At 61.1% G+C, this 55,642-nt stretch carries 57 protein-coding genes (1 of these 57 cut by a window edge); 25 read left to right on the top strand and 32 right to left on the bottom strand.

Translation table 11 applies throughout. The features are described 5' to 3' along the window. The 3 genes in view from AC097N_RS04955 to AC097N_RS04945 are tightly spaced (at most 1 nt apart) and all read left to right on the top strand, a layout consistent with a single transcriptional unit that may run on beyond the window. Positions 1-533: the 3' portion of a CDP-alcohol phosphatidyltransferase family protein gene (locus AC097N_RS04955; RefSeq protein ID WP_479579639.1), read on the top strand. It extends 73 nt beyond the left edge of the window; 533 of the gene's 606 nt are visible here — the last part of the coding sequence; its start codon lies beyond the left edge, outside the window; its stop codon occupies positions 531-533. After that, entirely contained in the window at positions 530-1,591 is a 1,062-nt protein-coding gene (locus AC097N_RS04950; protein WP_479579638.1) for an FAD-dependent oxidoreductase, read from the top strand. The genes AC097N_RS04955 and AC097N_RS04950 overlap by 4 nt, the downstream gene beginning before the upstream one ends. A 1-nt stretch (position 1,592) precedes the next feature. After that, positions 1,593-2,255, top strand: coding sequence for a DUF938 domain-containing protein (locus AC097N_RS04945; RefSeq protein WP_479579637.1), 663 nt, complete (start codon positions 1,593-1,595; stop codon positions 2,253-2,255). Positions 2,256-2,302: 47 nt separating this feature from the next. On the opposite strand, the gene AC097N_RS04940 is transcribed toward AC097N_RS04945, so the two are convergent. Further along, positions 2,303-3,364 (bottom strand): DMT family transporter, encoded by a 1,062-nt coding sequence (locus AC097N_RS04940; RefSeq protein WP_479579636.1) that lies wholly within the window; start codon positions 3,362-3,364, stop codon positions 2,303-2,305. A gap of 224 nt (positions 3,365-3,588) precedes the next feature. On the opposite strand from AC097N_RS04940, the gene AC097N_RS04935 reads away from it, so the two are divergent. Continuing rightward, positions 3,589-7,275, top strand: coding sequence for a hypothetical protein (locus tag AC097N_RS04935; RefSeq protein ID WP_479579635.1), 3,687 nt, complete (start codon positions 3,589-3,591; stop codon positions 7,273-7,275). Positions 7,276-7,302: 27 nt separating this feature from the next. On the opposite strand, the gene arcC is transcribed toward AC097N_RS04935, so the two are convergent. From arcC to AC097N_RS04875, 12 genes are all read right to left on the bottom strand, one after another. After that, a complete protein-coding gene (gene arcC, locus AC097N_RS04930) occupies positions 7,303-8,229 on the bottom strand; it encodes a carbamate kinase (protein ID WP_479579634.1) in 927 nt (308 codons plus the stop codon). Beyond that, a complete protein-coding gene (gene argF / locus AC097N_RS04925) occupies positions 8,226-9,224 on the bottom strand; it encodes an ornithine carbamoyltransferase (RefSeq protein WP_479579633.1) in 999 nt (332 codons plus the stop codon). Before argF ends, arcC begins: the two co-directional genes overlap by 4 nt. Before the next feature lie 17 nt (positions 9,225-9,241). Further along, complete coding sequence (gene arcA / locus AC097N_RS04920) at positions 9,242-10,459, bottom strand: arginine deiminase (RefSeq protein WP_479579632.1); 1,218 nt, start codon at positions 10,457-10,459, stop codon at positions 9,242-9,244. Positions 10,460-10,485: 26 nt separating this feature from the next. Then, positions 10,486-11,955, bottom strand: a complete 1,470-nt coding sequence (gene arcD, locus AC097N_RS04915) for an arginine-ornithine antiporter (RefSeq protein WP_479579631.1) — start codon at positions 11,953-11,955, stop codon at positions 10,486-10,488. Between the two features lie 237 nt (positions 11,956-12,192). After that, positions 12,193-13,395, bottom strand: a complete 1,203-nt coding sequence (pcaF, locus tag AC097N_RS04910) for a 3-oxoadipyl-CoA thiolase (protein ID WP_479579630.1) — start codon at positions 13,393-13,395, stop codon at positions 12,193-12,195. After that, positions 13,392-13,841, bottom strand: a complete 450-nt coding sequence (locus AC097N_RS04905) for a MaoC family dehydratase (RefSeq protein ID WP_479579629.1) — start codon at positions 13,839-13,841, stop codon at positions 13,392-13,394. Before AC097N_RS04905 ends, pcaF begins: the two co-directional genes overlap by 4 nt. Continuing rightward, positions 13,838-15,358, bottom strand: a complete 1,521-nt coding sequence (locus AC097N_RS04900) for a 3-hydroxyacyl-CoA dehydrogenase (protein WP_479579628.1) — start codon at positions 15,356-15,358, stop codon at positions 13,838-13,840. Before AC097N_RS04900 ends, AC097N_RS04905 begins: the two co-directional genes overlap by 4 nt. After that, positions 15,340-16,149 (bottom strand): enoyl-CoA hydratase-related protein, encoded by an 810-nt coding sequence (locus tag AC097N_RS04895; protein ID WP_479579627.1) that lies wholly within the window; start codon positions 16,147-16,149, stop codon positions 15,340-15,342. Before AC097N_RS04895 ends, AC097N_RS04900 begins: the two co-directional genes overlap by 19 nt. An 18-nt stretch (positions 16,150-16,167) precedes the next feature. After that, a complete protein-coding gene (gene boxA / locus AC097N_RS04890) occupies positions 16,168-17,457 on the bottom strand; it encodes a benzoyl-CoA 2,3-epoxidase subunit BoxA (protein ID WP_479579626.1) in 1,290 nt (429 codons plus the stop codon). An 83-nt stretch (positions 17,458-17,540) separates the two neighbouring features. Then, positions 17,541-18,968 (bottom strand): benzoyl-CoA 2,3-epoxidase subunit BoxB, encoded by a 1,428-nt coding sequence (gene boxB, locus AC097N_RS04885; RefSeq protein ID WP_479579625.1) that lies wholly within the window; start codon positions 18,966-18,968, stop codon positions 17,541-17,543. Positions 18,969-19,056: 88 nt separating this feature from the next. Continuing rightward, positions 19,057-20,715 carry a 2,3-epoxybenzoyl-CoA dihydrolase gene (gene boxC, locus AC097N_RS04880; protein WP_479579624.1) on the bottom strand — a complete coding sequence of 553 codons (1,659 nt, stop codon included), beginning with the start codon at positions 20,713-20,715 and terminating at the stop codon, positions 19,057-19,059. A 120-nt stretch (positions 20,716-20,835) separates the two neighbouring features. Then, the gene (locus AC097N_RS04875) at positions 20,836-21,768 is read right to left on the bottom strand and encodes a helix-turn-helix transcriptional regulator (protein WP_479579623.1); all 933 of its coding nucleotides are present in this window, start codon (positions 21,766-21,768) and stop codon (positions 20,836-20,838) included. A gap of 89 nt (positions 21,769-21,857) precedes the next feature. On the opposite strand from AC097N_RS04875, the gene AC097N_RS04870 reads away from it, so the two are divergent. The 10 genes from AC097N_RS04870 (at position 21,858) to AC097N_RS04825 (ending at position 31,388) form a co-directional block, all read left to right on the top strand. Next, a complete protein-coding gene (locus tag AC097N_RS04870; protein ID WP_479579622.1) occupies positions 21,858-22,322 on the top strand; it encodes a DUF4863 family protein in 465 nt (154 codons plus the stop codon). A 24-nt stretch (positions 22,323-22,346) separates the two neighbouring features. Beyond that, positions 22,347-23,909, top strand: coding sequence for a 3,4-dehydroadipyl-CoA semialdehyde dehydrogenase (locus AC097N_RS04865; RefSeq protein ID WP_479579621.1), 1,563 nt, complete (start codon positions 22,347-22,349; stop codon positions 23,907-23,909). 49 nt (positions 23,910-23,958) lie between these two features. Further along, complete coding sequence (locus tag AC097N_RS04860) at positions 23,959-25,557, top strand: benzoate-CoA ligase family protein (protein ID WP_479579620.1); 1,599 nt, start codon at positions 23,959-23,961, stop codon at positions 25,555-25,557. Continuing rightward, positions 25,554-26,369 (top strand): alpha/beta fold hydrolase, encoded by an 816-nt coding sequence (locus tag AC097N_RS04855; RefSeq protein WP_479579619.1) that lies wholly within the window; start codon positions 25,554-25,556, stop codon positions 26,367-26,369. The genes AC097N_RS04860 and AC097N_RS04855 overlap by 4 nt, the downstream gene beginning before the upstream one ends. Further along, the gene (locus AC097N_RS04850) at positions 26,366-27,544 is read left to right on the top strand and encodes an ABC transporter substrate-binding protein (protein ID WP_479579618.1); all 1,179 of its coding nucleotides are present in this window, start codon (positions 26,366-26,368) and stop codon (positions 27,542-27,544) included. The genes AC097N_RS04855 and AC097N_RS04850 overlap by 4 nt, the downstream gene beginning before the upstream one ends. Positions 27,545-27,618: 74 nt before the next feature. Continuing rightward, positions 27,619-28,500 carry a branched-chain amino acid ABC transporter permease gene (locus AC097N_RS04845; protein ID WP_479579617.1) on the top strand — a complete coding sequence of 294 codons (882 nt, stop codon included), beginning with the start codon at positions 27,619-27,621 and terminating at the stop codon, positions 28,498-28,500. Positions 28,501-28,516: 16 nt separating this feature from the next. Then, the gene (locus AC097N_RS04840; RefSeq protein ID WP_479579616.1) at positions 28,517-29,527 is read left to right on the top strand and encodes a branched-chain amino acid ABC transporter permease; all 1,011 of its coding nucleotides are present in this window, start codon (positions 28,517-28,519) and stop codon (positions 29,525-29,527) included. Continuing rightward, positions 29,514-30,266, top strand: a complete 753-nt coding sequence (locus tag AC097N_RS04835; protein WP_479579615.1) for an ABC transporter ATP-binding protein — start codon at positions 29,514-29,516, stop codon at positions 30,264-30,266. The genes AC097N_RS04840 and AC097N_RS04835 overlap by 14 nt, the downstream gene beginning before the upstream one ends. Position 30,267: 1 nt before the next feature. After that, positions 30,268-30,981: an ABC transporter ATP-binding protein gene (locus tag AC097N_RS04830; protein WP_479579614.1), complete on the top strand. Its 714-nt coding sequence runs from the start codon at positions 30,268-30,270 to the stop codon at positions 30,979-30,981. Positions 30,982-31,010: 29 nt separating this feature from the next. After that, the gene (locus AC097N_RS04825; RefSeq protein ID WP_479579613.1) at positions 31,011-31,388 is read left to right on the top strand and encodes a hypothetical protein; all 378 of its coding nucleotides are present in this window, start codon (positions 31,011-31,013) and stop codon (positions 31,386-31,388) included. 12 nt (positions 31,389-31,400) lie between these two features. Here AC097N_RS04825 and AC097N_RS04820 read toward each other — a convergent pair whose 3' ends face one another. Further along, positions 31,401-31,925, bottom strand: a complete 525-nt coding sequence (locus tag AC097N_RS04820; RefSeq protein ID WP_479579612.1) for a C40 family peptidase — start codon at positions 31,923-31,925, stop codon at positions 31,401-31,403. Positions 31,926-32,029: 104 nt separating this feature from the next. On the opposite strand from AC097N_RS04820, the gene AC097N_RS04815 reads away from it, so the two are divergent. From AC097N_RS04815 to AC097N_RS04805, 3 genes are all read left to right on the top strand, one after another. After that, positions 32,030-32,314 carry a DUF5710 domain-containing protein gene (locus AC097N_RS04815; RefSeq protein WP_479579611.1) on the top strand — a complete coding sequence of 95 codons (285 nt, stop codon included), beginning with the start codon at positions 32,030-32,032 and terminating at the stop codon, positions 32,312-32,314. 67 nt (positions 32,315-32,381) lie between these two features. Further along, a complete protein-coding gene (gene rpoH / locus AC097N_RS04810; protein WP_479579610.1) occupies positions 32,382-33,323 on the top strand; it encodes an RNA polymerase sigma factor RpoH in 942 nt (313 codons plus the stop codon). 71 nt (positions 33,324-33,394) lie between these two features. Continuing rightward, a complete protein-coding gene (locus AC097N_RS04805; RefSeq protein WP_479579609.1) occupies positions 33,395-34,387 on the top strand; it encodes a Bug family tripartite tricarboxylate transporter substrate binding protein in 993 nt (330 codons plus the stop codon). A gap of 6 nt (positions 34,388-34,393) precedes the next feature. Here AC097N_RS04805 and AC097N_RS04800 read toward each other — a convergent pair whose 3' ends face one another. Genes AC097N_RS04800 through AC097N_RS04780 form a run of 5 tightly spaced genes read right to left on the bottom strand, consistent with a single transcriptional unit; the run spans position 34,394 to position 38,534 of the window. Beyond that, complete coding sequence (locus AC097N_RS04800; RefSeq protein ID WP_479579608.1) at positions 34,394-35,002, bottom strand: SCO family protein; 609 nt, start codon at positions 35,000-35,002, stop codon at positions 34,394-34,396. Between the two features lie 7 nt (positions 35,003-35,009). Further along, on the bottom strand, positions 35,010-35,906 hold the full coding sequence (gene cyoE / locus AC097N_RS04795) for a heme o synthase (RefSeq protein WP_479579607.1): 897 nt from the start codon (positions 35,904-35,906) through the stop codon (positions 35,010-35,012). After that, a complete protein-coding gene (locus AC097N_RS04790; RefSeq protein WP_479579606.1) occupies positions 35,903-37,072 on the bottom strand; it encodes a COX15/CtaA family protein in 1,170 nt (389 codons plus the stop codon). Before AC097N_RS04790 ends, cyoE begins: the two co-directional genes overlap by 4 nt. 6 nt (positions 37,073-37,078) lie before the next feature. Next, positions 37,079-37,861, bottom strand: a complete 783-nt coding sequence (locus AC097N_RS04785) for a hypothetical protein (RefSeq protein WP_479579605.1) — start codon at positions 37,859-37,861, stop codon at positions 37,079-37,081. Next, on the bottom strand, positions 37,812-38,534 hold the full coding sequence (locus tag AC097N_RS04780; protein WP_479579604.1) for an SURF1 family protein: 723 nt from the start codon (positions 38,532-38,534) through the stop codon (positions 37,812-37,814). The genes AC097N_RS04785 and AC097N_RS04780 overlap by 50 nt, the downstream gene beginning before the upstream one ends. Before the next feature lie 15 nt (positions 38,535-38,549). Between AC097N_RS04780 and AC097N_RS04775 the strand changes: the two genes are divergently transcribed. Next, positions 38,550-38,771: a twin transmembrane helix small protein gene (locus tag AC097N_RS04775; RefSeq protein ID WP_479579603.1), complete on the top strand. Its 222-nt coding sequence runs from the start codon at positions 38,550-38,552 to the stop codon at positions 38,769-38,771. Between the two features lie 66 nt (positions 38,772-38,837). On the opposite strand, the gene AC097N_RS04770 is transcribed toward AC097N_RS04775, so the two are convergent. From AC097N_RS04770 to AC097N_RS04735, 8 genes are all read right to left on the bottom strand, one after another. After that, entirely contained in the window at positions 38,838-39,719 is an 882-nt protein-coding gene (locus AC097N_RS04770; protein ID WP_479579602.1) for a cytochrome c oxidase subunit 3, read from the bottom strand. Positions 39,720-39,772: 53 nt separating this feature from the next. Beyond that, positions 39,773-39,994, bottom strand: a complete 222-nt coding sequence (locus AC097N_RS04765) for a DUF2970 domain-containing protein (RefSeq protein ID WP_479579601.1) — start codon at positions 39,992-39,994, stop codon at positions 39,773-39,775. Then, positions 39,991-40,590, bottom strand: coding sequence for a cytochrome c oxidase assembly protein (locus AC097N_RS04760; RefSeq protein ID WP_479579600.1), 600 nt, complete (start codon positions 40,588-40,590; stop codon positions 39,991-39,993). The genes AC097N_RS04765 and AC097N_RS04760 overlap by 4 nt, the downstream gene beginning before the upstream one ends. A gap of 3 nt (positions 40,591-40,593) precedes the next feature. Continuing rightward, entirely contained in the window at positions 40,594-40,704 is a 111-nt protein-coding gene (locus AC097N_RS04755; protein WP_479579599.1) for a cytochrome oxidase small assembly protein, read from the bottom strand. Between the two features lie 69 nt (positions 40,705-40,773). Continuing rightward, positions 40,774-42,393 (bottom strand): cytochrome c oxidase subunit I, encoded by a 1,620-nt coding sequence (gene ctaD, locus AC097N_RS04750; protein ID WP_479579598.1) that lies wholly within the window; start codon positions 42,391-42,393, stop codon positions 40,774-40,776. A gap of 41 nt (positions 42,394-42,434) precedes the next feature. Further along, the gene (coxB, locus tag AC097N_RS04745) at positions 42,435-43,619 is read right to left on the bottom strand and encodes a cytochrome c oxidase subunit II (RefSeq protein ID WP_479580091.1); all 1,185 of its coding nucleotides are present in this window, start codon (positions 43,617-43,619) and stop codon (positions 42,435-42,437) included. Between the two features lie 59 nt (positions 43,620-43,678). Then, a complete protein-coding gene (locus AC097N_RS04740) occupies positions 43,679-44,155 on the bottom strand; it encodes a DUF2244 domain-containing protein (RefSeq protein WP_479580090.1) in 477 nt (158 codons plus the stop codon). 124 nt (positions 44,156-44,279) lie between these two features. Beyond that, positions 44,280-45,167, bottom strand: coding sequence for a biotin synthase (locus AC097N_RS04735; RefSeq protein WP_479579597.1), 888 nt, complete (start codon positions 45,165-45,167; stop codon positions 44,280-44,282). Between the two features lie 35 nt (positions 45,168-45,202). Between AC097N_RS04735 and AC097N_RS04730 the strand changes: the two genes are divergently transcribed. Both AC097N_RS04730 and AC097N_RS04725 read left to right on the top strand, forming a co-directional pair. After that, positions 45,203-45,898 carry a ComF family protein gene (locus AC097N_RS04730; RefSeq protein ID WP_479579596.1) on the top strand — a complete coding sequence of 232 codons (696 nt, stop codon included), beginning with the start codon at positions 45,203-45,205 and terminating at the stop codon, positions 45,896-45,898. A 17-nt stretch (positions 45,899-45,915) separates the two neighbouring features. Next, positions 45,916-46,410, top strand: a complete 495-nt coding sequence (locus AC097N_RS04725) for a tRNA (cytidine(34)-2'-O)-methyltransferase (protein ID WP_479579595.1) — start codon at positions 45,916-45,918, stop codon at positions 46,408-46,410. Here the strand turns inward: AC097N_RS04725 and AC097N_RS04720 are convergent. Then, on the bottom strand, positions 46,401-46,856 hold the full coding sequence (locus AC097N_RS04720) for a MaoC family dehydratase (protein ID WP_479579594.1): 456 nt from the start codon (positions 46,854-46,856) through the stop codon (positions 46,401-46,403). The genes AC097N_RS04725 and AC097N_RS04720 overlap by 10 nt on opposite strands. Positions 46,857-46,961: 105 nt before the next feature. Here AC097N_RS04720 and kefC point away from each other — a divergent pair, with 105 nt between their 5' ends. Next, complete coding sequence (gene kefC / locus AC097N_RS04715; RefSeq protein WP_479580089.1) at positions 46,962-48,779, top strand: glutathione-regulated potassium-efflux system protein KefC; 1,818 nt, start codon at positions 46,962-46,964, stop codon at positions 48,777-48,779. Positions 48,780-48,795: 16 nt separating this feature from the next. On the opposite strand, the gene AC097N_RS04710 is transcribed toward kefC, so the two are convergent. Then, a complete protein-coding gene (locus tag AC097N_RS04710; protein ID WP_479579593.1) occupies positions 48,796-49,524 on the bottom strand; it encodes a FadR/GntR family transcriptional regulator in 729 nt (242 codons plus the stop codon). A gap of 89 nt (positions 49,525-49,613) precedes the next feature. Here AC097N_RS04710 and AC097N_RS04705 point away from each other — a divergent pair, with 89 nt between their 5' ends. Both AC097N_RS04705 and AC097N_RS04700 read left to right on the top strand, forming a co-directional pair. Next, positions 49,614-50,546 carry a 2-dehydro-3-deoxygalactonokinase gene (locus tag AC097N_RS04705; RefSeq protein WP_479579592.1) on the top strand — a complete coding sequence of 311 codons (933 nt, stop codon included), beginning with the start codon at positions 49,614-49,616 and terminating at the stop codon, positions 50,544-50,546. After that, on the top strand, positions 50,543-51,181 hold the full coding sequence (locus AC097N_RS04700; protein WP_479579591.1) for a 2-dehydro-3-deoxy-6-phosphogalactonate aldolase: 639 nt from the start codon (positions 50,543-50,545) through the stop codon (positions 51,179-51,181). The genes AC097N_RS04705 and AC097N_RS04700 overlap by 4 nt, the downstream gene beginning before the upstream one ends. Positions 51,182-51,307: 126 nt before the next feature. Here the strand turns inward: AC097N_RS04700 and AC097N_RS04695 are convergent, their stop codons facing one another. From AC097N_RS04695 to AC097N_RS04685, 3 genes are all read right to left on the bottom strand, one after another. After that, positions 51,308-51,688 carry a VOC family protein gene (locus AC097N_RS04695; protein ID WP_479579590.1) on the bottom strand — a complete coding sequence of 127 codons (381 nt, stop codon included), beginning with the start codon at positions 51,686-51,688 and terminating at the stop codon, positions 51,308-51,310. A 194-nt stretch (positions 51,689-51,882) separates the two neighbouring features. Further along, positions 51,883-52,395 (bottom strand): hypothetical protein, encoded by a 513-nt coding sequence (locus tag AC097N_RS04690; RefSeq protein WP_479579589.1) that lies wholly within the window; start codon positions 52,393-52,395, stop codon positions 51,883-51,885. Beyond that, positions 52,392-53,576, bottom strand: coding sequence for an AAA family ATPase (locus tag AC097N_RS04685; protein ID WP_479579588.1), 1,185 nt, complete (start codon positions 53,574-53,576; stop codon positions 52,392-52,394). The genes AC097N_RS04690 and AC097N_RS04685 overlap by 4 nt, the downstream gene beginning before the upstream one ends. A gap of 312 nt (positions 53,577-53,888) precedes the next feature. Here AC097N_RS04685 and AC097N_RS04680 point away from each other — a divergent pair, with 312 nt between their 5' ends. Both AC097N_RS04680 and AC097N_RS04675 read left to right on the top strand, forming a co-directional pair. Continuing rightward, the gene (locus AC097N_RS04680; RefSeq protein ID WP_479579587.1) at positions 53,889-55,025 is read left to right on the top strand and encodes an ImmA/IrrE family metallo-endopeptidase; all 1,137 of its coding nucleotides are present in this window, start codon (positions 53,889-53,891) and stop codon (positions 55,023-55,025) included. Then, positions 55,025-55,522: a DUF4411 family protein gene (locus AC097N_RS04675; RefSeq protein WP_479579586.1), complete on the top strand. Its 498-nt coding sequence runs from the start codon at positions 55,025-55,027 to the stop codon at positions 55,520-55,522. Before AC097N_RS04680 ends, AC097N_RS04675 begins: the two co-directional genes overlap by 1 nt. Positions 55,523-55,642 lie beyond the last annotated feature (120 nt).

Raw genomic sequence — 55,642 nt, 5'->3', positions numbered from 1 at the left:
GCGCCAGCGCCAACCAGATCACCGTCGCCGGCTTTCTGATCGGCCTGCTTGCTGCGTTTTTAATAGCTACAGGCGCATATACAGAGGGCGCTGTGGCCATAATGACCTCAAGACTGTGCGACGCGCTGGACGGTGCCGTGGCGCGGCTGACCCAGGCCACGGACCGTGGGGGCTTTCTGGACATTGCGCTGGACTTTTTGTTTTACGCCAGCATCCCGCTGGCCTTTGCACTGGCAGACCCCGCCCGCAACGCCCTGCCCGCGGCGGTGCTGCTGGCAGCCTTCATCGGCACGGGTTCGAGTTTTCTGGCCTTCGCGGTCATTGCCGCCCAGCGCGGCATGCACAGCCTGGCCTACCCCGACAAGTCGTTTTACTTTCTGGGCGGCCTGACCGAGGCCACAGAAACGCTGGCCTTCTTTGTTGCCATGTGCTTCTGGCCGGCGTATTTCATTGAGCTGGCCTACGGGTTTGCCGCACTGTGCGGCATCACGGTGGCCACCCGCATTTGGTGGGGCTGGCGGGCTTTTTCATGAAAAACCTGGTGTTCCTTGGCACTGGCCCAGCCCACGTGCACGTGTTGTCCACCCTGGCAGCCAAGCCCATGGCAGGCGTGCAAATTACCCTGGTGGCACCGGCCTCGCGCCCCTTATATATGGGCATGTTGGCCGGCTTTGTGGCCGGTCAATACACGCTGGACGAATGCACGATCCCCCTGGAGCCGCTGCTCAAAAACACCGGCATCCGCTGGTTGATGCGCCAGGTGACCGGGCTCCACGCCGCCACCCGCACCCTCACGATGGACGATGGCAGCACGCTGCCCTACGACTGGCTGTCGGTCAATACCAGCCCGGTGCAGGACCGGCCAAAGATCGAGTCCGTCATGCCCGGCGCCCGTGAACACGGCCTGTTCGTGCGTCCCACAGAGGCTTTTGGCGCCTTGTGGCCGCAGGTGGTTGCACTGGCAAGCAGCCGGGCGTTGCGGGTGGCCGTCATCGGCGAGGGCAGCACCGGCATCGAACTGGCCATGGCCATCCGGCACCGCATGCCCGACGCCTCGGTGACGCTGATCACCGGCGGCGACGTGGTGGGCGCCACCCTCACGGCCGCACTGCAACAACGGGTGGCGGCGGCGCTCAAGCGCCGCCACATCATCGTGCTGGCCGACAAGGCGGTGGGCCTCCAGGCGGGCCAGGTCGCGCTGGGATGCGGCGGCCTGCTGAGTTGCGACGTGCCCGTGATCGCTGTTGAGGGTCAAGCCCCGGCCTGGCTGGCTGGCAGCGGCCTGGCGCTGGATAAGCGGGGCGTCGTCACGGTCGATGCCTGCCAGCGCGCCACCAGCCACCCCGAGGTGCTGGCAAGCGATGACACGCACCCGTCCAGCGGCCCCGCGCTGGCGGCCCACCTGGCCGCCGTGGTGGCGGGCATGGCGCCCACACCGCTTCGGTCGCCCAGGAACACCCTGACGTTCGTGTCGTGCGGCGCCCCATCCGCCCTGGCGGGCTGGGGGCCCTACGCCGCACAAGGGCGCTGGGTGGCGTGGCTGAAAGACCGGATGGACCGCAAGACCATCGCCCTGTACCAACGCACCTGACATGGCCCACCACAGCCCCGCCGCCGAGCGCAACGGCCACCCTATCCTGCAAGTGCTCCAGCAAGTGCTGCCCGCACAGGGCACCGCCCTGGAGATTGCCAGTGGCACCGGCCAGCATGTGGCCCTGTTCGCAGCCCACCTGCCCGGCTGGGTGTGGCAACCGTCCGATGCGCAGGATGACTCTTTTGACTCGATCCGTGCCTGGTGCGCCCAGGCCGGTGTGCCCCAGGTCAACGAGCCCGTGGTGCTGGACGTGCTGGCGCCCCAGTGGCCCACCCGCGGCCCGGCCTTCACCCGGCCTTTTGACGCCATCTACTGCGCCAACATGCTGCACATTGCGCCTTGGGCCACCTGTGCGGCCCTGATGCAGGGGGCTTCCAGACACCTGGCCCCCCAAGGCGTGCTCATCGCCTACGGCCCCTACCTGGAGCGCGACGTGCCGACATCCCCCGGCAACCTCGCCTTTGACGAAAGCCTGCGCCAGCGCAACCCGGCCTGGGGCATTCGCCCGCTGGATGCCGTGACGCAGCAGGCCGCGCTGGCAGGCCTGTGCCTGAGCCAGCGGGTTCAGATGTCTGCGAACAATCTGCTGCTGGTCTTCAACCGCCGCGCGACCGGCGCCATGGCAGACGGCACCTCCAAAACGGTCAAAGACCACACCTGACACGGGAGCGGGTGCAGGCCCCGCCCCTGTCGGCGGGACCTCTTGGTTCAGTGGGAATGCAAGTGGTGTGCGTCCGGCACGTGGGGATGCACATGGTGGGTCGGCGCGTGTTGGTGCCAATGGCTGTGAGAACCTGCAGGCAGGTCAGCATGGGCATGCAGGTGGTGGCCGTCATCGTGGGTGTGGGCATGCTCATGCTCCAGCGCCTCATGCGCATGGGCATGACCGTGGGACTCCGAGAGGTGCAGCACCACGCCCAGCAACATCAGCACCCCACCGGCCACCATCATCCCGCTCACGGAGCGGCTGCCGAACGCAAAGGCGCCCAGCGCACCAATGAAGGGGGCAAAAGCAAAGACGGACCCCGTGCGCCCGGCGCCAAATTCACGTTGTGCCAACAGGTAAAAACGCAGGCTCAGGCCATAGCCCGTGGCGCCGATGAGCAGCAAGGCAAGCGCTGCACGCAGCGTCGGCCCTGACTCATCTGCCGCCCATGCCAGAGCCCCCGTGGCACAGGCACCCAGGGTGGCCTTGACCAGCACCACCTGTCCCGGATCACGCTCGGCCACGCCCCTTGACAGCGTGTTGTCGACGCCCCAGGCTGCCGTGGCGGCCAGCACGGCCAGCAACCCAAGGAGCTGGGCATGGCCCGCCAGGCCCTGCTCCAGGACCAGTGCCAACCCACCGGCCAACAGGAGCAGCATGGCGGCACCCACACGTTTGTCGATGGTCTCGCCGTACAGCCGCCAGGCCAGCACCACGGTAAACAGGGCTTCCAGCGTGAGCATGAGCGAGGCACTGGAGCCGCTGGTGCGTTGCAGTCCCCAGGCCAGGGCCACCGGACCCACCACCGCCCCACAACCTGCCATGGCCAGCAGACGCGGCAGGTCCGAGCCACGCAGGCCAGCCTCACGTCCTGCGGGCAAACGCATGGCCAGGGCAACGAGGGCGGCACCGGCATAAAGCAACGCCGCTGTGGTGAAGGCCCCGAGCCCTTGTCCGAAGTGCTGAACCAGCGGTGTGCTGAGCCCGAACAAGGCAGCCGCCAGCAACGCAAGCAACCCGCCACGCAGGGCAGGGGCAGATATCTTGGCAGGTACAGGTTTCATCGTCATATTTCTATTAAATCAGGCTGTAGCCCAGGTGGAACCTTCGCAAGCAGCTATTAATTCAGTAGCAAATTATGCTTCGCCATGGTCACTTGGACAAGAGGTTAAACCTTGTTCGAAGTCCCCGAGTTTACGGATCGGGCCTGTTCATGGGCTTGCGTTGGGGGGATGCCAAAACACACGGAATGCGCTAAAGTGTTTTTTGGCTTGCAGGAGGTTTCTCCATGAACACCGATCCCGCCCCCACCGGGGCCGCCGGGCAGCACCCGCCAGAGCCCGCTGAGCCCGAGCTGCCCGATGAATTGGCGGCCTTGTGTGCGGCCGAGGCCGCAGCCATTGCAGCCCGGCGCCAACAGGTGTTGGGCGTCGCCAGCACCAACCTCACCGAGCTGAACCTGCCCCGCGTTGGCCTCGCCCTGTCAGGCGGCGGCGTGCGCAGTGCCACATTTGCCCTGGGCTTGATGCGTGGCATGGCGCAAAGCCAGAAGCACGATGCCAGCGCTGACGACCCTGCCAAGAAAACCTTGGTCACCGACGGCCTGCTCGGCCGCCTGGACTACCTGTCTACCGTCTCAGGCGGGGGCTACATCGGGGGCATGTACGGTCGGCTGGTGGCCACCTATGGGCTGCCATGCGCCCAGGCCCTGATGGCCCGCGCAGGCTCACCGGTGCTGGAATGGCTGCGCCGCAACGGCCGTTACCTAACCCCTGCCGGCTCGCGTGACATGGGCATCGCCGTGGTGACTTACCTGCGTGCCTGGCTGGCCATTCATACCGAGTTCATGTTCGCCTGCATGCTGCTGGGCTTGCTGGTGGTGGTGCCCCACCTGTGGCAGCATAGTCTGCAGGTGCTGGACCCCAAGGGCTGGGAGCGTTGGCGCAGCCCGTGGTGGGCCGTGTCCGTGGCGTTCTGGTCTGCCACCGCACCCGGGTTGATCGCCGGGTACTGGGCCGCCCGCGATGCGCGTGATGCCACGGCCACCACGGTCTCGCCCAGTTGGCGTGATGTGCTTTTCCTGCTCGCGGCGGCCCTGGGCGCTTACCTGTTGTTGCGGGCCCTGCAGCCCAATGGTGCGCTGGACCCGGTTCAGCACAGCCTCAACTGGGCAGGCGCCGGGGCGCTGGCGCTGACCTCCCTGGTGGCGGGACAACTGGCGGTGATAGGCTGGATCGTGTTCAACCAGACACCCCACGCGCTGAAGGTGGCGCGCCTGCGCAACTGGTTGACCCGGGCCTTGCGCTGGGTTTTTCACGTCTCGCTGGGGCTGGCTGGCCTGGGCGCGCTGGACTGGATCAGCTGGTGGGTGCTTGAAGAAATACAGAGTGGCAACCAATGGCTTTGGGGCGGCGTCGGCGTGGGGGGCGTGGTCGTCGTCGTGTTGCGCACCCTGATGCAGCCCCTGCAAAAAATAGCCGCCGAGTCCAACAGCCATGCCAGCGAATGGCTGCCGCGTCTGCTCAACCTGGGCAGCATGGTGGGCTTGCTGGCCCTGGTCACGGCCTGGCTGGTCGTCATCCAGTGGTTCATCTTTGCCCCGGAGACTTTCAGCGCACTTCGCAGCGTTCCGGCCTGGATGCGGGCCAGCCTGCTGGCCGTGGTCTGGCTGGCGTGGATGGTGCTCACCGCGGGCAACTCGCAAATGGCCAACACCTCATCACTGCACAGCTTCTACCGCGCCCGCCTGACGCGCGCCTACCTGGCCGTGGGCAACCGCCAACGCAATTTCGCAGATGATGCGGCAGGCCCCCGTGCCGACGTCACGCAGGTGGTGGAAGGCGATGACACCCGCCTGCGCAGCTACCGGCCCGAACTCGAAGGGGGCCCGATCCACCTCGTCAACACCTGCCTGAACCAGACACGCGACGACAAGAGCGGCCTCTACAACGCCGACCGCAAGGGCACGGCAGTGACCGCCAGCTGGCGCGGTTTCGAGGTTGGCCCCAAAGAATTCATTGCCTTCAAACCAGCGTATGACGTGGGCACACTCGGACGCTGGATTGCGGTCTCGGGGGCCGCTGCATCACCTGGCGCCGGGGCCTACACCACCCGTGGCCTGGCCTTGCTGGTGTACCTGCTGGGCGTGCGACTGGGCCACTGGATGCGGGCCCCCAGCGAGCGGGTGGAACTGCGATGGCTGAGCGCCTTGTCCTGGCGCACCCTGCCCAAACCCCTGATGCTCGCCAGCGAGGCCTCAGCCACCTTTTTTGGCGTGGAGCGGCCCTGGTGGTACCTGTCGGACGGTGGACATTTCGAGAACAGTGGTGTCTATGCGCTGCTCAAGCGCGAGCTCGGTTTCATTATTTTGTCGGACGCGAGTTGTGATGCGGACTACACCTTTGGCGACATCGAAAACCTGGTGCGCAAGGCCCGCATTGACTTTGGCGCCGAGATTGATTTTTATACCCGGGAAGAGGCGGCCGACCTGTTCACCCTGGGCAGCACCGAATTCACGGTGTTGTCCCCCGAAGACATGGCCGACAACCACTCGTGCCGCGGTGTCATGCTGGCACGCATTCGTTACCGCGAGCGACCCGGCCCGGCAGGTGCCAACGGGAGCGCTGGCAAGCCTTGCCGGCCCGAGGGCACGCTGCTGGTCATCAAACCCAACCTGCACGACGCGCTGGACGTGGATGTATTGGCCTACGCACAAAAGCACAGCTGCTTTCCCCACGAATCCACCGGTGACCAATCGTTTGACGAAGCCCAGTGGGAGAGCTACCACCGCCTGGGCGAAGACTTTGGCCGCGCCATGCACGACAGCTGGCTTGCCCAGGTGCCCGGTTGGCGCAGCCCGGCACGCCATGCCATCCGTGTGGCGGCGCGGCTGGGCTCCGGCAAGGACCTGGCCGCCACCGCCCGTGCCGAACCGCTGTGGCGACGCAGCGCACGGGCCACCGCCATTGGCACCACGCTCGGGGTGGGGGCCTCTGGCACCTTGCTGCTGTCATTGTGGCAATTGCAGGAACAATTGCAACGCAACCGGACCGACGAGCAGACCGAAGCCAGGCAGCTGTTTACTGAAGTCTCCAAGGGACTGCAGTCGTTCAAAGGCGCCTGCCCCGTCATTGCCGAGCATGTGGTGACGCAAGCAGCCTTGCTGCTGGATCTGCGCGGCAGCCCGACCATGCGACCGCTCGAACAAGCGGGCCTGGAGCGCCTGGCCGCCCGCATCTCTGACGAATGCACCCGGGATGTCGAGGCCAGCCCCGAATGCCTGGCGGCCCACCAGCGCATTCAAGGCAGCCTGTGTGCCCTGGTACTGAAGCCCCCGGCCATCAACACCGTACTCAACTACTGGCACCCCGGTGACTCGCCCGCCGATCAGCGCCGCGACAGCCACAAGGTCCTGCAGGCGCTGGCCGGACGGTTTCCGGTGTTCGGCACCTCGTCCATGCAGGTGCCTTCGGCCGTGGTGGTCGCAGGCCGTGCGCCCCTGCCCATCCCGCCGATCAACACGCTCGCGGTCGTGCCTTCATTGCAGCCCTGTTTGCGCCCCCAGGGGCGCACGACCCTGTTTATCCACATCTACGACGAAGACTCACGCTGGCCCGCGACCGCCTTGCGCCAGGCACTGCAGGCCGACGTGGACTCGCCCCTGGTTGCGGCCCCGATCGAGAACGTGGTCCGCAGTGCCGACTTGCGCCAGCAAAGGCGCCCGGTTCCCTGGCCAAAACCCACGCTGGTGCTGCACGACCCCACCAACCGCGACTGCGCCAACGCCATTGCGCCCTACGTCGGCCTGCCGTGGGTGATGCCCGAGGAAACTGATCGCGTCTGGCTGCGCAACCTGCCCGCCTCACTTCCGGCCAGGATGGGTGTGATTGAACTGTGGCTGCCACCGACTAACGTCTCGACCTCGAACAGCCGGACCAACCAGGACGACCTGTTGGGTGCACTCAACATGAAATAAGCAATCAAGTGCCATCGGATAAGTGCATCACACTGTGTCAGCACCGTCCAGGCAGATCTGCGTGCCGGCGTGGCCAGCCAGCATCGCCTCAATCTGCTCGAGAGAACCAATCACAGCCCGCTTGCCCGTGGCCAAAACAAATTGGCAGGCAGCTTCCACCTTCGGACCCATCGACCCGGCGGCGAAGGCATGACCCGCCAATGCCTGGGGCGTGACTTTGCCTACCGCGCGCTGATTCGATTGCCCCCAATGGAGGTAAACGCAAGCCACATCGGTCACGATCACCAGGCAATCCGCCTCCAGTTCCCGCGCCAGCAGACCACTGCACAAGTCTTTGTCGATGACAGCCTCCACACCGTGCAGACCTTTGCCCCCGGGTTCGCGCGCGACCGGAATGCCACCGCCTCCAGCAGCAATGACCAGGGCGCCGTGCGCCAGCAGCCAGCGAATCGGGTCGAGCCCGACGACGCGCAAAGGCCGCGGCGACGCCACCACGCGGCGCAGGCCGGTGCCGTCGGGCGCCATGATCCAGGGCTTGACCGAGGCGACCCGCTTGGCCTCCTCGGCGGTATAGACCGGACCAATGGGCTTGGTGGGATGCTCAAACGCCGGGTCACGGGAGTCCACTTCGACGCGGGTTAGCAAGGTGGCCACGGACCGCGTATCAGGCAACAGGTTGGCCAACTCCTGCTCCAGCAGATAACCAATCATGCCTTCGGACTCCGCGTCCAACACGTCCAGCGGGTAAGTCTCCACGGCGGTGTAAGCGGCCGACTGAAGGGCCAGCAAACCCACCTGCGGCCCGTTGCCATGGGTGAGCACCAGGTCATGGCCAACAGCCACCCGCGCCAGTTGTACCGCCGCGCGCCGGATATTCTCTATCTGATTCTCTGCGCTCAAGCTCTGGCCGCGACGCAGCAAGGCATTTCCCCCAATGGCAACGACCAGCTTCATGAGAGTGTGGCCACCAGCACCGCCTTGATGGTGTGCATGCGGTTTTCGGCCTGCGTAAAGACGATCGAGGCCTCGGACTCAAACACCTCATCAGTCACCTCCACCTCGCTCAGGCCATAACGCGCGTGAATTTGACGGCCCACCTCGGTGTCAAGGTTATGAAACGCGGGCAGGCAATGCATGAAACGTGTCCGTGGTTTGCCAGTGGCCTGCATCAGGGCCGTGGTCACCTGGTAAGGCAGCAATTGATCAATGCGCTGCTTCCACACTTCCTCTGCCTCGCCCATGGACACCCAGACATCGGTGTAGAGGAAGTCAGCCCCGGCCACTGCTTTGAGCGGGTCAGGTTCGATGGTGATGCGTGCGCCCGTGGTGAGGGCCAGTTCGCGCATTTGCGCTACCAGGTCGGCAGGCGGCTGCAGTGCCATGGGTGCGGCAACGCGTACGTCCATGCCCATCTGTGTGCCGCCAATCAGCAGAGAGCAGCCCATGTTGAACCGCGCGTCACCCAGATAACAGAACGACAACTCATGCAGCGGCTTTTCACCGAACTCCTGCATGGTCAGCAAGTCCGCCAGAATCTGGGTGGGGTGCGCTTCATCAGTCAGGCCATTCCAGACCGGTACATGTGAGAAGCGAGCCAGTTCCTCAACCACACTTTGGTGAAAGCCTCGGTACTCAATGCCGTCGTACAACCGGCCGAGCACGCGGGCGGTGTCCTTGAGCGATTCCTTATGCCCCATCTGGGAGCTGGCGGAATCGATAAAGGTCACGTGTCCGCCCTGGTCGTGCACGGCTACTTCAAAAGCACAGCGGGTACGGGTGGAGGCCTTCTCGAAAATCAGCGCAATGTTCTTGCCCTTGAGCCGGGGGTGCTCGTTGCCGGCGTATTTGGAGCGTTTGAGCTCGGCGGCCAGGTCAAGCAGGTAGCGGATGTCCCGGGGCGCGAAATCTTTGAGGTCCAGCAGACTGCGGTTGCGTAAATTGAAACTCATGGGTGTTCCTGTTTTTATTAAATCGCGTCACGTTCAATGGGGCACGACATGCAGTGACTGCCGCCGCGGCCCCGGCCGAGTTCACCGCTGGGAATCGTGATCACCTCCACACCCGCTTTGCGCAGCAAGGTGTTGGTGTAGGTGTTGCGGTTGTAGGCCATCACCACGCCGGGGGCCAACGCCAGCAGGTTATTGCCGTCGTCCCATTGCTCACGCTCGGCCTCGTAGGCGTCACCGCCTGTGGCCACTGTGCGCAGTTGGGGCAAGCCCAGTGCCTCGGCCACCACCGCCAGAAAGGGTTGGGTCTCGGTGCGCACGTCCAGCATGCCTTCGCGCTTGCCGGGTCGCAGGCTGTGGACCCGAATGGCATCCACCATCTCGGGAAAGACGGTCACCAGGTCCACATCGCAAAAGGTAAACACGGTGTCCAGGTGCATGGCCCCGCGTGACTTGGGAATCTGTGCCGCCAGCACCCGGGTCGCCGCCCCACGGGCAAACAGGCTGCGGGCCAACTGGCTCACCGCCTGTGGCGAGGTGCGCTCCCCCATGCCAACCAGCACCACGCCCTGGCCAATGGGCATGACATCGCCGCCTTCGAGTGACGCCAGACCATGGTCACGGTCCGGGTCGCCCCACCATTCCTTGACCGTGCCACCAAACGTGGGATGAAAGCGGTAAACGGCGGTCGTGAGCAGTGTTTCCTGTCGGCGGGCGGGCCAGTACATCGGGCACAGCACTACCCCGTCGCCAATCCAGCAACTGCTGTCGCGGGTGAACAGGGTGTTGGGCAGGGGCGGCAACAACAAGTCAGCCGGGCTGCTGAAACGTGCCAGCAAACCCTCGGGTTGAAACGGCACCTCGGCGCGGGCCAGGCCGCCAATCAGAAGCTCGGCGAATCGGGCGGGTGGCAAGGCTTCAAGCCAGGGCCGCAGGGACTCTGCGGCTTCCGGGTCAATGAAATCAGGGCCGAGTTTGCGGTCAAGTATCCAACTCCTGGCCAGCGGGTCGCCCAGGGTCTGGGCCAGCAGGTCGTGCATCTCCAGCACCTCAACACCGCGCTCGGTCATGGCGGTCGTGAAGGCGTCGTGGTCGTTGCGGGCTTGTGAGACCCAGAGCACATCGTCAAACAGCAACTCATGGCAGTTGGCCGGGGTCAAGCGCTTCTGGGCCAAACCCGGCCGACAGACCAGCACCTTGCGCAGGCGCCCGACTTCTGAATAAAGACCTTTGGACATGTTCATGCTTCTTTGTTGACGGTCGTTCAGAGACTGAGGCGACCGGTACTGAGCATGTAGGCGGCCACCAGCGCCAGCATCACCAACAGCGTCAGAATCACCCTCTCGCGCCCCGTGAACGGCCGCTCGGCGCGCTGCTTCTTTGCCACAACGTAAAGAATGGCGCCTGGTGCGTAAAGCAGGGCGCTCAGCAGCAGGTACTTCAGCCCGGCGGCGTATATCAGCCACAGGCAATAAACCGTGGCCAGTGCGGCCACCGGGGTATCGCTTGGGCGGGCCGCATCAGTTGCCCCCTCACTGCGCCAGGAAAGTGCCAGACCATAAACGGCGCTGAAGAGGTAAGGCAAGAGAATCATCGCTGTGGAGAGGGAAATCAGCGCCAGATACGACGCCTTTGAAACCAGCGTCAGGAGCAGAAAGGCTTGCACCATCCCATTGGTCAGCCACAACGCATTGGCGGGCACGCCTTTGCTGTTTTGCCGGGCCAGCCATGTCGGCATCACACCGCCACCCGCGGGTGTGAAGAGCGACTCGGCCGCGAGCAGCGTCCACGCCAGAAAACCGCCACCCACCGACACGATCAGGCCCAGATAGATCAGCACGGCACCCCAGGTCCCCACGGCTTTTTCCAGAACACTGGCCATGGAAGGATTTTTCAGCGCGGCCAGCTCAGGCTGCGAAAAGATGCCGAGCGACAACAACGACACGGCCATCAACAGCAGCAGGCAGATCAGAAAACCGATGACGGTGGCACGGCCCACGTCCTCGCGCTTGCGAGCCCGCGCCGAATAGACGCTGGCGCCCTCGATACCGATGAAGACCCACACGGTCACCAGCATCGTGCTCTTGACCTGGTCCAGCACCGAGCCCAGCTTGGCATCCCCCCAAAAGTCAAGGTTGAAAGTGCTGACCTGAAACGCCATGGCCACCAACACAATAAAAAGCAACAGGGGCGCCACCTTGGCGAGGGTGACCACTGCATTGAGCACCGCAGCACCCTGGATGCCCCGCAGCACCAGCGCGTGAATGATCCACAACACCACCGAGGCACCGATGATGGCCGACGTGGTGTTGCCCTCGCCAAACGCGGGATAAAAGTACCCCAGCGCGCCGAACGCCGCCACAAGGTAACCCACGTTGCCGATCCAGGCGCTGATCCAATACCCCCACGCGGCGTTAAAGCCCACATACTCGCCGGACAGCGCGCGGGCATAGGCATAGACGCCGTTGTCGAGATCGGGTTTGCGAAGCGACAGCATCTGGTAGACCCGCGCCAGCATGAGCATGCCGACCCCGGTGATCGTCCACCCCATCAAGATGGCGCCAGCACCCGCCCCTGCCGCCATGTTTTGTGGCAAACCAAAAATGCCGCTGCCAATGATGGAGCCCACCACCAGCGCCACCAGCAAGCCCAAGCCGAGGGTATTCGCGGGGCTTTTTGGAACAGTTGCCTCAGGCGGACGCGCCGCCGCCGTGTTGGAAGGGGTCATGGTCATACTCTCCTGAATAGGTTGATGCCTGCGAGCCACGATGCTCTGCTTTGCGCCAAATATTAGCGACGACACCTTGTTACATCCGTGCGCCAGCGCACAGTGAGAGAGACCGATGAAACACATTCAGCTTTGACACGGCCCTGACAAGTAGGCCGGCGCTGCGTCAGAAACACGCTATCAGCAGGCCGCGTACTTTCGGAGCGACCTTGCCAACCTCGTGATCGAGTGAACTTGCGGGCGCTAAACCCGTTCAACAATGACGGCGATGCCCTGCCCCACCCCGATGCACATGGTGCACAGGGCATAACGACCGCCCATGCGGTGCAACTGGTTCACGGCTGTCGTGATCAGCCGGGCGCCACTGGCACCCAACGGATGTCCCAGCGCGATGGCGCCGCCGTTCGGGTTGACGCGGGCATCGTCATCCGCCAGGCCGAGGTCGCGCAACACGGCCAAACCCTGCGCTGCGAAGGCTTCATTGAGTTCAATCACATCCATCTGCGCCAGACTCAACCCCGTGAGTGCCAGTACCTTGCGGGTGGCGGGGGCCGGACCAAAGCCCATGATGCGAGGCGCCACGCCGGCCGCGGCCATGCCCACCACGCGGGCCCGTGGCGTCAGGCCATGGCGCGCAGCCGCCGCCTCGCTGGCGAGCAGCAGGGCGCAGGCGCCGTCGTTCACGCCCGAGGCGTTACCGGCGGTCACGGTGCCATCGGGGCGCACCACGCCCTTGAGCCTGGCCAGAATCTCCAGCGAGGTGGCGCGGGGATGTTCGTCCTGCGTCACGATGATGGGGTCGCCTTTTTTCTGCGCCATCGTCACGGGCGTGATTTCAGTGTCAAAAAAACCGCTTTGCTGGGCGCGCACGGCGTTGAGCTGCGAGCGCAAGGCCATCTGGTCTTGCGCCTCGCGCTCAATGCCAAAGTCGGTGGCCACGTTCTCGGCCGTCTCTGGCATGGAATCCACACCGTACTGCGCCTTCATGAGCTGGTTGACGAAACGCCAGCCGATGGTGGTGTCATAGACGGAATTGGCGCGGCTGAAGGCACTCTCGGCTTTGGGCATGACAAAGGGGGCGCGGCTCATGCTCTCCACCCCGCCCGCAATCATCAACTGCGCTTCGCCACTCTTGATGGCGCGTGCGGCCGTGCCCACCGCATCCAGGCTGGAACCGCACAACCGGTTGATGGTGGCACCGGGCACTTCGGGCGGCAGGCCAGCCAGCAGACTGCTCATGCGCGCGACATTGCGGTTGTCTTCCCCTGCCTGGTTGGCGCAGCCGAACAACACGTCGGTGACGGCGGCCCAATCGACCTGCGGGTTGCGCGCCATCAGCGCCTTGAGCGGAATGGCACCCAAGTCATCGGCGCGCACGCTAGAGAGCGCGCCGCCATAGCGGCCAAAGGGGGTGCGGATAGCGTCACAAATGAAAGCGTCGGTCATGGGGTTTCCTTGGTGGAAAGGTCAAACAGGCTGGTGGCTTCGAGGTCCAGTACCTCGGTGCGGTGGGCATTGAAAAGTTGCCAGCGCCAGCGCAATATACCCAGGTGGGGCTGGCTGCGTGAGCGCCGCACATCCAGCACCGTGGCGGTGAGCGAGAGGCGGTCGCCCGGGCGCACCGGGTGTGGCCATTTCACATAGGCCAGGCCGGGCGAGGCGTAGGACTCCGAGCCATGCAACGCCGCATCCGCCACCAGCCGCATGGCAATGCCGCAGGTGTGCCAACCGCTGGCAATCAGGCCGCCAAACGGGCCTTGGGCGGCGGCAGCCACATCGGTGTGAAACCATTGCGGGTCGTAGGCGGTGGCAAACTGCAGCACCTCGGCTTCGCTCACCTCGCAGGGGCCAGCCTGAATGAGTTGGCCTGTGTGGAACTCAGAAAATTTCATGAGAGACGGACGCCGGGTGTGCGGCTCTGCCAGGCACGCTGGTGCAACCAGGGGCTGACACGATAGCGCTCGCCCCGGTAGTGGGCGTCCAGCGCATCCAGTAAATGGATGACGGCGGCCGTGCGCCAGTCCGCCAGCCACTCGAATGGCCCTGCCGGGTAGTTGACACCCAGCTTCATCGCCGCATCGGCGCCCTCAGGGGTGCAGACGCCTTGTTGCACAGCATCCGCCGCTTCGTTGATCAGCATGGCCAGGGTGCGGGCCACCAACAGACCGGGGGTATCCGCAAGGCGTTGCGGCTGGTAGCCCAACACGGCGAGCCATTGGGGGGCCAGGGCCGTCCAGCGGTCCGAGGCACGCAGCGAAGGGGCCCAGGCCAAAGCCTTGCTTTGGGCCGCAGGCAGGGGCAGGTCAAAGACCGCCACGTCGGCGCCCAGTTGCGAGGCGGTCCGGCCGTCGGTCAGGCGCAACTGGGCGCCTTCGACTTCCAGCCCGAGCCAGTCGCTGGTATCGTGGCGCTCAACGGTGTGGCCGGTTTGTTCCAGTACTGCGACAAAACGATCTGCCAGTGCGCCCTGGCCGTGTACCAGCAACGCTTGTGCCGGGTGTGGCGCGGCTTCAAAGGCGTCAGCCACCGGTTGGGCGGCGCCCCCGGCGTAGTCGTAAAAGCCGCGGCCTGATTTGCGGCCCAGCAGCCCGCCATCCACCAGCTCGCGCTGCACCAGCGAGGGCACAAAACGCTTGTCAAAAAAGTTGGCTTCAAACACCGACTGGGTGACCGAGAAGTTGGTGTCGTGACCAATCAGGTCCATCAATTCACACGGCCCCATGCGAAAACCCGCCGCGCGCAGGCAGGCATCAAGCACAGCCGGCGCGGCGGCCTGCTCCAGCAGCAGGGCCAGCGTTTCGGCGTAATAAGGGCGGGCGATGCGGTTCACGATAAAGCCCGGTGTGGAGCGCGCATGCACCGGCACCTTGCCCCACGCCTGGGACAAATCGAAGATGGCCGCGGCCACCGCCGGATCGGTCTGCAGACCCGACACCACCTCCACCAACTTCATCAGGGGCACTGGGTTGAAAAAATGCATGCCCACCAGCCGACCGGGGTGTTGCAGGCCGTTGGCTATGGCGGTGACCGAGATGGACGAGGTGTTGCTGGCGAGCACACAGTCGGCCGCCACCACGGCTTCAAGTTGTTGGAACAGGCCGCGTTTGACGTCCAGTTTTTCAACGATGGCTTCCACCACCAATCGGGCGCTAGCCGCGGCATCCAGCGAGGCGATGGGCTGAATGCGGGCCCCGGTTTGGGCGGCCGCTTCCGCGCTGAGTTTGCCTTTGGCGGCCAAGGTGGCCAGCGTTTGGGTGAGTTTGTTTTTGGCCTCGGCGGCGGCGCCTTCACGGGTGTCAAACAGCATCACGGTGTGGCCGGCTTGTGCGGCCACCTGCGCGATGCCGATGCCCATGATGCCGGCGCCCACCACCAGCACGGGGGCGCCGGTCAAAAGGTTGGGGGGCATTGGGGAATCCAGTGGGCGGGTCGTTTGGCCAGGAAGGCGGCAAAACCTTCGCGCGCTTCATCGGTGCCGCGCACGCGGCTGATGGTTTGTGCGGTGAGTTCCCGCACGTCGGGCGTGATGGGACCGACTTCAAGCTGCGAAAACAATTGTTTGATCTCCACTTGCGCATTGGGGCTGCCTGCCAGCAGCGCGGTCACGGTGGCATCCACCGCGGCATCCAGCGCGTCCAGCGCCACGACCTTTTGCACCAGACCCATGCCGAGCGCTTCGGCGGCGCCGATGCGGGTGGTGGTGAGCGCCAGGTACTTGGCCTGGCGCTTGCCCACGGCGTTGGTCACGTAAGGGCCGATCACAGCAGGCAGGATGCCAAACTTGGCTTCGCTCACCGAGAAGCTGGCGTTGTCGGCGGCAATCGCCATGTCACACGCGCAGGCCAGGCCCACGCCGCCACCCAGTGCCGCACCCTGGATGCGGGCCACGGTAGGTTTGGGGCTGGCTTCGATCAGGGCGAGCATGCCGGCAAAGCGGCGTGCGTCGTCCAGGTTCCATTCCAGCGAGGCGGTGCTGGCGCGCTGCATCCATTGCAGGTCAGCGCCGGCACTGAAGTGTTTGCCCTCGCCCGCCAGCACAATCACGCGCACGCTGGTGTCTGCGGCCAGCTCGGTGAAAGCGGTGGCCAACTCACCAATCATGGTTTCGTCAAAGGCATTGAACACCGCCGGGCGGGACATGGTGACCTGCGCCACGCCCGGCGCGCGGCGGGTGATGCAAAGTGTGTCAAATACAGGCATGGGTGACTCGTTTCAAATTCAGTAAGTTTCCAGATGGAGGCGGCCTTCTTTTTTGAGCGCCGTGCCCACCGTCTCCCAGTTCAGGCCGGCTTGCTGCGCCACATCGCGCAGTGCCAGCACCACGCCTTCTTCCATGCTTTTCAGGCCGCAGACATAGAAGCAGGTGTTGGGGTCGCTCAGCAGTGCGCTCAGGTCGGCGGCGCGTTCGCGCATCAGGTCTTGCACGTAGCGTTTGGGCTGACCAGGGGTGCGCGAGAAGGCAAAGTTGATGTCAATAAAGTCTTTGGGCAGGCTTTGCAATGGGCCAAAGTAAGGCAGTTCTTCCTTGGTGCGGGCGCCAAAAAACAGCATGAGTTTGCCGCCCTCGAATTTGCCCGAAGCACGCAGGCGGCGACGCCATTCGGTCATGGCGCGCATGGGGGCGCTGCCGGTGCCGGTGCAAATCATCACAATATTGGAACGCGGGTGGTTGGGGGCCAGGAAGCTGGTGCCAAACGGCCCGATGACCTGGACCTTGTCGCCCACCTGCAGGTCACACATGTAGTTGCTGCCAACGCCGCGCACCGGTTCGCCGCGGTGGTTTTCCAGCACGCGCTTGATGGTGAGCGACACGTTGTTGTAGCCGGGGCGCTCGCCGTTGCGCGGGCTGGCAACAGAGTATTGGCGCGCATGGTGGGCGCGTCCACCCGCGTCGGTGCCGGGCGGGATGATGCCGATGGACTGGCCTTCCAGCACCGGAAAGGGCATGGCGCCAAAGTCCAGCACCACATGATGGGTGTCGTAGTCGTCGCCCTGGGTGTGCCCGGCTTCGGTCACGCGCACATTGCCCACCACGGTAGCGGTGATTGATTTCTCAGTGGCCTTGGGGCCGTAGAGATTGATATAGGCGTGGGCGGCCGACCACGGGGGCAGCGTGGCGCCGTATTGGGCGCTGTTGAAGCTGCCTTCCTCGGGGCTGGCGGACTGCAGGGGCGCAGCGGGTGTGGCTGCTGCGTCGGTTGCCGGGTTCACGCCTTCGGCCTCCAGTTGCTCGACCGTCCACTCAGCAGGCAGTTCTTCCCAGGTGAGTTGCTCGGCGGGGGTGTAGGCCTTGAGGCGCGGCATCAGGCGCCAGTTGTCAATGGAGCCGGTGGGACACGGTGAAATGCAGGCCATACACAAGTTGCACTTGTCGGCATTCACCACATAGTTTCGGTCATCGTGCGTGATGGCCGCAACCGGACAAATGGCTTCGCAGGTGTTGCAACGGATGCAGATTTCAGGGTCAATCAAATGCTGCTTGATCGTGGTGGCTTCGGTCATGTCCATGGCGGTCTCCAGGTGTCTTCTTTGTTTTTACTGACTCAGGGGGCCACGCGGGCCCCCTGACTTTTTTGTCGCCGTGCGGGAGATCAGTTGAAGCGGACGTATTCGAAGTCCACACCCTGGCGGTTGATGCCCATCACCGGGGGCGCGATCCAGTTGGCAAACTTGCCCGGCTCCACGACGCGGCCCATCAGGCTGGCGACATAGGCGCGGTCTTCACGCGAAGGTAGCCACTGATTGACCATCAGGTTCCATTCACTTTCCGACACCACGCGGCCGTCCGGCGACACCTTAACGCCCGACAGGGCACCAATGTTGCGGTGGAAGGCCTTGTGCGGCACGCTCAGGCGGGTTGTGATGCCGGCTTTGGCCAGCACCTTGTTCCAGCGCTCCACACCGCCAACCGAGTCCTTGATGTAGTCGTCGCGCAGCACTTCGTTCAGGGCGTTGAGCATCGGCACTTCTTTTTCAAGCAGTTCGCCGTTCTTGGCTTCCAGCACCTTGTAGGTCTTGCCTTTGAGCACATGGTCATCGTCACGTTTGCCTTCTTCATAGCGGCCTTTCAGGCCTGAGCTGTAGAAGGTGGCGGCGTTGCTGGACTCGTCGGCACCAAACAGGTCAATGGTGACGCTGAAATGGAAGTTGATGTAGCGCTGGATGGTCGGCAGGTCGATCACGCCGGCGGCGCGCAGCTTGCCCACGTCGTCGGTTTTGAGGTCGTTCATGGCCTGCGCCGTGCGGGTGATGACGCGCGAGATACCGGATTCGCCCACAAACATGTGGTGCGCTTCTTCGGTCAGCATGAACTTGGTGGTGCGGGCCAGCGGGTCGAACGCGCTTTCGGCCAGCGCGCACAACTGGTACTTGCCGTCACGGTCGGTGAAGTAGGTGAACATGAAGAAGCTCAGCCAGTCCGGCGTGGCTTCGTTGAAGGCGCCCAGGATGCGCGGGTTGTTGGCATCACCGCTGCGGCGCTCCAACAGGCCCTCGGCTTCTTCGCGGCCATCGCGGCCAAAGTGTTTGTGCAACAGGTACACCATGGCCCACAGGTGGCGGCCTTCTTCGACGTTGATCTGGAACAGGTTGCGCAGGTCGTACATGCTGGGCGCGGTCAGGCCCAGGTGGCGCTGCTGCTCCACCGATGCGGGCTCGGTGTCACCCTGCGTCACGATGATGCGGCGCAGGTTGGCGCGGTGTTCGCCGGGCACGTCCTGCCAGGCTTTTTCGCCCTTGTGGTCGCCAAAGTGGATGGTGCGGTCGGTCTCGCCGGGGTTGAGGAAAATACCCCAGCGGTAGTCGCGCATCTTCACGTGGCCAAACTGGGCCCAGCCTTGCGGGTCCACGCTGACGGCGGTGCGCAGGTACACGTCCATGTCGGTGGAGCCGACCGGGCCCACATCGTCCCACCAGTTGATGAAGTTGGGCTGCCATTGTTCGAGGGCGCGCTGCAAGGTGCGGTCTTCGCTCAGGTTGACGTTATTGGGGATTTTTTCGCTGTAATTGATGCCGGACATGATGTTCTCCAGGACTTAACTGAGTTGGTGGAAAAAAGTTAAGGTTGCGACGCGCCACCCGGTTTCGCGTCGCACAACATGAATAAAGTTAGACGCGGTTCCAGTCAAAGGCTGCTTTTTCGCCCTTGCCATACACCTTGAGTGCGCCCTTTTCTCCCACGGCGTTGGGCCGCTGGAAAATCCAGTTTTGCCAGGCAGTCAGGCGTCCGAAGATGCGGGTGGCCATGTTCTCCTGGCTGTTGAAACGCAGGTTGGCTTCCAGACCAGTCAGGGCGTCGGGCGACATTGAAACGCGCTCTTCAATGGCGATGCGCACTTCGTCCGCCCAGTCGATGTCGTCCGGGTTGGCAGTCACCAGGCCCACGGCAAAGGCGGCGTCGGCGTCCAGCGGCTGGCCCGCCTTGGCGCGCACGGCGTCCAGCGCGGGCTGTTCGTCATAAAAGCGGCGACCCAGGCGGCTCTGGTCGGTGGCCATGGGGTAGAGGCCAAAGTTGGTCTCGGCCACGGTGATCTTGGGGGCGCGGACTTCATCGTCAGGCAGCGCCAGGTGGTAACTGCGGTCGCAGGCCAGGGCGAGTTCGAGGAAGGTGCCAGCAAAGCAGGAGCCCGGTTCAATCAAGGCAAACAGGCTGCGTGAGGACACGTCCAGGCGGCTCAGTGTGCGGCGCAGCAGGCCGATGGTTTCGCGCACCAGCCAGTGACTCTGATGGGCCAGCAGCGCGGCGTCCATGGCCAGCACGGCAGCGGCATCACCTTCGGTCTTGATCAGCCAGGTGCCAATGTCGAGTTCATTGGTGCGCATGGACAAAATCGCGTCTTCGAGTTCACGCGCCATGGCCAGCGGATACCAGTTGGCACCCTGGGCTTCAATGCCGGCAATGTCGTTGGGCTGAGCGCCGGCGGGGGCTTTCACGGTGAAGGTGGCGACACGTTTGGTGCGGTCAATTTCGACTGTGACATGGCTGTAGCGCAGGGCGTCGGCTTCGAGCGTGCGGTTCAGCGGCGTCAGTGCCACGCCCTTGCCGTCGGCCGGGCGGTCGCTTTGGGCGGCCAACTCCAGGGCGCGGGCTTGCACCGTCTGGGCAAACACGGAGGTTTTGGCCACGGCGTCCACCAATCGCCAGTCCACGGCTTTTTGTCCGCGCACACCTTCCACGCTGGTGCAGAAGATATCGGCCAGGTCATGGCGCACATGGCGCTTGTCGGTCACACGAGTCAGGCCACCAGTGCCGGGCAACACACCCAGCAACGGGACTTCAGGCAGGCTCACGGCGCTGGCGCGGTCGTCCACCAGAATGATTTCATCGCAGGCCAGCGCCAGTTCGTAGCCACCACCGGCGCAGGCGCCGTTCACAGCCGCCAGAAATTTCAGGCCGCTGTGTTTGGAAGAGTCTTCCAGGCCGTTGCGGGTTTCGTTGGTGAATTTGCAGAAGTTCACTTTCCAGGCGTGACTGGAAACGCCCAGCATGAAGATGTTGGCGCCGGAGCAAAACACTTTTTCCTTGGCGCTCGTGACCACCACCGTGCGCACTTCAGGGTGTTCAAAGCGGATACGGCTGACGGCATCGTTCAACTCAATGTCCACACCCAGGTCGTAGCTGTTGAGCTTGAGCTTGTAGCCGGGGCGCAGACCCGCGTTCTCATCAAAATCAGCCTTCAGGGTGGCCACAGAACCCTCAAAACTGAGTTTCCAGTGTTTGTACTGCGAAGGATTAGTCTGGTATTCAACTCGACTGGGATGGCTCATGGGTTTGTCTCCTTGGGTTGATGCATAAAAATGCATTAATTGAAATCAATTGACGCATGATATTGCATGTTCACAAACGAAGTAAAGCACTTTTATGCTTATTTTCAGGAGCCCCGGAATTTAGTCGGGGAGTTGCAGTGCCTGTCGAACCATCCCACGCAGGGCCAGAAAGGTGGGCTCCAGTGACTGCGCACTGGTATTGAGCTTGAGTTGAGCCTTGGAATAAAAAGCGGCGCGACCCGCCAGAATGCCTTTGAGGTCTTCCATGGCCTCCTTGCTGGCCGCCATCGGACGCAGGTCGCCTTGTGCGGCAACCCGCTTCATATGATCTTCCGGGTCAGCCTGCAACCAGACGGTGGTGCAGTGGGTGAGCAACTGGTTGAAGGTGGCCGCATCGGACACCAGGCCACCAGGTGTGGCAATGACCACTTCCGAATGGATCTGGATGGCCTCTTCCAGCGCTCGCCGCTCGTAGCGACGGTACGCATTCACACCGTAGAGTGCCTGGATTTCCGACACGCTGCAGCCAGCAAATTTCTCGATTTCGCGACTCAGCTCCACAAAGGGGAAACCCAGGTCATCCGCCAGTTGCTGGCCCAGGGTGGACTTGCCGGCGCCGCGCAGGCCGATCAGGGCGACACGCGGGCAGTGGGCCGCCAGACCACCACCGGTGCCCAGCATCTCGCCAATGGTCACGCGTACCCGCTGCAGGGTGGCTTCGTCGCGCTGCTCCAACAGTTCACGGATCAACAACCACTCGGGGGAAGAGGTGGTCACATCGCCAATCAGCTCACCCAGCGAACACTGCAGGGCGCGCCCCACCTGCAGCAGCACCAAGATAGAGGCGTTGCCAACGCCATATTCCAGGTTGGCCAAATGCCGCTCGGAGACATCGGCCGCCAGCGCCACCGCCTTGCGGGTCATCCCGCGGCGGGCGCGCAGACTGCGCACCCGGTCACCCAGGGCGGCGAGGAAAGGGTTTCTTTCTTGCCCGGCTTCTGTCGGGGCTGGACTAGGTACTAACCCGGATAACTGCAATATAGTGCTTGACATGGTGTAGGTGAGACTTTATTGTTCGTGTTTGCACAATAATTCATGTTTTAAAAATGTGCAAGCAGAATAGTAACCACGGAGCCTCACGGATGTCACCCACTCAATTTCGCGAACAGATCGCCGCCCTCAGTGCCCAGTTGGCCGGGCGCCCGCTGGATGCCGACCTGGACGCCTGGCTGAACGCCGAACACGGCGTTGGCAGCGTCACCTATACCCAATTGCTTCAAAGTTGCGAAGCCGGTGTGGCCGAGGGCTGGCTGTGCGACCGCGAAGGCGGCGGCGTGCGCTACGGACGCATTTTCAAGCCCGCCCCGGACCTGCACGGTTTTTCGGTGGATGTGGTCGATATGACCGACATTGCCGGCCCGCACCACGCCCATCCCCATGGCGAGATCGACCTGATCATGCCCATGGACGAAGGCGCGCAATTTGACGGCCGCCCTGCCGGCTGGCTGGTCTGCCCACCGGGCAGCGCGCACCAACCCACGGTCAGCCAGGGCCGTGCCCTCGTCTTGTACCTGCTGCCTGAAGGCCGCATTGACTTCACCCGTTGATTCCAAAAAACCTAAAGAAATCCCATGTCAGAACTGCTTTCCAATTATTTCGCTGGCCAGTGGCAAACCGGTACGGGCGCGGGTAGCGCCTTGTTTGACCCTGTGCTGGGCACAGAGCTGGTGCGTGTGGACGCGACGCGCCTGAACCTCAATGCAGGGTTTTCCTTCGCCCGTGAGCAAGGCGGTGCCGCCCTGCGTGCGCTGACCTACCGTGAACGCGCCAGCATGCTGGCCGCAGCCGTCAAGGTGTTGCAAGCCAATCGCGATGCCTATTACGAGATCGCCACCGCCAACAGTGGAACCGTAAAAAACGACTCGGCAGTGGACATTGACGGTGGCATCTTTACCCTGGGCACCTACGCCAAGCTGGGTGAATCCCTGGGTGACCGCCGCTTCATGCTCGATGGTGAGGCCGCACGCCTGGGCAAAGACCCCCTGTTTCAATCACAGCATGTACTGACCCCGACACGCGGCGTGGCGCTGTTCATCAACGCCTTCAATTTCCCGAGCTGGGGCTTGTGGGAGAAGGCCGCGCCGGCGCTGCTCTCCGGTGTGCCGGTGATCGTCAAGCCCGCCACAGCGACCGCCTGGCTGACCCAGCGCATGGTCAAGGATGTGGTGGACGCCGGCATCTTCCCACCCGGTGCGCTGTCGGTGGTGTGTGGCAGTTCGGCAGGGCTGATGGATGCCTTGCAGACTTTCGATGTGCTGTCCTTCACTGGCTCGGCGGCCACGGCGGCCATCATCCGTTCTCACCCTGCGGTGGCGCAACGCTCTGTGCGCGTCAATATTGAGGCGGACAGCGTGAACTCGGCACTGCTCCTGCCGGACGCTGTGCCCGGCAGCGCCGCGTTTGACTTGCTGGTGAAAGAAGTGGTGCGCGAGATGACCGTCAAGTCCGGCCAGAAGTGCACCGCCATTCGCCGTGTTTTTGTGCCCGAGGCTGTTTATGCCCCGGTGGCTGAAGCCATTGGCGCACGGCTGGCCAAAACCACGGTCGGCAACCCCCGTAATGACACGGTGCGCATGGGCGCGCTGGTGAACCGCGAGCAACTGGCGACCGTGCGTGACGGCCTGGTTTATTTGAAACAACAGACCGAGGTGTTGTACGACGGCGCCACGCAGGCGCTGGTGGATGCCGACCCTGCAGTGGCCTGCTGCGTCGGTCCCACACTGCTGGGCGCACGTAACGCGGATGCTGCGGATCGGGCGCATGACACAGAGGTGTTTGGCCCCGTCGCCACGCTCATGCCGTACCGCGATGCCGCCCACGCGCTGGTGCTGGTGCGCCGCGGGCAAGGCTCGCTGGTGGCCTCGCTGTATGGCGCCGACCCGGCTGCGCTGGCTGCTGTGGCGCTCGAATTGGCCGATAGCCATGGCCGCGTGCACGTGATCTCACCGGATGTGGCGCAGCTGCACACCGGCCACGGTAACGTCATGCCCCAGTCCTTGCATGGCGGCCCTGGCCGGGCGGGGGGCGGTGAAGAGCTGGGCGGTTTGCGCGCACTGGGTTTCTATCACCGCCGCAGTGCGGTGCAGGCCAGCACCGTGGTATTGGCGGCGCTGGGCACCACCGCAACCGCATGAGCGGTGCCAGAACGCCACGACCCACCGAACGACCGATCAGGAAACCTCGATGACTTCCTCTACCCCCACAACCCACGCTTCAACCGTCTTGCCGCCCGCCGACGCGTTTAACTTCGCGCAGCACTTGCTGGCCTGCAACACCGAACGGGCCGCCAAAGCCGCATTCGTCGACGACGAGGGCGTGCTCACCTATGGCCAGCTCGACGAGCGGGTACGCCGCGTCGCTGCCGGCTTGCGTGCGCTTGGCATCAAGCGCGAGGAGCGCGTGTTGCTGCTGATGCAAGACTGCAACGACTGGCCGGTGAGCTTTCTTGGCGCCATGTATGCGGGTCTGGTGCCAGTCGCCGTGAACACCCTGCTCACGGCAGATGACTACGCCTACATGCTGGAGAATTCCCGGGCGCAAGCGGTAATGGTGTCGGGCACGTTGTTGCCCGCATTGACGGCGGCGATGACCAAGTGCGACCACGAGGTGACGAAGGTGATCGTGTCAACCCCTGTCGCGCCGCTACATCCGGCTGAAATGGAGTTTGAGACATTCGTGCAGGCTCACTCACCGCTGAACAAGCCAGCGGCCACCGGCCCTGACGACCCAGGCTTCTGGCTCTATTCATCTGGCTCGACCGGCCGGCCAAAAGGCACAGTGCACTCCCACGCAAACCCCTACTGGACAGCAGAGCTGTACGGCAAGGGCGTGCTGGACCTGAAAGAAAACGACACCTGTTTTTCGGCCGCCAAACTCTTCTTTGCCTACGGCCTGGGCAATGCATTGACCTTTCCCATGAGCGTGGGTGCCACGTCCATACTGATGGCTGAACGGCCAACGCCCGATGCCACCTTCAAGCGCTGGCTCGGTCATGTGGGCGGTGTGAAACCGACCGTGTTCTACGGTGCCCCAACGGGGTTTGCAGGCATGCTGGCATCACCCAATTTACCCGAGCGGTCCGCTGTGGCCATGCGCTTGGTTTCATCAGCGGGAGAAGCCTTGCCGTCCGAACTCGGCGAACGCTTCAAGCGCCACTTCGGTGTTGACATTGTGGACGGCATTGGCTCCACAGAGATGTTGCACATCTTCCTGTCAAACCTGCCGGAGAAGGTTCGTTACGGCACCACCGGCTGGCCGGTGCCGGGCTACGATATCGAGTTGCGTGATGACGACGGCAAGCCGGTGCCGGATGGCGAGCCAGGCGACCTCTATATCCATGGCCCCTCGGCGGCGATGATGTACTGGGGCAATCGCGCCAAAACACGCGAGACCTTCCAGGGCGGCTGGACCAAGAGCGGCGACAAGTACATCCGCAACAACGATGGCAGCTACACCTATGGCGGCCGCAGCGACGACATGCTCAAGGTCAGTGGCATCTATGTGTCCCCGTTTGAGGTGGAGGCCACGCTGGTGCAGCACCCATCGGTGCTGGAAGCCGCTGTCATCGGCGTGATCGATGCCGATGGGCTGACCAAGACCAAGGCCTTTGTGGTGCTGAAGGCCGGTGCGCAGGCCACGGATACCGAGTTAAAAGCCTTCGTCAAAGACAAACTGGCGCCCTATAAATACCCGCGTCAGATTGTTTTCATTGCCGACCTGCCAAAGACAGCCACCGGAAAAATCCAGCGTTTCAAGCTGCGCGAATCCGAAGCGGCCCGATGAGCGAAGTGGTGCGCTTTATCGAGATCGACTGGGCCGGGCGCCAGGTCCGCATCGAGCACCAGTGGATCGGGCGCGATCGAGCGGGTGCGCCGCTGATCATCTTTTTGCACGAAGGTTTGGGTTCGCTGGCGATGTGGAAAGATTTTCCACGGCAATTGTGCGAGGCCGCGGCTTGTCGCGGACTGGTGTATTCGCGGCCCGCTTACGGCCGTTCCACGCCGCGTGCGGCGGAGGACGCCTGGGGCCTGGACTTCATGCACCGGCAAGCACATGAGGTGCTGCCGGCCTTGCTGGCGGCGCTGGGTGTGGACACTGTGGCCCAGCCGCCCTGGCTGTTGGGCCACAGCGACGGCGGGTCAATCACGCTCCTGTACGCGGCGGCATTCCCAGAACGCATTGCTGGCGCCATCGTGCTGGCGCCACACATTCTGGTGGAAGACCTGTCGGTGACTAGCATCGAAAAAGCTCGGACCGCTTATCTGGAAACAGACCTGCCCCAGCGTCTTGCCAAATACCACGACGACCCCGACTCCGCCTTTTGGGGCTGGAACCGCATCTGGCTGCATCCGCCGTTCAAAGCCTGGACGATCGAAGCCGAGATCGACGCCATCCGCTGCCCGCTGCTGGCCGTGCAAGGCCTGGACGACGAATACGGCACACTGGAACAGATTCGTGGCATCGCACGTCGCGTACCACAGACCGAGTTGCTCGAACTGGGCAATTGCGGTCATTCACCGCATCGCGATCAGACCGAACGTCTGATCGCCACTGCTTGCGCCTTCATCACACAACAAACCGGAGACACACCATGAACCCATCCCGCAGAACACTGATCAGCACCGCCACAGCCCTTGCCCTGGCGGCCTTGTCGGTCGTGCCAGCGCACGCGCAAGCACAGCCCAAACTCAAGGTGGGTTTGATGTTGCCTTACACCGGCACATTCGCCGCGCTGGGCAATGCCATCGAGAACGGATTTCGCCTGTATGTGGCCGAGCAGGGTGGCAAGCTCAGCGGGCGCGAAATTGAATTCATCAAGGTAGACGACGAGTCCGATCCGTCCAAAGCCACCGACAACGTGAACAAGCTCATCAAGCGTGACAACGTCGATGTGTTGATTGGTTCGGTGCATTCTGGCGTGGCGATGGCCATGGCCAAGGTGGCCAAGGACACCGGCACCGTGCTGATCGTGCCCAACGCCGGCGCTGATGCCGTGACCGGCGCGATGTGCGCGCCCAATATTTTCCGCAGCTCCTTTTCCAACTGGCAACCGGGCTACGCCATGGGCGAGGTGGTGGCCAAGAAGGGCCACCAAAAAGTGGTGACGATTACCTGGAAGTATGCGGCGGGTGATGAGTCGGTTCGCGGCTTCAAGGAAGCGTTTGAAAAATCGGGAGGCAAGGTGATCAAGGAGCTGAACCTGCCTTTCCCCAACGTGGAGTTCCAGGCGCTGCTGACCGAAATTGCCGCCGCCAAGCCCGATGCGGTTTACACTTTTTTTGCAGGCGGTGGGGCGGTCAAGTTCGTCAAGGACTATGCAGCAACCGGTCTCAAGAAGAGTATTCCGCTGTATGGCGCTGGCTTCCTGACGGATGGCACGCTGGAAGCACAAGGCGCAGACGCGGCCGACCTGCTGACCACGCTGCACTATGCCGACAGCCTGGGTACGCCGCGTGACAACGCGTTCCGCCTGTCCTACGCCAAGACCTACAAATTGCAGCCCGATGTGTACGCGGTGCAGGGCTATGACGCAGCACAGATGCTGGGCGTTGGCCTGGCGGCGGTGAAGGGGGATATGAATAAAAAGGCAGAGTTCACAGGAGCCATTGAAAAGGCAAAGATCGACAGCCCGCGGGGTTCCTTCACCCTGTCCAAGTCGCATAACCCGGTGCAGGATATTTACCTGCGCCAGGTTGGCGCCAAGGAGAACAAGGTGGTGAGCGTGGCCAGCAAGGCGCTCACCGATCCGGGCCGTGGCTGCCGTATGTAAAGCGCGTCACATCATTTCATTCACCTGAAGCCCCGCGGCTGTGTGCAGCGGCGGGGTGCACAAGGCTCTCCTCAATGGACTTAACCACCTTCCTGATCCAGTGCCTGAACGCGCTGCAATACGGTTTGCTGCTGTTTCTGGTGGCTTCCGGGCTGACGCTGATCTTCGGCATCATGGGCGTCATCAACCTGGCGCACGGCAGCTTCTACATGATTGGTGCCTACATGGCATATGCCCTGGCACCCATCGTCGAGTCCACGTTTGGCGGCGGATTTTTTGCCACCTTGTTCGTCGGACTGGTACTGGCCGTGCTGCTGGGCTATGTGCTGGAGTGGGCTTTTTTCAGCTTTCTGTACGAGCGTGAACACCTGCAGCAGGTGTTGATGACCTACGGTCTGATTCTGGTGTTTGAGGAGTTGCGCAGCCTGCTGGTGGGGGACGATGTGTATGGCGTCAAGCTGCCGGACTTTCTGGCTGGCACGCTCCCGCTGGGGGATCTGATGACTTACCCCGTGTACCGCCTCTTCATCTCGGGCGTGTGCCTGGCGCTGGCACTGGGCATGTACTTTGTGTTCACGCGCACCCGGCTGGGCATGATGATTCGCGCCGGCAGTACCAACCGCGAGATGGTGCAATCGCTGGGTATTGACATCAAGTTTCTCTACCGGGTGGTGTTTGCCGCGGGGGTGGCCATTGCCGTGCTGGCCGGCATGGTGGCGGCCCCCGTGTCGTCGGTCTACCCGGGCATGGGCAACAGTGTGTTGATCATCTGCTTTGTGGTGGTGGTGATTGGTGGCATTGGCTCCATCCGGGGTGCCTTGCTGGCGGCCCTGCTGATTGGCGTGGTGGACACCTTTGGCAAGGTGCTCTTGCCCCAGGCTTCGGGCGTGCTGGTCTATGTGCTGATGGCGCTGATTCTCTTGTGGAAGCCGGATGGCTTGTTCAAGGCTGGCTGAAACTGAGATCACTCAAATGAAGCAATCCAAATTTATCTTTGTGGCATTCGCCTTTGCGGCACTGGCCCTGTTTCCGCTGGCTGCGGGTCAATACGGCATTGATCTGGCGACCAAGATCATGATTTTTGCCGTTTTTGCCCTGAGCCTGGAGCTGCTCGTGGGCAGCACCGGGCTGGTGTGTTTCGGGCAGGCGGCGTTCTTCGGCATTGGGGCCTATGCCACGGTGCTGCTGACGCCGCAGGACGGTACCGCGTCACTCCTGTGGCTGCTGCCGGCCTGCGTGCTGGCGGCCGCGGTGTATGCCTTGTTGGTGGGCGCCTTGTCGCTGCGTACCAAGGGCGTGTACTTCATCATGGTAACGCTGGCGTTTGCCCAGATGGCCTACTACGTGGTGCATGACACGCCCCTGGGCGGCGGCACCGATGGCATCTACCTGTTGAGCAAACCGGTGCTGGGTTCGCTGCTGGACCTGAACAAGCCGCTGGTGCTGTACGGCTTCACGCTGACCTGCCTGCTGGGGGTCTTTGGCTTTTTGGCCTTGTTGCTGCGTTCACGCTTTGGCCGTGCGCTGGCGGGCATTCGGGTCAACGAGCAGCGTATGCGGGCCACTGGTTTTTCGACCTACCCCTACAAACTGGCTGCGTTTGTGATCTCGGGCGGCATTGCGGGTCTGGCAGGTTTTCTGTTTGCGGTGAAGGACGGCTTTGTCAACCCGGAACTCATCAGCTGGCACTTGTCGGGCGAGGTGCTGATCATGATCATTCTGGGCGGGCTGGGGCACTTGCGCGGCGCGTTGCTGGGGGCATTTGCCTTTGCGCTGCTGCAGGAGTTTTTCAAATCAGAAGCCGTCTTTGGCGATTTTTCAAAACATTGGCATTTGGGCCTGGGCCTGACCATCATCGCCAGCGTGGCACTGTTGCCGCGTGGCCTGGTGGGTGTGCCGGAGCAACTGACGGCACGCCTGCGCGGACGGCTCACGGGTGCACGTGCCACCAACACAAAGGAGGTGACAAATGGCTCAGTCTGACATGCTGCTGCGCGGGCGCGAGATCACCCGCCTCTGGGGGGGGCTCGTGGCACTCAATCGCGTGTCGATCGATCTGGAGCGCGGCACCGTGCACGCCGTGATTGGCACCAACGGTGCCGGAAAATCCACCCTGATCAACATTCTGTCGGGCGAAATTCCGCCGTCCAGCGGGCAGGTGGAATTGCTGGGCACAGACGTCACGAACTGGTCACAGCCCCGTCGTGCCCAGACTGGTCTGGGGCGCAGTTACCAGCGCAACACCATCTACCCGAGCTTTACCGTGCTGGAGAACTGCCGACTGGCTGCGCAGGCCCGTACCCAGAAGCCCTGGACGTGGTGGCGCAATGCGCAACGCTGTGAGGCCAGTACCAGCGCCGCGCAAGCGTCGGCAGCGCGCGCGGGTTTGAGCGGCCTGCTGGACCGCCCGGCCGGGCTGTTGTCACACGGCCAGAAACGCCAACTGGAGATTGCCATGTGCCTGGCCACCCAACCTCAGGTACTGCTGCTGGACGAGCCACTGGCCGGCATGGGCGCAGAAGAAACCGAACGCATGCTCACGCTGCTGGCCGAGCTGAAATCCAGTCACGCCATCTTGCTGGTGGAGCACGACATGGATGCTGTTTTTCGCATTGCGGACTGCATCACGGTGATGGTCAACGGCGCCGTGATCGCATCCGGCACACCGGACTTTGTGCGCAACAGCGCCGAAGTGCGCGTGGCCTACCTGGGAGAACATTGAGATGAGCCAAGAATTGATCGTCGATGCCCGTGGCATCAACGCCTGGTATGGCTCCAGCCATATTCTTCATGGCGTAGCGCTGCAAATGGCGCGTGGCGAGACTGTGGGACTGCTGGGCCGCAATGGCATGGGCAAGAGCACGCTGATCCGCACGCTGCTGGGCCATGTGTCCCAGCGCGATGGCCATATCAGCCTGTTCGGGCAAGATGCTTCGCGCTTCAAACCGCACGAGGTGGCCCGCCTGGGCGTGGCCTATGTGCCCGAAGGACGCGGCGTGTTCCCCAACCTGACCGTGCGTGAGAACCTGGTGATGGCGGCACGGCGTGGCCTGGATGGCCGCAACGACTGGTCGTTTGAGCGGGTGATGGAGACTTTTCCGCGCCTGCAGGAGCGCCTGACCAACCTGGGTTCCCAACTATCGGGCGGCGAGCAGCAGATGCTGTCGATTGGCCGCGCCCTGATGACGCACCCGGAGTTGATCGTGCTGGACGAAGCTACCGAAGGCCTGGCGCCCCTTATCGTGACTGAAATCTGGCGCGTGATTGCTCAGATCCGCAGCAGCGGCATTGCCACGCTGATCGTGGACCGCGATTACCGCAAGGTGCTGGCCCAGTCGGACCACGCGCTGGTGCTGCAAAAGGGTCAGGTGGTACTCAGCGGGGCGGCGATTGATGTGGCGCAAAGCCCTGATTTGGCGACTTACCTCGGCGTGTAGCCCCGGCAACGGCTGGACCACAGCCTAAAATGCATGACCCTCTTAACCGGTCCAAATGCATGCCGTCGTCAACGCCAACGAAAGCCCACTGGGCATCTGCCCGCTCTGGCATCTGGAACCGGTGGCGCGGTTACACCGTACGCTGGTTGTTGTTCGCCGAAATCGTCCAGCTGTTTCAACCGATTGACGCTGAGCTGGACACTTATTGGCAAGAAAAACTGTACCAGGCGCTCTCGGGCCTGTTGTTTGGCGCGGTCTGCGCTGTAGTCTTCACGCTGTCTGAAAACACGTTCAATGTGCCCAGGGTCAAATGGAAATCGTGGCTCATCGTCGCCGGAACCTGGCTGGCCGTGAAGCTGGTCTTGGTCAGTGTGATGGCCATGGCGGGTGACCCCATAACCTTGTGAGGCGTGAAGGATTCAAGGTCGGCGAAAAGCCACCTGCTGCGATGCCCAGTACTTTGAATTCAATCGGTCAAGCCTGACTTGCCCACCCGTGGCCGGTGCGTGGACAAACCGGCCGTCACCAACATAGATTCCCGCATGCGTGGGCTCCGCGCCCTGGCCAAAGAGAACCAGGTCGCCCGTACGGATGCCTTCACCCGGCACCAGTTGCCCCCAGCTTTGAAGGCGTGAGACCGTTCGTGGGGGTGTGACACCTGCCCTGCTTTTGTAGACGTGACCAATCAGGCCACTGCAATCAAACCCGGCATCAGGCGTGTTGCCACCGTACCGGTAGGGCGTGCCAACAAGACCTAGCGCATAGATGGTGATGTCATGGGCCTGTTCCTGCGAGAGTCTCGACGGCACGGCCCACACGTCCGCGGACGACGCTTCACGCTGGCTCGGTAGCGTGGTGCTGCATCCACCCAGCGCGAGTACCAGTACCAGCGAAAGGGTGATGGCCCAAAGGCAGCGATCTTTTAAAAAACTCAGGCCAGACATCCGTTGATGATAGTGCCGACTCACCACAAAAGTCGATCCGAAGCCCATTCGGCCTGACCCTGTCATGGGTGCCACCACGGATAATTCGCCGGATGAGAATCAATTTGAAAACACCTTTTGCTGAAAAAGATGCCGTGAAGACACTGGGCGCCCGCTGGGACGCCAAACAAAAGCTTTGGTACATCGTCGATGTGGCAGACCTCACACCGTTCCTCCGCTGGATTCCCTCTTTGGAAGCGGCCACCGAACTGCCGGGCGCCATGGACAAGTCCCCGCAGACATTACCCGGATCCGCCAACGACGTACCTCACTGTGGATGCAAGGTATTGCCATGGGAAGATTGCCCGCACACCGCGATGGCTCTAGTTGATCACTATCAACCTCATTGAACTTATGGCTTAGCACTCAATCACATAGAGTGCTAATATTCCATCAATGACGAAAAGGAGTTCTGGTATGGTTTATCAAACTGGAGTTTCGGGGGCTGCCCTCGCGGTTGCCAATCCGTGGTCGCTGGTGCCGCCGTTGGGCAATCTGGACGCTTATATTTCGGCGGCCAATCGTTTGCCTATGCTCACCCTTGAGGAAGAGCAGGAGTTTTCGCGCAAGTTCCGCCAAGACAATGACTTGGATGCGGCTGGAAAGCTGGTGCTTTCGCACCTGCGCTTGGTGGTGTCGATTTCCCGCCAATACCTGGGCTACGGTCTGCCACACGGCGACCTGATTCAGGAAGGCAATGTGGGTCTCATGAAGGCCGTCAAACGCTTTGACCCGGACCAGGGCGTGCGTCTGGTGAGCTACGCCATGCACTGGATCAAGGCGGAGATTCACGAATACATCCTGAAAAACTGGCGCATGGTCAAGGTGGCCACAACCAAGGCGCAGCGCAAGTTGTTCTTCAACCTGCGTTCCATGAAGCAGCGCTACAAATCGGACGATGCGGCAGCGGACGTGGGCACGCACCGAGAGACGCTCAATGAGGACCAGATTGACGCCATGGCCGCCACGCTCAAGGTCAAGCGCGAAGAAGTCATCGAGATGGAAACCCGCCTGTCGGGCGGCGATGTGCTGCTGGATCCCAGCCCGTCCGACGACGGTGAGGATGCTTTTGGCCCGATTGCCTACCTGACGGACACCAAGCACGAGCCCACGGCCATGATCGAGGCGCACCAGCGCGATGTGTTGTCCAGCGACGGTATTGCCACCGCACTGGAAGCGCTGGATGACCGCAGCCGCCGGATTGTGGAGGAGCGCTGGCTCAAGGTAAACGATGACAACTCGGGCGGCATGACCTTGCACGAGCTGGCGGCCGAGTACGGCGTGAGCGCCGAACGCATTCGCCAGATCGAGGTGGCCGCCATGAAGAAGATGAAGAAAACTCTGATCGAATACGCCTGACCTCCAGCCGGCCCGGCACAATGCCCCTGATGGCTCCTGCCTCAGGGGCATTTTTTATTCACGAAACATCCATGTCACGACCGCCCCTTCGACTTGCTATGCTATTCATAGCTTCCTGCGCACTATCTACGGGGGCTACAGCCCAAAAAACCTTAAAAACAAGCGAAAACTGGCCCAATCGCACGGTGCGCCTCATCGTGGGCTTTCCGGCCGGGTCGTCGCCCGACCTGACGGCGCGAACGCTCGCCGAACCGCTTGCCAAGGCCCTGGGCCAAGCCGTGATCGTGGAAAACAAGGTCGGCGCAGGCGGCAATATTGCCGCTGACTATGTGGCCAAGGCCACCGACCAACATACCCTCGGGCTCATGATTAATGGCAACATGACGATTGCCCGGCTGCTGAACCCCAGGCTGGCCTACGATCCGCTCAAGGACCTGACGCCGGTGAGCCTGATTGGCACGTCTCCCCTGGTGCTGACGGCGCCCGTGGGCGCACCTGGTGCCAGCGCCAAAGACTTTTTATCGGCGGCACGCACGGCCGGCGACACATGGAGCTACGGCTCACCGGGCGTGGGTACCGTGGGGCATATCGGCATGGAATTTTTGAAAAGCAAGGCCCGCATCAACCCGGTGCATGTGCCCTACCCCGGCTACCCCCAGGTGGCCAATGCGATGCTGGGCGGGCAGTTGCAGTTGTCGATGCTGCCCCCTGCGCTGGCCATGGCCCAGATCAAGGCGGGCAAGTTGCGCGCGATCGGTGTGACTTCCAGTGTGCGCAGCACCCTGGTGCCCGAGTTGCCCAGCATGACCGAAGCGGGTGTGCAGGGCTTTAATCTGGAAATATGGAACGCGGTGGCGGCCCCCAACAACCTGCCCCCACCGGTGGTGGCCAGGCTGTCGGCCTTGTTCAGCGAGATCGCCCGCGCGCCGGAGATGCGCCAAAAACTGTTTCAACAGGGCTGGCAGGTAGCGGGCACCTCCGCCGAAGGCTTGGCCAACCGCATCAAGCTCGACACCGCCTTGCTGGGGGGCGTGATTGCCACCCGTGGCATCAAGGCCGAGTAGACGCGCTCACGGGTTCTGCAGCAGCAGTTTGATGTCGGCCGCCAGGGGTGCGGCGCCCGTGCCGTAGCGGGTGTACAGGCGCAGCTTGCCCTGTGTGTCGTAGACGTAACTGCCTGCGGAATGGTCCATGGTGTAGCTGGTGGGTGTTTTGCCATCCACCTTTTTGTAATACACCTTGTAGTCTTTGGCGACGGCTTCCAGCTTGTCGGGGGTGGTGTAGAGCGCGAGAAAACTCGGGTCAAAGTTGGCCATATAGGCTTTGAGCACCTCAGGGGTGTCGCGCTGCGGGTCCACCGTGACAAACAGGCCCTGCAGGCGTTCGCCGTCTTTGCCCAGCAGTTTTTTGATCTCGGCCAGCTCGGCCATGGAGGTGGGACACACGTCCGGACACTGGGTGTAACCGAAGAACATGACCACCACTTTGCCGGCAAAATCTTTGAGGCTGCGTGACTGGCCGTTGTGGTCCGTCAACGCAAAATCACGCGCATAGTCGGCGCCGGTGAGGTCAATGGAAGAAAAACTGGGTTTTTTCTCAGAACAAGCGACTAACAGGGCTGTAGCCCCCGTAAACAGTGCGTAGCCAGCTATCTTTTTAAGAGCATTTCGTTTGTTCATGTGATGATCACAGTACATAGTGGTCCACCAGCAGGGCAGCAAACAGCACGCTGAGGTGAATAAGGGAAAAGCGAAAGGTCTTGCGCGCCAGCGCATCGGAGTAGTCGCGCCACAGCCAGAAACCGTACAGGCAAAACCCGATACTCAGCCCCACCGCCGCCACCAGGTAAATCCACCCGCTCATGCCATAAACATAGGGCATCAGACAGGCTGCAAACAGGATGAAGGTGTACAGCAGCACCATCAGGCGGGTGAACTCGTTGCCGTGGGTCACCGGCAACATGGGCAGACCCGACTTGCGATAGTCTTCCACGCGATAGAGGGCCAGCGCCCAGAAATGCGGCGGTGTCCACAAGAAAATGATCAGGAACAGGATCAGCGCTTCAGGCCCCACATCCCCGGTCATGGCGGCCCAGCCGAGCACCGGGGGCATGGCCCCCGAGGCGCCGCCAATGACGATGTTTTGCGGCGTGAGCGGCTTGAGAATGACGGTGTAGACCACCGCGTAGCCAATGAACGTGGCAAAGGTGAGCCACATGGTCAGCGGGTTGACCCAGACGTACAAGAGCGTCGACCCCAGGCCGCACAACACGGCCGAGAACAGCAGCGTCTGCACGTCGTTGAGCTCACCCTTGGCCGTGGGCCGCCAGGAGGTGCGCTTCATCTTGGCATCAATGCCTTTCTCGACAATACAGTTAAATGCCGCCGCTGCGCCAGCCACCAGCCAGATGCCCAGGCAGGCTATCAAGCCGACTTTGACTTCGGGCCAGGACGGCACGCCGGGCACCGCCAGCACCATGCCAATCAGGGCGCAAAAAACAATCAGCTGAATCACGCGCGGCTTGGTCAGGGCATGGAACTGACTGAACACAGAGGCGGTCACGGGAGGGGAAATGGCAGTCATGCGGACAGTCTCGAGACAGAGGGATCTTGGGCAACAGGTGCCAGGGAAAGGGAGCGTGCGCGGCTGGCTGTGATCGCCCAGGTCAGAACAACAATCAGTGCGCCAGCACCACCCGTGTGCAACACAGCCGCCACCAGAGGCCAGTCCAGCACCACATTACTCAGGCCAGTGAGCAACTGCAAGCTGATGAACGCGGCCAGCCAGCGCGATGGGGTGCGCAATGCAGCGACCCGATTCAGGCGCCAGGACAGCACGCCAAGCACGGTCAGCACCACAACGGCCATAAGCCGGTGGACGTAGTGAATGGCGGTCAGGGCGGAAAACTCGATCGCCTCGCCGCTCGAAGTCAAGCCCAACTCACGCCAGATTTGAAAACCTTGCTGAAAGTTCATTGCAGGCCACCAGCTGGCCTGACACGTCGGAAAGTCCTGGCAAGCCAGGACCGCATAGTTGGTGCTGACCCAACCTCCCAGCGTGACTTGAACCAGCAGGAGGAAAAAAGACAGCCACAGCCAAGTGCGCAAACCCGGGTTGAGGGTCACGACAGCTAAACCACCGCTGGCCTGCCCTGAGCGAACCACCTGCACACACAGCAGCGCCAGCAATGTCAGCCCCCCCAGCAGATGCAGCGTGACAATGGCCGGAAAAAGCTTCATGGTCACCGTCAAAGCGCCAAAAGCACCCTGCATACACACCCACAGCAGCGTCAGCGTGGGCCACCATGGACTGATGACACTCCCCTGCGCTTTGCGCCTGTGGGTAATCCAGCTGGTCACGGCCAACACCAGAATGAGTACACCCACAGTGGTCGCCAGGTAGCGGTGAATCATCTCAACCCAGGCCTTGCTGTGGGTCACAGGGCCCGAAGGCATGGCGTTTTGAGCGGCTTCAATGTGTACCTTCGCGCCGATTGGATTGGTACTGCCATAGCAACCGGGCCAGTCAGGACAACCCAGGCCCGAATCAGTCAGGCGGGTGAAGGCACCAAACAGCACCAGATCAAAGGTCAGAAAAAGGGTCAGAACCGTCAGCGCCTGGAGCCGCCGAACCGGCGTGGCACCACGGTGGCGAAACCAAACCCAACTCAACGGCCCCAGCGCCAGCAGAGCGCCCAGGAGCATCATGCTGACCAGCGGCGACAGGTTGTAAGGAGCGTGCGGAGTCATTTCTTTTTACTGCGCGACTTCAGGTTTGGCTTGGGGTGACGATTCGCGCCCCGGTTGATCCCAAAAGGCGGAGGCCCGCAGCAACCGTTCCAGATCCTTTTTGGCCTTGGCGGCACTGGCCACCTCGAGGTTGGCCGGAAAACGCATCATCCAGTTACCCATCGGATCGACCACATACAGGTGCTCAGAAAGCTGGTGCCCTTTGGCAGGCAACAGCCAGTCCGAAAGACCAGCCTCCGACACACGCAACACCGTGGCCCCCTTCAAGGCCGGCAGCAGCTTCTCTGAAACCGCTGCATCGTCGGTCAGCAGCCAGACCCAGTCCAGGCGGTCTTTGTCCTTGCCCAATCCTTCACGCAGCTGGCGCTGCAGGTACAAATGACGGCTGCACTCCTCGTCACATGCTGCATTGGCCACGCTGACAAGCAGCCACTGGCCCTTGAGCGATTTGAGATTGCTCTTTTCGGCTGCCAGATTCATGCTTGCCTGATCAGGCAAGGGTCGCTGGGGATCAATCAACTCGCCAAAATTACGGCGTCCTTCTGGCCGGATCACGTAATAAGTGACATACGACGCCACCACCGGTGATGCGCAAGCCAGAAAAAGGGCAATCATTTTCCAGCGACCCATACCAGTGCGCCGCGCCGCTGTTTCCAAGACACGTTCCGGAGCGGGGATGGAATGAACCGTCAAACCCAGCGGCTGGTCGCCGCGTGCAGCCCCAAAGGGTGCAGCCGCATCAGGGGCGTTGAGGGGAGATGAATCGTCTAACAATTTGAAACCAGACATAAAGAATTGAAATCAATGCGCTCAATGCAAACCATTGCACAGCGTAGCCATGGTGCTTTTCAACACCCGTGATGGCCACTGGCCACTCACGCAGCAAGCCGTCCGTCAACGGACCGGTCTCCTGAATGGAGACCGCCAGCAGGGGCATCCCGACCTCAGCGCTGAACGACGTCATGTCGAGATTTTGCCGGATACGCCCTGTATCCGGGCCTTCGAACTCATATAACTTGGATGGCGGCAGGACAATCCGCCCCTGAATAGTGACAGGTCCGGTGGGGGTAACCACGTCTGGCACCTTCGTGCGGTCAATGAAATTTCTGGCCCCCCAGCCCCGCTGGACTACAACCACGCCGGCATCTCCATCGAGCGCCAAAGGGGTCAACACATACAGGCCAGGTTTGCCATTCATCTGGCGATTGTCCAGATAGACCGTATGCCCTGCGACCCATTGGCCGCGCAACGTCACCCGACGGTGCAAGACAGCCAGCGGATCAGACGCTGACGCCAGCATGCGGGTGTCCAGTGGGTCTAACGCCTCTTTCGACTCTATCGAAGCCTGCAAGGCCTCTTTTTGGCTTGCCCGGGACAGCTGCCAACGACCCAATGCCAACGTCAGCACCACTGACAACAAAGCCAGTAGGGTGATCAACCAGAACTTCCAACGTGAACTCAACGGATAATCCTGTCTATGAAATACTTGGTCATCGTCGCATTCGTTGCCATTCTCGGCAGCTTGGGAACCGCACTTTTTTTCATGATGAAAAACAACAGCAGCAGTAAATCAAGGGCTCAAAAAATGGCATTTGCCTTGGCGATGCGGGTCGGCATATCTGTTCTGCTTTTTGTCAGCATTCTGCTGGCGTGGAAGTTTGGCTACATCCAACCCACAGGAATTGCCGCCGGCCAGTAAAGCCTGTAACCCTCGCCACAATCAAAAAGGCACCGCGCGCGGTGCCTTTTTGCTGGGCATTCTGACTTACATCCAGTAAATCAACACGTAGAGTCCAAGCCAGACCACGTCAACAAAGTGCCAATACCAGGCGGCACCTTCAAATCCAAAATGCCGCTCAGCAGTGAAGTGGCCTTTTTGCAGGCGCAAGGTTACAAACAACAACATCAACATACCGATAAACACGTGGAAGCCGTGGAAACCGGTCAACATGAAGAAGGTGGAACCGTACACACCAGAAGTCATTTTCAGGTTGAGCTCATGGTATGCGTGGTAGTACTCGTAACCCTGAACGAACAAGAATACGATACCCAGCAACACGGTCATCCACATGAAGGCAATCGTCTTGCCGCGGTTACCGCTGATCAACGCGTGGTGGGCAATGGTCAAAGTCACGCCAGAACTCAACAACAAACCGGTGTTGATGGTGGGCAACCAGAAAGGCGTCATGGTGGTGAACGGCTCAACAATGCCAGCGGGTGATGCGGTCACACCGGCGGCCAAGCTGGGCCAGACGGCTTTGAAATCAGGCCAAAGCACGGCATTGTCCAGGCTCCCCAACGCGGGCACCGAGTGGGCACGGGCCCACCACAGAGCCGTGAAGAAAGCGCCGAAAAACATCACTTCAGAGAAGATGAACCAACTCATGCTCCAGCGATAAGACAAATCGATCTTGTGACCGTACTGTCCGCCTTCGCTCTCGCCAATCGATTCGCTGAACCATTGGTACAACACACCCAAAAACCAGACCATGCCGATACTGAGCGCGTATTTGCCCCAATCAGCGCCATTGATCCACTGGCTTGCGCCCAAGATGACGAAAAACAGACCCAAGGCAGCCATCGCAGGATGCCGTGACGGGCTGGGCACAAAATAATGCGGTGTTGCGGCGTGTGTTGTTGAACTCATGTCTGCTCCAATTCTTCCAGTTCTCTTCAATTTTTCAGTTGCTGCGTGGTGCCTTATTTGGCAACCACCCAGTTAACCAGCACTATTAAACCAACTACAAAAATCATGGCACCTGCAATACCCACTGCAATGATATGAAATGGGTTCACGCGAGCCATATCTTCCTGCGATTCGCTATTTTTTCGAATTCCAAAAAATGACCATGCCACCATTTTGATGGAGCGCCACACCGATGTGTTTCGGACGCTGTCCTTGTTGCTTACAGGCTCACTCATGAGCCTGAGATTGTCGTCACGTGCTCAACGGCATTCGCCACCGGGGCGGGCGGCGTTTTTCCACCCACTTCAAAAAAGGTGTACGACAAAGTGATTGTCGATACATCTTTGGACAGCTTGGAATCAATCACAAACACGACCGGCCAAGACTTTTTTTCACCCGGTTCCAGCGTGTATTGGTTGAAGCAAAAGCATTCCAACTTGTTGAAATGGGGACTCGCCTGCTGCGGAGCGTAACTGGGAATGGCCTGTGCCGACATGCGTCGGTTTTGCACGTTTTTGAACTCGTACATTACCGTTGCCAATTCACCTGGATGAACCTGAATGGAACGCTGTGCAGGCTTGAACTCCCAGGGCCCGCGTGAGTTGGCATCGAATTCCACCGTGATCGTGCGACTCTTGTCCACCTGGGTGTTGGCGGGCAGAGTTGCCTTGGCACCTGGAATGTTTCGTTCCCCAAGAGCCAGCACATTGATGCCAGTCATCTCACAAATAGCCTTGTACAAAGGCACCAACGCATAACCAAACGCAAACATACCAGCCGTGATCACGACCAGTTTGCTCACCATCTTGATATTTGCGCTGCGCAGACTCATGACCTACTTGCTCAAAACAATCATCTTTGCCATGAACCCGACGAAAAACATCAAAGCGATTGATGCGAGGATCAATCCAGTTTTGACGTTTGCTTTCTTTTGTTCAGATGTCATGAAATTCTTTGTAAATTGGAAAAGAGCTTTATGAAAAAAGCACTTTTCCGTTGCATTCCAACCGACCGCTTAGCCAATCACGCGAGTGGCTGTGATATCCAGTTTTGGAGGTGTCTCGAAGGTATGGAATGGCGCAGGCGATGGCACTTCCCACTCCAGGCCTTCAGCAGCTTCCCAAGGCTTCTGGGGCGCTTTTTCGCCCTTGCCACGCATGGCGGGTAGAACAATGAACAGGAAGAAGTAAACCTGGGCAAAACCGAACAGGAAACCACCCACTGAGGCCAAGGCGTTGAAATCCGCGAACTGCATGGGGTAGTCAGCATAGCGACGTGGCATACCGGCCAGACCCAGGAAGTGCATTGGGAAAAATGTCACGTTGAATGCAATGAGCGACCACCAGAAGTGAATCTTGCCGCGGGTTTCGCTGTACATCACACCGGTCCACTTGGGCGCCCAATAGTAGAAGCCTGCAAACATCGCAAACAAGGAACCTGCCACCAACACATAGTGGAAGTGAGCAACCACGTAATAAGTGTCTTGCAACTGGATATCAATGGGCGCCATCGCCAGAATGAGACCTGTGAAACCGCCCATGGTGAACACGAAAATGAAGCCCACCGAGAACAGCATGGGAGTTTCAAACGTCATGGAGCCTTGCCACATGGTGGCGATCCAGTTGAAAATTTTCACAGCGGTAGGCACCGCGATCAACATCGTGGCGTACATGAAGAACAACTGTCCTGTCACTGGCATGCCCGTCGTGAACATGTGGTGAGCCCACACGATAAAACTCAGGATGGCAATGGAAGACGTGGCGTACACCATCGATGCGTAGCCAAACAATTTTTTGCGCGCAAAGGCGGGCACGATCTGGCTGATGATGCCGAAGGCCGGCAAGATCATGATGTACACCTCAGGGTGACCGAAAAACCAGAAAATATGCTGGTACATCACCGGGTCACCGCCACCGGCGGGGTTGAAGAAGCTCGTACCAAAATGACGATCTGTCAAAGTCATGGTGATTGCGCCAGCCAACACGGGCATCACGGCAATCAGCAAGTAAGCGGTGATCAACCAGGTCCAGCAGAACATCGGCATTTTCATCAACGTCATGCCAGGGGCACGCATGTTGAGAATGGTCACGATGATGTTGATCGAACCCATGATGGAACTCGCACCCAGGACGTGCATGGCAAAAATACCAGCGTCCATGCTGGGGCCCATTTGCAGGGTCAACGGCGCATAAAGCGTCCATCCAGCTGCTGGCGCGCCGCCAGGCATGAAAAACGATGTAACCAAAGTCACCGCTGCAGGAATCATCAACCAGAAGCTGAAGTTGTTCATACGGGCAAAGGCCATGTCAGCCGCGCCAATTTGCAACGGAATCATCCAGTTCGCAAAACCGACAAAGGCCGGCATAATGGCGCCGAACACCATGATCAGACCATGCATCGTGGTGAGCTGGTTGAACAACTCAGGGTTCACAAACTGCAGGCCAGGCTGAAAAAGCTCGGCGCGAATCAACAGCGCAAGGACGCCGCCAATCATCAGCATGGTGAAACTGAACAACAAATACAAAGTCCCGATATCTTTGTGGTTGGTGGCAAACACCCAACGACGCCAGCCTGTGGGCGCGTGGTCGTGATGATCGTCATGGGCGTGATCGTGGTGGTCTAGAACGGCACTCATTCTGCTTTCCTTCTCAATACTGGTATTCGTGGTGCGAGGGCTTACTTGCGAGCAGCCATCACGTCAGCTGGCTGAACCAGTTGACCCGTTTTGTTTGACCAATTGTTCTTGGTGTAAGTGATCACAGCAGCTAGCTCTGTGTCGCTCAACTGCTTCCATGCGGGCATGGCGCCATTGTTCTGACCATTCAGCAAGACAGCAATCTGCTTGCCCTTGTCGGCATCAAGCACAACAGCGGCGCCGTCCAGCGGCTTGATCGGGCCTGCACCCTTGCCGTTGGCCTGGTGGCAAGCTGCACAATTCGTCGCATAAACCTTTTCGCCACGCTTGGTGAGATCTTCGACGGTCCACACTTTGGCAGGATCATCGGCTTTGGCAGCCAGCTTTTTCTTCTCGCCGTCGACCCAGGCGGTGTACTCTTCAGCGGAAACCACCTTCACGTGGATCGGCATGTAAGCATGCTCTTTGCCACACAACTCCGCGCACTGGCCGTAGAAATCACCGGTTTTTTCAGCACGGAACCAGGTGTCACGCACAAAACCGGGAATCGCATCCTGCTTGACACCAAAAGCTGGAATCATCCACGCGTGAATCACGTCATTGGCCGTCGTGATGATGCGGATTTTTTTGTTGACGGGAACAACCAATGGATTGTCGACCTTCAGCAGGTAATCATTCACCACTTCGCCAGCCTTGGGGCCACCGTTGTTGGACATTTCGCGCTGGGCGCTGTCAAGCGACGCGATGAAGGAAACACCCTCGCCCTCGCCCTTGAGGTAGTCGTAACCCCACTTCCACTGCATACCGGTCGCCTTGATGGTGACATCTGCGTTGGTTGTGTCTTTCATGGCAACCACGACTTTGGTAGCCGGCAGGGCCATCAGGATCACGATGACGAATGGAACGATGGTCCAGATGATCTCGACCGTCACGGACTCGTGGAAATTTGCGGCCTTGTGACCAACCGATTTGCGGTGCTTCCAGATGGAATAAAACATCACGGCAAACACAGCTACAAAAATCACGGTGCACAAGATCAACATAAACCAATGCAGCCAGGCTTGTTCCTCGGCAATTTTGGTGACTGCTGGAGCCAAATTGAGTTGATTGACAGCAGGGCCGCCAGCCAAGTCGCCAACGGCATGGGCCGCGGTAAATGCAGCCGACCCGGCCCAAGCGCCAGCAGCCAACAGCGTGCTATTCAATTTATTGAAAATGCTCTTCATCATGCTCACTTTTCATTGCCTCAAATTAACCGAATCTGACCCGACAACCGGGCCTGCCTTCATGCGTCCCGCAGTGCCATCCGAATCTCTTTTGCCAACTCTGGCCGCAATTCCGGCCTGACGAATCGACCCACACTGATTGATCGTCCCTGCCCGGAAACCTCAATCAAAGACCTGTCCCCGAGTTTCGGCTCTACCCGAACCCATTCACGGCGAAACTCTGCACGCTCCAGCTTGCCAGCGTTTTCGAACTCCACCACAAGATTTCTGCCTTGCAAGTAAATCCGCTCGCCGTCCGTCGCATGGCGGGCATAAAACAGAAAACCAGCGCCTACGGCCAGCAACTCCAGCCAGGCAAAAGGCAAGACCAATACGGCACCATGCGCCCAAAATACCATGCCGATCAACAGGGAAAGCAGACAAAGTGACAGATAAACCCAACCCAGCTGAGCCGGCGTTGCCGCACAGTTACGTTGCAGAAACCATTGGATGTTCTTACCTTGAACTGTCGCGAACCTGAACGCCAAGTTTGTCACTAGCTTTACCCGCTGAATACGATTCAACACAATTCAGAATGCAAGGTACATAAGGGATCGCCTATGTATCTCGCGATATTGTAGCCCACGGTATCAAGCGCATCCCCCATGTCAAGCCCGCTTCTCAAGGATTGGGGAGATACGTTTTGCGCTGGTTCAAGCTTTCACGCATCTGCGACAAAGACAGCACCGTTTCAGCACGCATGGCGAGTCGCGGCACAGGCCTGAACGCATGGCCGTAAATAATCTCGAACGTCAACTCCAGTGGTTTGCTTTGAAGCGCCTCTTTCAACTGCGCATGCCATTGACGGCCGCGCAGACCGGCAAACCGCTGCGGGTGCAGATTTCGGCCCAAGCCGCGCAATTCTTCAAGAAGTCGCTGCGGCGTCTCGAAGGTCAGGGTGATGCGTTCCATGTCCATGACGGGTTCCGCAAAACCGGCAGCCACCAGCATGTCACCCCAGTCGTGCATGTCCGTGAATTCATGGGAAGGCGCGGGCCAACCCAGCGCCTGGTACAAGCCCCTTAACTCCTTCAAGGAGTCCGGCCCCATGCAGGAAAACATCAAAAATCCATCAACCGCCAGAGCACGATGCCACTGGGCCATCAAGGCCTGCGGGTCGGCGGCCATGTGCAAGGCCATATTGGCCCACACCATTTGCACCGCACTGTCGGTTGGCACTTCAAAACGCGATGACTTGCCCGTCCAGCGGGCAGGCTGCCACCAGGATTTTGCTATTCTTTTGGAAGCAAACTCTGCACGATCAATCTCAGTCTCAACCACAAAACAGCTTGAATCAGGGTAACGGCGTGCCAACAACTCATGCGCTTCAAGCCCCCCGCGCACCGGCTCCCAGTGCGCCCAGTTCTGGGGCTTGAGCTTGATCCACTCCAGCCGCTCTTCCATGCGCCGCGCCACCTCCTCATGCAGCCAGGGTGAGGGGCCCGCGGGCATTTGCTGCCAGCGCTGGGCAGCTTGGGGATCGATCGTGGGAGGGCGTTGGGTAGGCATGGTGATGAGGAGTGCCGCCAGAGTATATTGAGTCGATGTTTTTCGGATTGATCAAAGGAGTGTTGAACGCACTGCCCAGCCAGTGCAGCGTGTGCCATGCCTGGCCAAGCCAGAGCATTTGCGAAGCATGCGTCAACCGCTTTGCCCAGCCCCTGCCCCGCTGCCAGACCTGCGCGTTGCCGGTGCCCGCAGGCGTTCGGCGATGCGGAGAATGCGTCAAGAACCCGCCGCCACTGGACGGCTGCCTGGCCGCCGTCTCTTATGCCTACCCCTGGTCTGGCTTGATCGTCGGCTACAAATTCCATAACCAGCCAGGGCATGCCAGCGCCCTGGCCTTGCTGCTGCACAGCACGCCCTGGGTGGAGCCGGCGCTGGACGCGACGGACCTCGTGCTGCCCATGCCCCTGTCCCGGACCCGGCTGCAAACAAGGGGTTTCAACCAGGCCCTGACCCTGGCCAGGCAACTCTCGCCACACAAAACCAACCCGCATGTGCTGTTGCGCATCAAGGACACACCGCCGCAAAGTGCCCTGAACCGGGTGGAACGGCTTGAGAGTGTGAAAAACGCCTTTGCCGTCGACCCCTTGTTGCTCCCAAAAGTACAAGGCGCGCGGGTAGTGCTGGTGGACGATGTGATGACCAGCGGCGCCTCGCTGTTTGCCGCCGCCAGGGTCCTTCGGGCGGCGGGGGCGGCGCACATCACGGGCATCGTGATCGCGCGCACGGAGTGAGGGGCGACAATCCGGGCATGTTTCATATTGTCCTCGTCGAACCCGAAATCCCGCCCAACACGGGCAACATCATCCGTCTGGCGGCCAACACCGGCTGCACCCTGCATCTGGTGGAGCCGCTGGGCTTTTCAATGGACGACAAGCACATGCGCCGCGCCGGTCTGGACTACCACGAGTACGCCGAACTCAAGCGCCACGCCGACTGGGCCTCGTTCCTGCGCGATGAACAACCCGCACCCGACCGTCTTTTTGCCCTCACGACGCGGGGCACCCGAAGCCCCTACGAGGTGGCGTTCAAGCCCGGCGACTGGCTGGTGTTCGGTTCGGAAACCAAGGGCATCTCAGACACCGTGCGCGCCGCTTTTGCCCCCGGCCAGGGCTTGAAACTGCCCATGCGGGAAGGCCAGCGCAGCCTGAACCTGTCCAACGCCGTGGCCGTCACCGTTTTTGAAGCCTGGCGGCAAAACGGGTTTGACACCGTGGCGGCCAGGTCGGCGCCGGTTCAGGGGTAATAACGCGCCAGCGACTCGGCCACACACACTGGCTTCACGGCGCCGTCGCGCTCAATCGCCACTTCCCAGGTCAGCTGGACGCCGCCGTTGTCAATGGACTCGCTCTTGAGCAGTTTCAAACGGGCACGCAGGCGGCTGCCCACCGGCACCGGCGCCATGAAGCGCACCTTGTTCAGCCCGTAGTTCACGCCCATCCGGGCTTCGACCACCGTGATCGATGACTCGAAAAACGCCGGGATCAGTGACAGCGTCAAAAACCCGTGCGCAATGGGCGCACCAAAAGGCCCGGCGGTGGCCCGCTCGACATCCACGTGAATCCACTGATGGTCGCCCGTGGCCTGGGCAAACAGGTTGACCTGCGCCTGCGTGATGGTGATCCAGTCGCTGACAGCGACCTCCTGTCCGGCCAAGCTGGAAAGTTCGGCAAGTGTGGGTATGGTTTTCATGCCCTCACTGTAGCGAGGCACGCAGAACCGCCGTGTCCGATGAGCGACAAATCCAGTCTGCGCGATAGACTCACCGCAACCTTTTTTCTGGATTGGCAAGCCGACATGGAACACACGCCCGCCTGGCTGATCAACAGCTTCATCTATCTCAGTGCGGCGGTCATTGCCGTGCCCTTGAGCCGGGCCCTGGGGCTGGGGTCCATCATTGGTTACCTGGCGGCGGGCATCGCGATTGGCCCCTGGGGCCTGGGCCTGGTCACCAATGTAGAGGACATCCTGCACTTTGCCGAATTCGGCGTGGTGCTGATGCTCTTCCTGGTCGGACTGGAGTTGGAGCCCAAACGCCTGTGGAGCCTGCGCCGCCCCATTTTTGGCTGGGGCAGCGCCCAGGTGCTGGGCTGCGCGCTGCTGCTCACGGCCGTTGCCATGGGCTTTGGCGTGAACTGGCGGGTGGCGCTGGTGGCCGGGCTGGGCCTGGCCCTCTCCAGCACGGCGATTGCGCTGCAAGTGATAGGGGAGCGCAACCTGATGCCCACCAGCAGCGGGCAGGCCGCGTTCTCGGTGCTGCTGTTTCAGGACGTGGCCGCCATCCCGATCCTGGCGCTGCTGCCGCTCTTAGGCGTCGCATTTATATCAAATGAGGCTGCAGCCCCCGTTGATCATGCGCAAGCAGCTATAAAAATAGTAGCAGTCATTGCCAGCATCATTCTGGGGGGGCGCTTGCTGATGCGCCCGCTGTTTCGCTGGATTGCGCGCTCCAACACCCCCGAAATCTTCACCGCCGCCTCGCTCTTGCTGGTGGTCGGCATTGCCGGGCTAATGCAGTTTGTGGGCCTGTCCATGGCGCTGGGCGCCTTTCTGGCCGGTGTGCTGCTGGCTGAGAGCGAGTACCGGCGTGAGCTGGAAACCGACATCGAGCCCTTCAAGGGCCTGCTGCTGGGCCTGTTCTTCATCGCCGTGGGCATGAGCATCGACTTTGGCGTGCTGCGCCAGTCGCCGGGGCTGATGGCGCTCATCGTCATCGGGTTTCTGCTGGTCAAAGGCGTGGTGATCTACACCCTGGCCCGGCTCATGAAGTTGCCGTTTCAGGAGCGGGCGGTGTTCACGCTGCTGCTGGCGCAGGGCGGCGAGTTTGCGTTTGTGGTGTTCCAGGCGGCCGCGGGCGCCAACGTGTTTTCGGCCCAAACGGCCTCGCTGCTGATTGGCGCGGTGGCCGTGTCCATGCTGGTGAGCCCGCTGATGCTGGTGGCCATCGACAAGCTGCTGCTGCCGCGTTATGCCCACTGTGGCGTGCCGCAACTGGAAGAAATCTCCGAGCAGCAAGAGGCCCCGGTGGTGATTGCGGGCTTTGGCCGTTACGGCCAGATCGTGGCGCGCATGCTGCTCGCGCAAGGCATTCCCACCACCGTGCTGGACCACGACGCCGAAATGATCGAGGCGGCGCGCAGCTTTGGCTACCGCGTGTTTTACGGCGACGCCACGCGGCTTGACCTGCTGCGCACCGCCGGTGCCGCGAGCGCCAAGATTCTGGTGGTGGCGGTGGACGACATGGCGCAGTCACTGAAGATCGTGGACCTGGCACAGGCCCACTTTCCCCAGCTTGACATCGTCGCCCGCGCCCGGGACGTGACGCACTGGCACAAGCTGCGTGACCGGGGCGTGATGCGGGTGCAACGCGAGTTGTTCGAGTCCAGCCTGCGCAGTGCGCGCAGCGTGCTGGAGCTGTTGGGCCAGGGTGCCGATGAAGCCCGCGCCAACGCGGGGCGTTTTCGCCAACACAACCTGGAGTTGTTTGAAAAAATGCAACCTCACTACCAGGATCGCGCCAAGCTGATCTCGGTGGTGAAGCAGGGCCGCCAGCAACTCGAAGAACAAATGGCGCAAGAGCGGGCCACGCTGGCGGAATCCAACAAGGGTAGCTAGAACCGCTCGTTAATGGTCATACCAATAAAACCGAACGCTTCATCAACGCCCGGGTATCCGACAACATGCCCGCCATGCGGTGCAGGGCGTTTTGCGAGTCGCCGTTTTGGATCGCCTCAAACACTTTCTGGTGGTCCGGCAAACCGCGCTTGAAGTCCCCGGCCGAACGCGCCGTCACCACCAGCAAGGACGCCAGTGCACTGCCAATGATGGCGGCCAGCGGCATCAGCAAGGGATTGTTCGTGGCCCTGAGAATGGCCGTGTGAAAGGCAAGATCGGCGTCCACCCACTGGGCAAGCGACTGGGCATTCTGCATGTCGTTTAACGCGGCCTGGATGACCTGAAGCTGCTCCGCGCTGCGACTGGACGCCGCCAGCGACGCCGCAGCAGGCTCAATGATTTCACGCAGTTCGGTCAGGTGCTGCAAAAACTCGGCGTCAGCCCCCGTGGCGCAGCGCCAGGCCAGAATGTCGGGGTCCAGCAGATTCCACAGGTCTTTGCTGCGCACCCGGGTGCCGATGCGCGGACGCGGCTCCAGCAGCCCCTTGGCCGCCAGCACCTTGACCGCCTCGCGCAGCGCGGTGCGGCTGACCTGCAACTCGCCGCACAACTGCTCCTCGTTGGGCAACTGCGCACCGGCGGCATACATTCCGCTGACCACGCGGCGCCCCAGCTCCTGGACCACCTTGCCATGCAAGTTCCGTCCGGTGTAGGTCGCGGTATTGACACTGGCGGGAGGATTCATGGTGTGGGGGCAGCGAAGCTGCAAGTGGGGGTTGGCAATCCAATCATCATATGATTAAATGCACCCGCCTGCCACCCTTTTGAACGCACATGAACGCCAAGACTGAAATTCCCTTTGTCGGCCTGGATTGGGGCACCACCCACCGCCGCAGCTACGCCTTGAACACGACGGGCGCCTGCACTGCAGAAATCTCCGACGACCAGGGCGCACTGGCGAGCAAGGGCCGTTTTGCACCCGCCCTCGCAGACGCCTTGAACCAATTGCACGCCACACCGGAGCGCGTGGTGATGGCTGGCATGGTGGGCAGCGCCCTGGGCTGGCAGGAGGTGCCTTACGTGGATGGCAGCGTGCCGCTGGAAGCACTGGCGCAGCATCTGGTGGCCGTGAAAGACGCTGCCTGTGCCACCCCCGCGTTCATCGTGCCAGGCTACTGCATCCGCAACGCGCAAGGCCAGCCTGACGTGATGCGCGGTGAAGAAACCCAGCTGCTGGGCGCCTTGACCCTGGGCCACCACAGCGGCTGGTTTGTGCTGCCCGGCACCCACAGCAAATGGGTGGCGTTGCACAACGGCCGCATCACCCAACTGCGCACCTACATGACCGGCGAGTTGTTTGACTTGCTGGGCAAACATGGCACGATCGCCGCGGCCGTTGGCTCCGGCGCAGCGGTGTGGGACCACAGCGCCTTTAACGAAGGCGTGCGGGCCGCGGGCCACGGCACCCTGAGCCACCAGCTGTTTGGCTGCCGCGCCCGCGTGGTGTGCGGCGACATGCCCGCCGCCAGCACCAAAGCCTATTTGAGCGGCCTGCTCATCGGCACCGAACTGCAGGACGTGCTGCGCCGCCCCCCGGGCACCCGCGCGGCCGACCCACAGACCTTCAAGCTGATCGGCTCGCCCGAACTGGCCACCCACTACCAGGGCGCGGCGGCCGAGCTGGGCCTGAGCTTTGAAGTCATCGACGCCAGGGCGGCCTTCATCGGCGCCATGTCCCACCTTCAATCGCACGGAAAAACCCAATGAAAACCGCACAACAACTGCTGGATCAGGCGCGGCACATGCCTCTGGTGGCCATTTTGCGGGGCCTTGACCCGGCCAGCGCCGTCGCCGTGGGCGAGGCCCTGGTCGAGAGCGGCTTTCGCACGCTGGAAGTGCCGTTGAACCGCCCCGGCGCCCTGCAGTGCATCGAACTGCTGGCTCGCACCCTGCCCGCCGATGCGCTGGTGGGCGGCGGCACCATGCTGACCGTGGCCGATGTGGACGCGGTTCACGCCGCCGGTGGCCGCCTGATGGTGTCGCCCAACTGCGATGTGCGCGTGATTGAGCGCGCCGTAGCCCTGGGCATGCTGTGCGCGCCCGGCGTGACCACCCCGAGCGAAGCCTTCACCGCCTTGCAGGCAGGCGCGCAGGCGCTCAAACTGTTTCCCGCCGAGATGGTGGGCCACGGCGGGCTCAAGGCGTTTAAATCGGTGTTGCCCAACGGGGTTGACCTGTGGCCGGTGGGCGGCATCACGCCAGAGAGCATGACCGCCTGGAAAGCCGCCGGGGCCACCGGTTTTGGCATTGGCAGCCAGTTGTACGCACCGGGCTCCTCCGCTGCGCAGGTGTTGGCGCGCGGGCGTTTGTACGTGCAGGCGTGGCAGCAGGCTGGGCGTTGAATTTATATTAAATAGGGCTGTAGCCCAGGTGGGACGTGCGGGAGTAGCTATTAATTAGATAGCTAAAAAGAGCGTTCGTGCCACCTGCCATAGCTTCGTGTTGCGCCTCATCAACGCTGAGTCGCACTACGCAAGATCCTCATGAAGACAAAGGTAGTTGCCTTCTGTGTCCTTGAACCAGGCCGCCTTCTCTGCGCCCAGAACGCAAACGTGATCGACGGTCTTGAAGTCCGGAAAGTCATAGTTCTCGAATACCACACCCGTCTTCTTCAGTTCTGCGATGCTCGCGGCAATGTCTGGGACTTGGAAGCTAATCGCCGTGTGTTCGGCCTTGGTGCCTTCCGGCTTGGGAAAAAGCGCCAGCGTGCTCCCCCCCACTTGATACATAAACTTGCCGTCAGGCCGAAAGCCACTGGGCGTCAATCCGAGGCTTCGTTCGTAGAACGCTCTGGCCCGATCCATGTCAATCACAGGCAGCATGGTCGTCACGGAGGAATTGGTCAGCATATGCAATCCTTTCACTCTGTCCCTTGGCACCCGTGCGAGAGATACCGCACCTTGGCCCAAGGGCGGATATTCAGTGTAGGCACCGAGGCGGACAAATACCAGTCAGGCCATGCAACTTTTGGTTGACCGCAAGGTGGAGGACATGGCGCCGTTGGCGCTCGTACTGCCACCAACCGGTGATGCAGCCTTGTGATCTATTTCGTCATTAACAGATTCAAAAGTTCGTCCAGAACGACGATTCGGGATCGTGCTTCGTCAATCACCTCGCGGCTGAAATGACGAAGAACGAACTCGTCTGACGCGACAGCTCCAAACCGGGCTAAAAAATCCCGTTTCAGTTGCACCGTCGTCAGTCCACTCACAGGTACACGGTGCACTTGCAGCAACTCGGCCTCAAGGCAAGGTTCACATGGCAGTACCTGAATCTTGGCCTTGCGTGCTACTGCACGGGTCTTGTCGTTCCAATCCGCATCAGTATCCAGCAACGTGGCCCTCATGTCATAGGCCGCATTGCGCGACTGGCGAAATGCAAAATCCACCACATGCGCAGCCCCTTTGCCTCGTGCGTTTTTGATGGTGACCACCACGCCCGAGCCCCGCTGCACATACAAGCCTTTCAAGTGCTGCATGAGCTGAACCTCCGCGTCACCCTCACCCACCAGCAAGAGCGTTCGTGCCACCTGCCGCAGCTTGGTGTTGTGCCTCATAGCTGCGGCACGGCGCCATAGGCGCCAGCCATGTACTTGGCGTAGAAATTGTCATCGCTGCGGATGCCCTCCACGCTGTCAAGCCGCCAGGCACTGCTCTCGTTGTTGGCGTCTTTTTCAACCAGCATCACCTGCGCCTTGTGCACGACATTCAGCACCTCCATGGCGTGGCAAGTGAACAGCAATTGACCGCCGTGCGGGTTGGTCACCGGGTTGGCAAACAAGTCAAGAATGGGCTCCAGCATGTGCGGATGCAGGTCATTTTCAAACTCGTCAATCACAGCCAGCCCACCCGACTGCAGCACCGGCAGCAGGCGATGCAACAGCACCAGTGCGCCTTGCGTGCCGCTGGACTCCAGCATGAACGGCAACTCAAACTGCGCACCGTTCGCCGCGCGATGAACGCCAAAAGGCAACCAGAATTTCTCTTTCTTGCCATCGGGCAAGACGGTTTCAAGCTCACGCACCTGCACATCGCTCAACCCCAAGTCCCAGGCTGACAACAAACGCACCAACTGCTGGCGCTGCACCTCTTCACGGGCAAAGTAAGCCGCCGCACGCATCAACTGGTCTGAATCATTCACCATTCGGCCAAACTGGTGAATGTTGCTCGACATGGCGCCATTCACCAGGCGCTGCGCCAGCGGTACACCGTATTGCGCCGCGGTGGCGATCAGCGACGCATTGGGCCGCACCTTGCGCGCCTCGGACGCCACAAAGCCAAAATCCTGCTGCTTAATGTCATAAGCCTGTGCCGCTTCATTCCAATCGCGCACAAACACATAACGCATGCGCTCATGCTTGACGTACAAGGCCTCGTGCAACACGCGCTCTGGCGTGCAGCGCAATGTGTAACGCCACAAACGCCCCTCAAAGTCAACATCCACCTCAAACTCCGACGGCTCGTTGGGTGCAGCCGCGTGCGGCTGAAACGGCAGCGGTGCAACAGGGTCCGCACTGAACGAGTGGCGCATGAACCAGTCCAGAAACAGGACGGGCTTGAGCAACGCCGTCTTGCCGCTGGCGTTGGGGCCAATGACCGCCATGACCGTGCTCACGCGCTCGCCCGAACCCGCCTGGCGCGACCACACCGCGTCCGGCACCTTGCGGTCCAGCAGCCAGGACACCTCGGCGCGTTCACGAAAAGATTGGAAATTGGAAAAAGCGTAACGATGCAACATCGGTAAATTAAATCACACCTCAAACGAAAATTTGTTTTAAATGTGATTTAACAACTCATAAAACACCATTCAACCGAAAAGGCATAGAACGATACCCAGCGCCATGTATTTATAAGAAATAGCACGCTAGCCCACGTCTGACGTGCGGAAGTAGCTATCAATTAAATAGCAAAATCCATTTACGCCTGTGGCTTGTCACTTTGCGTTTGCGCCTCGTCATGCACCTTGGCAAAGGTCAGGATCACTTCACGGATGATTTTGCGCTGGGGGGCTGGCAGCTTGAGGAAGGCGCCCTTGGTTTAGACTGCGGCCATGTCTGCCAAAGCCCACATCAATCCCAAAATCCTGCGCTGGATGCGTGAGCGCGGTGGGCTGGATGTGGGGGACGCAGCCCGTGCCGCCAGCATTTCGCCGGAGCAACTGACCCATTGGGAAGCAGGTAAAAGCCAACCGACCTTTCTTCAAGCGCAAAAACTTGCTCAGGCCTTGCATGCACCGTTTGGCTACCTGTTTCTGACTGAGCCACCCCCTGAAAATTTGCCTCTGCCTGACCTGCGCACGGTGGGCGGCGCCCCTGTGCCGCGCCCCAGCGTAGATTTGCTTGACACCATCCGCCTGTCGCTACAACGACAAGCCTGGTATCTGGACCATCAGTACGACGAAGGCACCGATTCCCTGCCCTTTGTGGCACGCTTTTCAACGGATGCCCCCATACGAGCAGTAGCCGCTGACATGCGCGCCGTGCTGGGCATAGACGTAGAAAAAGGCCAGCGCACCTGGGAAGTTTATTTCCGCCAGCTGATTGATGCGGCTGAGTCCGTAGGCATCCTTGTCATGCGTAGCGGCATCGTAGGCAACAACACGCATCGCCCGCTGGACGTCGCTGAGTTCAGGGGATTTGCCGTCAGCCACCCACTGGCCCCCCTCATATTCATCAACAGCGCTGACGCTCCGGCCGCGCGCCTGTTCACCCTGCTACACGAGCTGGCCCATATTTGGTTGGGTAGCAGCGGCATATCCAGCGCCAGCCCCGGCAATGGCCGGCGTGAAGAAGTTTTTTGTAATGCCGTAGCCGGGGAGTTTTTGGCGCCGCATGACGTATTCACTGCCCTGTGGGCTGCCAACACGGCCAGCCTGCCCGAGCGCGTGGCCGAACTGGCGCGGCGCTTTCATGTCAGCCGCCTCGTCATCATGCGACGTGCACTTGATTTGAACCTGGTAGATCACGTAACCTATTGGCAGCACTACCAAGCCGAACTGACCGCCTTTCGAAACAAACCGGGCGGTGGCGGCAACTTTTACAGCAACGCCAGCGTCAAGAACAGCAAGCGCTTTGCTCGCGCTGTGCTGACAGAGGCCCTAAGCGGTCGACTGCTGCTACGGGATGCAGGACGCCTTCTCGGCGTGCAGCCAGGCAAACTGCGGCTGCTCGCGGGAGTAATTGAATAGTGACTTACCTGCTGGATGCCAACACGCTCATTGAAGCCAAAAACCGCTACTACCAGATGCACATTTGCCCCGGCTACTGGGACTGGCTGCTCAAAGCCAACCAGACCGGTGAAGTGAACAGCATTCGCAGCGTGCGTGATGAACTGCAACGTGGGAACGACACATTAGCTGAGTGGGCCAAAGATCATGCCCATCTATTCCTGGAAGAATCTGATGATGCTACTCAGACGGCTTTTGCCGAAGTAGCCCAGCATGTGGCCAGCAATACCCTGCAAATGAAAGCTGGCGCAATTGAAGAATTTCTGGGTGGCGCAGACCCGTGGTTGATCGCCAAGGCCATGACGACGGACGCCACCGTGGTAACGCATGAGCAACTGAACCCGGCAGCTCGCCGTAAGTTCCTGATCCCCAACGTTTGCCAGCACTTTGGCGTGCGGTTTATTGATACGTTTGAACTGCTGAATGCGTTGGAAGCGCGGTTTGTGCTGGGTGGCTGAAATTGTTAAGGGTTGTAGGATGCCCACCCGCAGCGGCGCACCAGTTGCGACAGGAGTGAACTGAAGGGCGGGCGTCGTACAAGCCTCGAGGGAGGAAACCGCGGGGCCAGCAACGGGCCC

This window comes from Rhodoferax sp. LS1R11 (assembly GCF_056521395.1).
This window is presented reverse-complemented; position numbering and strand designations above follow the sequence as displayed.

Bases quoted from the DNA above. Each gene is read 5' to 3' on its own strand.
- AC097N_RS04695 (WP_479579590.1), bottom strand. From the start codon at position 51,688: ATGCTGACCAATTCCTCCGTGACGACCATGCTGCCTGTGATTGACATG.
- AC097N_RS04895 (WP_479579627.1), bottom strand. From the start codon at position 16,149: ATGCCTGTATTTGACACACTTTGCATCACCCGCCGCGCGCCGGGCGTG.
- AC097N_RS04785 (WP_479579605.1), bottom strand. From the start codon at position 37,861: ATGTCTGGTTTCAAATTGTTAGACGATTCATCTCCCCTCAACGCCCCT.
- AC097N_RS04945 (WP_479579637.1), top strand. From the start codon at position 1,593: ATGGCCCACCACAGCCCCGCCGCCGAGCGCAACGGCCACCCTATCCTG.
- AC097N_RS04690 (WP_479579589.1), bottom strand. From the start codon at position 52,395: ATGAGGCACAACACCAAGCTGCGGCAGGTGGCACGAACGCTCTTGCTG.
- AC097N_RS04800 (WP_479579608.1), bottom strand. From the start codon at position 35,002: ATGAACAAACGAAATGCTCTTAAAAAGATAGCTGGCTACGCACTGTTT.
- arcA (WP_479579632.1), bottom strand. From the start codon at position 10,459: ATGTCCAAAGGTCTTTATTCAGAAGTCGGGCGCCTGCGCAAGGTGCTG.
- AC097N_RS04760 (WP_479579600.1), bottom strand. From the start codon at position 40,590: ATGAGTCTGCGCAGCGCAAATATCAAGATGGTGAGCAAACTGGTCGTG.
- AC097N_RS04830 (WP_479579614.1), top strand. From the start codon at position 30,268: ATGAGCCAAGAATTGATCGTCGATGCCCGTGGCATCAACGCCTGGTAT.
- boxA (WP_479579626.1), bottom strand. From the start codon at position 17,457: ATGGACATGACCGAAGCCACCACGATCAAGCAGCATTTGATTGACCCT.
- AC097N_RS04730 (WP_479579596.1), top strand. From the start codon at position 45,203: ATGTTTTTCGGATTGATCAAAGGAGTGTTGAACGCACTGCCCAGCCAG.
- AC097N_RS04935 (WP_479579635.1), top strand. From the start codon at position 3,589: ATGAACACCGATCCCGCCCCCACCGGGGCCGCCGGGCAGCACCCGCCA.
- AC097N_RS04770 (WP_479579602.1), bottom strand. From the start codon at position 39,719: ATGAGTTCAACAACACACGCCGCAACACCGCATTATTTTGTGCCCAGC.
- AC097N_RS04900 (WP_479579628.1), bottom strand. From the start codon at position 15,358: ATGCCCCCCAACCTTTTGACCGGCGCCCCCGTGCTGGTGGTGGGCGCC.
- AC097N_RS04940 (WP_479579636.1), bottom strand. From the start codon at position 3,364: ATGAAACCTGTACCTGCCAAGATATCTGCCCCTGCCCTGCGTGGCGGG.
- AC097N_RS04905 (WP_479579629.1), bottom strand. From the start codon at position 13,841: ATGAAATTTTCTGAGTTCCACACAGGCCAACTCATTCAGGCTGGCCCC.
- AC097N_RS04860 (WP_479579620.1), top strand. From the start codon at position 23,959: ATGACTTCCTCTACCCCCACAACCCACGCTTCAACCGTCTTGCCGCCC.
- AC097N_RS04950 (WP_479579638.1), top strand. From the start codon at position 530: ATGAAAAACCTGGTGTTCCTTGGCACTGGCCCAGCCCACGTGCACGTG.
- boxB (WP_479579625.1), bottom strand. From the start codon at position 18,968: ATGTCCGGCATCAATTACAGCGAAAAAATCCCCAATAACGTCAACCTG.
- pcaF (WP_479579630.1), bottom strand. From the start codon at position 13,395: ATGACCGACGCTTTCATTTGTGACGCTATCCGCACCCCCTTTGGCCGC.
- AC097N_RS04850 (WP_479579618.1), top strand. From the start codon at position 26,366: ATGAACCCATCCCGCAGAACACTGATCAGCACCGCCACAGCCCTTGCC.
- AC097N_RS04790 (WP_479579606.1), bottom strand. From the start codon at position 37,072: ATGACTCCGCACGCTCCTTACAACCTGTCGCCGCTGGTCAGCATGATG.
- arcD (WP_479579631.1), bottom strand. From the start codon at position 11,955: ATGACCATGACCCCTTCCAACACGGCGGCGGCGCGTCCGCCTGAGGCA.
- AC097N_RS04870 (WP_479579622.1), top strand. From the start codon at position 21,858: ATGTCACCCACTCAATTTCGCGAACAGATCGCCGCCCTCAGTGCCCAG.
- boxC (WP_479579624.1), bottom strand. From the start codon at position 20,715: ATGAGCCATCCCAGTCGAGTTGAATACCAGACTAATCCTTCGCAGTAC.
- AC097N_RS04775 (WP_479579603.1), top strand. From the start codon at position 38,550: ATGAAATACTTGGTCATCGTCGCATTCGTTGCCATTCTCGGCAGCTTG.
- coxB (WP_479580091.1), bottom strand. From the start codon at position 43,619: ATGAAGAGCATTTTCAATAAATTGAATAGCACGCTGTTGGCTGCTGGC.
- kefC (WP_479580089.1), top strand. From the start codon at position 46,962: ATGGAACACACGCCCGCCTGGCTGATCAACAGCTTCATCTATCTCAGT.
- AC097N_RS04710 (WP_479579593.1), bottom strand. From the start codon at position 49,524: ATGAATCCTCCCGCCAGTGTCAATACCGCGACCTACACCGGACGGAAC.
- AC097N_RS04725 (WP_479579595.1), top strand. From the start codon at position 45,916: ATGTTTCATATTGTCCTCGTCGAACCCGAAATCCCGCCCAACACGGGC.
- AC097N_RS04875 (WP_479579623.1), bottom strand. From the start codon at position 21,768: ATGTCAAGCACTATATTGCAGTTATCCGGGTTAGTACCTAGTCCAGCC.
- argF (WP_479579633.1), bottom strand. From the start codon at position 9,224: ATGAGTTTCAATTTACGCAACCGCAGTCTGCTGGACCTCAAAGATTTC.
- AC097N_RS04845 (WP_479579617.1), top strand. From the start codon at position 27,619: ATGGACTTAACCACCTTCCTGATCCAGTGCCTGAACGCGCTGCAATAC.
- AC097N_RS04840 (WP_479579616.1), top strand. From the start codon at position 28,517: ATGAAGCAATCCAAATTTATCTTTGTGGCATTCGCCTTTGCGGCACTG.
- AC097N_RS04855 (WP_479579619.1), top strand. From the start codon at position 25,554: ATGAGCGAAGTGGTGCGCTTTATCGAGATCGACTGGGCCGGGCGCCAG.
- AC097N_RS04825 (WP_479579613.1), top strand. From the start codon at position 31,011: ATGCATGACCCTCTTAACCGGTCCAAATGCATGCCGTCGTCAACGCCA.
- cyoE (WP_479579607.1), bottom strand. From the start codon at position 35,906: ATGACTGCCATTTCCCCTCCCGTGACCGCCTCTGTGTTCAGTCAGTTC.
- AC097N_RS04700 (WP_479579591.1), top strand. From the start codon at position 50,543: ATGAAAACCGCACAACAACTGCTGGATCAGGCGCGGCACATGCCTCTG.
- AC097N_RS04755 (WP_479579599.1), bottom strand. From the start codon at position 40,704: ATGACATCTGAACAAAAGAAAGCAAACGTCAAAACTGGATTGATCCTC.
- AC097N_RS04765 (WP_479579601.1), bottom strand. From the start codon at position 39,994: ATGAGTGAGCCTGTAAGCAACAAGGACAGCGTCCGAAACACATCGGTG.
- rpoH (WP_479579610.1), top strand. From the start codon at position 32,382: ATGGTTTATCAAACTGGAGTTTCGGGGGCTGCCCTCGCGGTTGCCAAT.
- AC097N_RS04735 (WP_479579597.1), bottom strand. From the start codon at position 45,167: ATGCCTACCCAACGCCCTCCCACGATCGATCCCCAAGCTGCCCAGCGC.
- AC097N_RS04705 (WP_479579592.1), top strand. From the start codon at position 49,614: ATGAACGCCAAGACTGAAATTCCCTTTGTCGGCCTGGATTGGGGCACC.
- AC097N_RS04835 (WP_479579615.1), top strand. From the start codon at position 29,514: ATGGCTCAGTCTGACATGCTGCTGCGCGGGCGCGAGATCACCCGCCTC.
- ctaD (WP_479579598.1), bottom strand. From the start codon at position 42,393: ATGAGTGCCGTTCTAGACCACCACGATCACGCCCATGACGATCATCAC.
- AC097N_RS04805 (WP_479579609.1), top strand. From the start codon at position 33,395: ATGTCACGACCGCCCCTTCGACTTGCTATGCTATTCATAGCTTCCTGC.
- AC097N_RS04720 (WP_479579594.1), bottom strand. From the start codon at position 46,856: ATGAAAACCATACCCACACTTGCCGAACTTTCCAGCTTGGCCGGACAG.
- AC097N_RS04680 (WP_479579587.1), top strand. From the start codon at position 53,889: ATGTCTGCCAAAGCCCACATCAATCCCAAAATCCTGCGCTGGATGCGT.
- AC097N_RS04685 (WP_479579588.1), bottom strand. From the start codon at position 53,576: ATGTTGCATCGTTACGCTTTTTCCAATTTCCAATCTTTTCGTGAACGC.
- AC097N_RS04820 (WP_479579612.1), bottom strand. From the start codon at position 31,925: ATGTCTGGCCTGAGTTTTTTAAAAGATCGCTGCCTTTGGGCCATCACC.
- AC097N_RS04865 (WP_479579621.1), top strand. From the start codon at position 22,347: ATGTCAGAACTGCTTTCCAATTATTTCGCTGGCCAGTGGCAAACCGGT.
- arcC (WP_479579634.1), bottom strand. From the start codon at position 8,229: ATGAAGCTGGTCGTTGCCATTGGGGGAAATGCCTTGCTGCGTCGCGGC.